Origin of the sequence: Bacteroides sp. Phil13, assembly GCF_001940965.1 — a bacterium.
Lineage (GTDB): Bacteria > Bacteroidota > Bacteroidia > Bacteroidales > Bacteroidaceae > Bacteroides > Bacteroides intestinalis.
Map to the genome: position 1 here is coordinate 62193 of NZ_MSHA01000001.1, position 57671 is coordinate 119863.

The 57671-nt window shown below is 43.1% G+C and carries 41 protein-coding genes and 1 pseudogene (2 of these 42 cut by a window edge); 14 read left to right on the forward strand and 28 right to left on the reverse strand.

What is annotated here, in order from left to right:
* Window positions 1-3694, forward strand: the 3' portion of a protein-coding gene (locus BWI44_RS00150) for a hybrid sensor histidine kinase/response regulator transcription factor (RefSeq protein WP_195208136.1). It extends 401 nt beyond the left edge of the window; only the last 3694 of its 4095 coding nucleotides appear in the window; its start codon lies beyond the left edge, outside the window; it ends in the stop codon at window positions 3692-3694.
* 462 nt (window positions 3695-4156) lie between these two features.
* Here BWI44_RS00150 and BWI44_RS00155 read toward each other — a convergent pair whose 3' ends face one another.
* The 10 genes from BWI44_RS00155 to BWI44_RS00200 all read right to left on the reverse strand — a co-directional run bounded on the left by BWI44_RS00155 (window position 4157) and on the right by BWI44_RS00200 (window position 15167).
* Window positions 4157-6088 (reverse strand): transglycosylase domain-containing protein, encoded by a 1932-nt coding sequence (locus BWI44_RS00155; protein ID WP_195208135.1) that lies wholly within the window; start codon window positions 6086-6088, stop codon window positions 4157-4159.
* A 5-nt stretch (window positions 6089-6093) separates the two neighbouring features.
* Complete coding sequence (locus tag BWI44_RS00160; RefSeq protein WP_195208134.1) at window positions 6094-7305, reverse strand: transporter; 1212 nt, start codon at window positions 7303-7305, stop codon at window positions 6094-6096.
* Window positions 7306-7446: 141 nt separating this feature from the next.
* The gene (locus BWI44_RS00165; RefSeq protein WP_007666357.1) at window positions 7447-8091 is read right to left on the reverse strand and encodes an ATP-binding cassette domain-containing protein; all 645 of its coding nucleotides are present in this window, start codon (window positions 8089-8091) and stop codon (window positions 7447-7449) included.
* Window positions 8092-8103: 12 nt separating this feature from the next.
* The gene (locus tag BWI44_RS00170) at window positions 8104-9660 is read right to left on the reverse strand and encodes a DUF4836 family protein (protein WP_118423413.1); all 1557 of its coding nucleotides are present in this window, start codon (window positions 9658-9660) and stop codon (window positions 8104-8106) included.
* Between the two features lie 24 nt (window positions 9661-9684).
* Window positions 9685-10383 (reverse strand): 16S rRNA (uracil(1498)-N(3))-methyltransferase, encoded by a 699-nt coding sequence (locus BWI44_RS00175; protein ID WP_117691785.1) that lies wholly within the window; start codon window positions 10381-10383, stop codon window positions 9685-9687.
* Window positions 10384-10387: 4 nt separating this feature from the next.
* Entirely contained in the window at window positions 10388-10990 is a 603-nt protein-coding gene (locus BWI44_RS00180; protein ID WP_117691788.1) for a bifunctional nuclease family protein, read from the reverse strand.
* A 42-nt stretch (window positions 10991-11032) separates the two neighbouring features.
* Window positions 11033-12292, reverse strand: coding sequence for a nucleoside permease (locus BWI44_RS00185; RefSeq protein WP_195208133.1), 1260 nt, complete (start codon window positions 12290-12292; stop codon window positions 11033-11035).
* A gap of 351 nt (window positions 12293-12643) precedes the next feature.
* On the reverse strand, window positions 12644-13825 hold the full coding sequence (locus BWI44_RS00190) for a class I SAM-dependent rRNA methyltransferase (protein ID WP_007666338.1): 1182 nt from the start codon (window positions 13823-13825) through the stop codon (window positions 12644-12646).
* Between the two features lie 56 nt (window positions 13826-13881).
* A complete protein-coding gene (locus BWI44_RS00195) occupies window positions 13882-14514 on the reverse strand; it encodes a 3'-5' exonuclease (RefSeq protein WP_007666336.1) in 633 nt (210 codons plus the stop codon).
* A gap of 11 nt (window positions 14515-14525) precedes the next feature.
* On the reverse strand, window positions 14526-15167 hold the full coding sequence (locus BWI44_RS00200; protein WP_138291609.1) for a DUF5063 domain-containing protein: 642 nt from the start codon (window positions 15165-15167) through the stop codon (window positions 14526-14528).
* Window positions 15168-16073: 906 nt separating this feature from the next.
* Between BWI44_RS00200 and BWI44_RS00205 the strand changes: the two genes are divergently transcribed.
* The 4 genes from BWI44_RS00205 (at window position 16074) to trxB (ending at window position 22027) form a co-directional block, all read left to right on the forward strand.
* On the forward strand, window positions 16074-17822 hold the full coding sequence (locus tag BWI44_RS00205; protein ID WP_195208132.1) for a DUF4091 domain-containing protein: 1749 nt from the start codon (window positions 16074-16076) through the stop codon (window positions 17820-17822).
* A gap of 74 nt (window positions 17823-17896) precedes the next feature.
* Window positions 17897-20398 carry a DNA translocase FtsK gene (locus tag BWI44_RS00210; protein ID WP_138291611.1) on the forward strand — a complete coding sequence of 834 codons (2502 nt, stop codon included), beginning with the start codon at window positions 17897-17899 and terminating at the stop codon, window positions 20396-20398.
* Window positions 20399-20412: 14 nt separating this feature from the next.
* Window positions 20413-21057: an outer membrane lipoprotein periplasmic chaperone LolA1 gene (gene lolA1, locus BWI44_RS00215; protein WP_044533637.1), complete on the forward strand. Its 645-nt coding sequence runs from the start codon at window positions 20413-20415 to the stop codon at window positions 21055-21057.
* Between the two features lie 19 nt (window positions 21058-21076).
* Window positions 21077-22027, forward strand: a complete 951-nt coding sequence (gene trxB, locus BWI44_RS00220; RefSeq protein WP_044533636.1) for a thioredoxin-disulfide reductase — start codon at window positions 21077-21079, stop codon at window positions 22025-22027.
* Between the two features lie 59 nt (window positions 22028-22086).
* On the opposite strand, the gene BWI44_RS00225 is transcribed toward trxB, so the two are convergent.
* From BWI44_RS00225 to BWI44_RS00235, 3 genes are all read right to left on the reverse strand, one after another.
* Window positions 22087-24531, reverse strand: coding sequence for a glycoside hydrolase family 20 protein (locus BWI44_RS00225; RefSeq protein ID WP_044533635.1), 2445 nt, complete (start codon window positions 24529-24531; stop codon window positions 22087-22089).
* 89 nt (window positions 24532-24620) lie between these two features.
* Window positions 24621-25322, reverse strand: a complete 702-nt coding sequence (locus BWI44_RS00230; RefSeq protein ID WP_007666315.1) for a Crp/Fnr family transcriptional regulator — start codon at window positions 25320-25322, stop codon at window positions 24621-24623.
* Window positions 25323-25540: 218 nt separating this feature from the next.
* Window positions 25541-27730, reverse strand: coding sequence for a glutamine synthetase III family protein (locus tag BWI44_RS00235; protein ID WP_044533634.1), 2190 nt, complete (start codon window positions 27728-27730; stop codon window positions 25541-25543).
* Between the two features lie 312 nt (window positions 27731-28042).
* On the opposite strand from BWI44_RS00235, the gene BWI44_RS00240 reads away from it, so the two are divergent.
* The gene (locus tag BWI44_RS00240; protein ID WP_167507386.1) at window positions 28043-30262 is read left to right on the forward strand and encodes a DUF5686 family protein; all 2220 of its coding nucleotides are present in this window, start codon (window positions 28043-28045) and stop codon (window positions 30260-30262) included.
* Window positions 30263-30374: 112 nt separating this feature from the next.
* Here BWI44_RS00240 and eno read toward each other — a convergent pair whose 3' ends face one another.
* Together eno and crcB are read right to left on the reverse strand one after the other, a co-directional pair.
* Complete coding sequence (gene eno, locus BWI44_RS00245; RefSeq protein ID WP_044533639.1) at window positions 30375-31655, reverse strand: phosphopyruvate hydratase; 1281 nt, start codon at window positions 31653-31655, stop codon at window positions 30375-30377.
* An 80-nt stretch (window positions 31656-31735) separates the two neighbouring features.
* On the reverse strand, window positions 31736-32113 hold the full coding sequence (gene crcB / locus BWI44_RS00250) for a fluoride efflux transporter CrcB (protein WP_044533633.1): 378 nt from the start codon (window positions 32111-32113) through the stop codon (window positions 31736-31738).
* Window positions 32114-32427: 314 nt separating this feature from the next.
* On the opposite strand from crcB, the gene BWI44_RS00255 reads away from it, so the two are divergent.
* The 6 genes from BWI44_RS00255 to gcvT all read left to right on the forward strand — a co-directional run bounded on the left by BWI44_RS00255 (window position 32428) and on the right by gcvT (window position 41282).
* The gene (locus tag BWI44_RS00255) at window positions 32428-33831 is read left to right on the forward strand and encodes a DUF1963 domain-containing protein (protein ID WP_044533632.1); all 1404 of its coding nucleotides are present in this window, start codon (window positions 32428-32430) and stop codon (window positions 33829-33831) included.
* A 415-nt stretch (window positions 33832-34246) separates the two neighbouring features.
* The gene (locus tag BWI44_RS00260) at window positions 34247-34729 is read left to right on the forward strand and encodes an HU family DNA-binding protein (protein ID WP_195208131.1); all 483 of its coding nucleotides are present in this window, start codon (window positions 34247-34249) and stop codon (window positions 34727-34729) included.
* 206 nt (window positions 34730-34935) lie between these two features.
* Window positions 34936-37098, forward strand: coding sequence for a glycoside hydrolase family 97 protein (locus tag BWI44_RS00265; protein WP_118215982.1), 2163 nt, complete (start codon window positions 34936-34938; stop codon window positions 37096-37098).
* Window positions 37099-37391: 293 nt separating this feature from the next.
* Window positions 37392-38804: an amidophosphoribosyltransferase gene (locus tag BWI44_RS00270; protein WP_007666294.1), complete on the forward strand. Its 1413-nt coding sequence runs from the start codon at window positions 37392-37394 to the stop codon at window positions 38802-38804.
* Window positions 38805-38956: 152 nt separating this feature from the next.
* Window positions 38957-40180 carry a peptidase T gene (pepT, locus tag BWI44_RS00275; RefSeq protein WP_115502478.1) on the forward strand — a complete coding sequence of 408 codons (1224 nt, stop codon included), beginning with the start codon at window positions 38957-38959 and terminating at the stop codon, window positions 40178-40180.
* Between the two features lie 16 nt (window positions 40181-40196).
* Window positions 40197-41282, forward strand: a complete 1086-nt coding sequence (gene gcvT, locus BWI44_RS00280; RefSeq protein ID WP_195208130.1) for a glycine cleavage system aminomethyltransferase GcvT — start codon at window positions 40197-40199, stop codon at window positions 41280-41282.
* Between the two features lie 115 nt (window positions 41283-41397).
* Here gcvT and BWI44_RS00285 read toward each other — a convergent pair whose 3' ends face one another.
* Window positions 41398-42918, reverse strand: coding sequence for a M48 family metallopeptidase (locus BWI44_RS00285; protein WP_195208129.1), 1521 nt, complete (start codon window positions 42916-42918; stop codon window positions 41398-41400).
* A 178-nt stretch (window positions 42919-43096) separates the two neighbouring features.
* The gene (locus BWI44_RS00290; RefSeq protein ID WP_007212861.1) at window positions 43097-43351 is read right to left on the reverse strand and encodes a type B 50S ribosomal protein L31; all 255 of its coding nucleotides are present in this window, start codon (window positions 43349-43351) and stop codon (window positions 43097-43099) included.
* Window positions 43352-43610: 259 nt separating this feature from the next.
* Here BWI44_RS00290 and BWI44_RS00295 point away from each other — a divergent pair, with 259 nt between their 5' ends.
* On the forward strand, window positions 43611-44618 hold the full coding sequence (locus BWI44_RS00295) for an endonuclease/exonuclease/phosphatase family protein (RefSeq protein ID WP_195208128.1): 1008 nt from the start codon (window positions 43611-43613) through the stop codon (window positions 44616-44618).
* A 281-nt stretch (window positions 44619-44899) separates the two neighbouring features.
* Window positions 44900-45904: a class II fructose-bisphosphate aldolase gene (locus tag BWI44_RS00300; protein ID WP_007212863.1), complete on the forward strand. Its 1005-nt coding sequence runs from the start codon at window positions 44900-44902 to the stop codon at window positions 45902-45904.
* 131 nt (window positions 45905-46035) lie between these two features.
* Here BWI44_RS00300 and BWI44_RS00305 read toward each other — a convergent pair whose 3' ends face one another.
* From BWI44_RS00305 to mce, 11 genes and pseudogenes are all read right to left on the reverse strand, one after another.
* Window positions 46036-46521, reverse strand: coding sequence for a hypothetical protein (locus tag BWI44_RS00305; RefSeq protein WP_195208127.1), 486 nt, complete (start codon window positions 46519-46521; stop codon window positions 46036-46038).
* Window positions 46522-47243: 722 nt separating this feature from the next.
* Window positions 47244-47813: a YdeI/OmpD-associated family protein gene (locus BWI44_RS00310; protein ID WP_195208126.1), complete on the reverse strand. Its 570-nt coding sequence runs from the start codon at window positions 47811-47813 to the stop codon at window positions 47244-47246.
* A gap of 280 nt (window positions 47814-48093) precedes the next feature.
* Window positions 48094-48414, reverse strand: a pseudogene (locus BWI44_RS00315) (MFS transporter); the annotation flags it as partial.
* Complete coding sequence (locus BWI44_RS00320; RefSeq protein ID WP_229036023.1) at window positions 48381-49253, reverse strand: hypothetical protein; 873 nt, start codon at window positions 49251-49253, stop codon at window positions 48381-48383. The gene BWI44_RS00320 and the pseudogene BWI44_RS00315, both read right to left, overlap by 34 nt.
* Before the next feature lie 278 nt (window positions 49254-49531).
* On the reverse strand, window positions 49532-51382 hold the full coding sequence (locus BWI44_RS00325; RefSeq protein WP_286810280.1) for a glycoside hydrolase family 13 protein: 1851 nt from the start codon (window positions 51380-51382) through the stop codon (window positions 49532-49534).
* A gap of 111 nt (window positions 51383-51493) precedes the next feature.
* The gene (locus BWI44_RS00330; protein WP_021967662.1) at window positions 51494-52861 is read right to left on the reverse strand and encodes a tetratricopeptide repeat protein; all 1368 of its coding nucleotides are present in this window, start codon (window positions 52859-52861) and stop codon (window positions 51494-51496) included.
* Between the two features lie 184 nt (window positions 52862-53045).
* Window positions 53046-54206, reverse strand: a complete 1161-nt coding sequence (locus BWI44_RS00335) for a sodium ion-translocating decarboxylase subunit beta (RefSeq protein WP_007666269.1) — start codon at window positions 54204-54206, stop codon at window positions 53046-53048.
* Window position 54207: 1 nt separating this feature from the next.
* A complete protein-coding gene (locus BWI44_RS00340) occupies window positions 54208-54633 on the reverse strand; it encodes a biotin/lipoyl-containing protein (protein ID WP_044534374.1) in 426 nt (141 codons plus the stop codon).
* 22 nt (window positions 54634-54655) lie between these two features.
* Complete coding sequence (locus BWI44_RS00345) at window positions 54656-55588, reverse strand: OadG family transporter subunit (RefSeq protein ID WP_007666265.1); 933 nt, start codon at window positions 55586-55588, stop codon at window positions 54656-54658.
* 32 nt (window positions 55589-55620) lie between these two features.
* A complete protein-coding gene (locus tag BWI44_RS00350; RefSeq protein ID WP_007666264.1) occupies window positions 55621-57174 on the reverse strand; it encodes an acyl-CoA carboxylase subunit beta in 1554 nt (517 codons plus the stop codon).
* 114 nt (window positions 57175-57288) lie between these two features.
* Window positions 57289-57671 carry the 3' portion of a methylmalonyl-CoA epimerase gene (mce, locus tag BWI44_RS00355; protein WP_007212904.1) on the reverse strand. It continues 28 nt past the right edge of the window, so the window shows 383 of its 411 coding nt (coding positions 29-411); its start codon lies beyond the right edge, outside the window; its stop codon occupies window positions 57289-57291.

A 57671-nucleotide genomic window follows, 5' to 3' on the forward strand; every position in this document is an offset into this window, starting at 1 on the left:
GCAGAAATTGCATAATGGTGAGATTTGGGTGGTAACTACCGGGCAGGGCATTTTCCGCTTGGACGAAGAGAAGCAGCAGGCGGAGTCCATTGACGCTATCATGAGGCAAGTGAATTATAACTTTCAGTCGAACTTATATGAAGACTCTCATTACAATATATGGATCGGTACGGAAGGACATGGATTGATCTGCTATCTGCCTGCTACGCAGGAAGTTCGTGTGTTCAGATACCCGGTGATTAATGATAACTATGTGTCGGCTATCGGTGAAGATAAGTACGGGAATTTGTTTATTGGCACTCAAAAGCATGGCTTGTCCCGTTATGAGCGTGAGCAGAACCGCTTTGTTCCTGTTCCCTATATGGGCGGTGAGGAACTGTCCATCTATTGTCTGACGTTAGTGGACGACCGTTTGCTGATCGGTACCGACGGTCAGGGACTGAAGACTTACAACCGGATGACCGGAAAGATAGAGGATTATAGTATCAATTCCGCGCCGCTGGATTTTTCGGAAGGAAAGATACACGCTATCATGGAAGACCGAGACAAGAACCTGTGGGTAGGATTATTTCAGAAGGGTATTGTACTGATGCCGAAGCAGGAAAATCCGTTTGAGTATTATGGCAATAAGTCCATTCATTATAATCCCATCGGACAAGGATGTGTAATGTCTATTTATCAGGACAGTAATCGTCATCTGTGGGTAGGGGCGGACAATGAAGGAATATTTGAACTGGATGCGGAAGGAAAGAGGCTGCGACATTATCAGCCCGGCAATGACCCGCGTTCGATGGCTAATACTATTATGTGTATGTACGAGGATACGAACGGAGATTTTTGGCTCGGCACGTACACCCGGGGATTGGCAAAACTAAACCGAAGAACCGGTGAGTGTGAGTACCCGCTGCCCGTTGACAACGAGAAGATATTCTCAATTACGGAAGACCGGCATAAGAATCTTTATATCGCTACTTTCGGTTCGGGTTTCTATCAGTATAATCTGATGACGAAAGAGTTGAAACACTACGAGTCGTCTAAAGACGAAACGGGCGACCTGACGAGGAATGAATTGGCCAATGACTGGGTGAACTACATCTTTTGTGACAGTGAGGGAATGATCTGGCTGGGGCATTATAAAGGCATTAGTTGTTTCAATCCGGTTAATGAGAGTTTTATTAATTACCGGAAGGTGAACACCCTGGTTGAAGACCGGGTGGGCTATGTAGTGCAAGAAGACCATGCCGGAAATATCTGGGCAGGTACGACAGACGGTTTATATTGCTTCAACAAGAAGACTGATGAGCTTACTTGCTTTACGGTGGCGGATGGTTTGCCGAATAATGTAATCTGTGGAATTTGTGAGGACGAGGAGCACAATATGTGGATCAGCACCTATATGGGTATCTGCAAGTATGATGCTAAAACCGGCCGTTATATCAATTATTATGCGGGCGATGGTTTGCAGGGAAACGAGTTTACGCACGGTGCATTCTATAAGGACGAGGCTGGGAAAGTCTATTTCGGTGGAATCAATGGTATCACTTATTTTCAGCCTTCATCTATAGAGAGCGTGCTGAAAGATACCAAGGTCTGGATTACGGATTTCTCTATCTTTAACCAGCCTGTACGGAAGAATACACGTTCGGGAAGACATACCGTTATTTATACATCTGTGCCGGATGCGAATATGTTCCAGTTGGCTCATTATGATAATACGTTCAGCATTGTGTTCTCTACGTTGCAATACAACAATCCGGAACAGATATCCTATCAGTATAAGATTGAAGAACTGAGTAACCAGTGGCTTAGCACTGAGCCGGGGGTGAACCGGGTGACGTATAATAATCTTCTGCCCGGCAAATATACTTTCCATGTGCGGGCGTTGAGTCATGGCAATCTTTCGGAGATACGTACTGTGAAGATACTGATTACTCCGCCCTGGTATGAGATGTGGTGGGCGTATTGTATTTATGCGTTCCTGTTCGGCTTGCTTGTATTGGGTATTGTGAATTATATCCTGTCGCGTATGCGCCATCGCCGTGAAATCATGAAGCGCGAACATGCCGAACAATTGAATGAAGCGAAGCTGCAGTTCTTCATCAATATCTCGCATGAGATACGTACTCCGATGACGCTGATTATTAATCCTCTGGAGAAATTGCTGGCTGAAAAGAAGGGAGGAGAAGTACAGAAGACTTACCTGATGATTTACCGGAATGCACAACGTATTCTTCGCCTGATAAACCAATTGATGGACATTCGTAAGCTGGATAAAGGACAGATGTTCATGAAATTCCGGGAGACGGATATGGTGGGTTTCATTGACGATGTGATGCTTACTTTCGACTATATGGCGCGGAAGAAGAAGATACATTTCAGTTTCGAACACGTCATGCCGCAGTTGAAGGTATGGGTGGATATGAATAACTTCGATAAGATACTGATGAATATATTCTCCAATGCCTTTAAGTACACACCGGAGCAAGGAGAGATTACGGTTACACTTTCTACCGGACGTGATTCCACCCGGCGCGATCCGCTGAAGGAGTACTTTGAAATAACTGTGACGGATAACGGCATCGGACTCGACCGGGAAAAGATAGAGCGTATCTTCGAACGGTTCTATCAGATAGATAATGATGTGACTAAATCGAACTTCGGTACGGGTATCGGTTTGCATTTGTCCCGTTCATTGGTGGAACTGCATCATGGCATCATCCTGGCAGAGAATCGGGAAGATGCTCCGGGTAGCCGTTTTATTATCCGTATACCGTTGGGCTCTGCCCATCTGCGTACGGACGAACTGGAAGATGTGGAAGCAGTCATCACCCCTCATACCGTGTGGGTTAAACCAGAGAAGACGGATTTAGAGGGAGCCTTTGAAGAAGAAGAGGACGAAGAAAGCAAGAAGGCGGGTAAGTCGAAAAATCGCATGCGCATATTGATAGTGGAGGATGAGGAAGAAATCCTCTCTTACCTGAAAGAAGAATTGGAAGGGGATTATCGGATTATGACCCGGAAGAATGGTAGGGAGGCTTATGATACGATCCTTGCAGATACTCCTGACTTGGTGATCAGCGATATCATGATGCCGGAAATGGATGGATTATCATTATGTCGGAAGATTAAGCAGAATACGAATGTCAATCATGTGCCTGTAATCTTGTTAACGGCTAAATCCAAGCCCGAGGATACCATGGAAGGTATGGCAACCGGTGCGGATGCTTATATGGTGAAGCCTTTCAATACGGAACTTCTGAAGAGTACGATTGCTAATCTGATTGCTAACCGTAAACTGCTGAAGAGCAAGTTCAGCGGTGCGCAGCAGCAGGAAGATAAGGTACAGAAGTTGAGTATGAAATCGGCAGATGAGATATTGATGAGTAAGATAATGAAGGTTATCAACGAGAATCTGTCCAATCCGGATCTCAATGTGGAAATGTTGGCGGCGAATGTGGGCTTAAGTCGTGTCCATGTGCACCGGAAACTGAAAGAACTGACAAATCTTTCGGCACGCGACTTTATTAAGAATATCCGCTTACAGCAGGCTGCTGCCTTGTTGAAAGAGAAGAAACTGACAGTATCCGAAGTAGCGTATGCTACGGGCTACACGAACTTGTCGCATTTTTCCAGTTCTTTCAAGGAAGTGCATGGCATGTCGCCTAAGGAGTATATGTTGGCGCATCAGGGATAAGTTTTAGGAATTTATTTAATATGGACGGGTTATGAACAAAATGTGATAAGGTGGTAGGGTGATAAAGTGATAGCGGGATAAGACTCTTTGATATATAGCGCAGCCACTTTATCACCCTATCACACCTTACCACCTTATCACTCTTTTTTTATTCCTTCCTTTTCCGATATGAGTTAGATGGTGATTCATTGTATATTTCATCAGTTGGTAATTATACTTACAAAAAACTTGTAAATTTCTTCCTTTCCTTCAGCTACTCCTCCGATTCGTTGAGTGAATCTGATTCAGTCAGTGACTGAATGCCTTTCACTCAGTGACTGAATGCCTTTCAGTCCCTGACTCATTGTACCCCCATCCTGAAGGTATCTGAGAGAGGGTGGGGAAAGTGACAAGACAAGAAAGAAAAGAGATAAAAATTGCATATAAAAAACATAGATTTATTCATTTTTGTACAGTTTTGCTTTATTGCCAACCTTCACTTACAAAACTTGATTTAGCCACTCCTTTTAGTACCACATTATTAATGTTTACCTGTGCCGCTTGTGCATCGGTAATCACTTCTTTCTTGGCCAGTCTTTCTGCAATCAGGCGGAAGTAACCTTCCTGACTCTCTTGCAGTTTGCCGCCTGTAGTAAATGAGTTTTTGAAGTGTTTCGGTTTAGGAACAATGGAAGCAAGAAAGATAGATTCCTCTATACTCAATTGTGAAGGACGCTTGGCGAAATAGAAATCAGCTGCTTCATGGATACCGTAAACCATAGGCCCCCATTCGGCTATATTCAGGTAAACTTCGTACATGCGGGCCTTTGGGGTGAGGTGTTCGGTTTCGATGAGCCAGACGATAAGCGCTTCTTCCAGTTTGCGGGCTATATTCTTATTGCGGTTCAGGAAGACATTCTTTACTAATTGCATGGAGATCGTGCTACCTCCGCGAGCAAATTTACGGACTTCCAGATCATGAATCAAAGCTTCGCGCATAGCGTCCGGCAGGAATCCCCGGTGATAGAAGAATGCTCCGTCTTCACTTTGCATAACAGACATTTGCAGCAAGGGAGAAATGCTGTCCAGTGGTGTAAAATGTTCCCATGACGGACCGACAGGGAACGTATATACCGGTTGTCCGTTTTCGTAAGCTGTATAGATAAACTCACCGGACATCTTACCCAAATCCGTCTTTCCATAATGAAGAATACGGAAATCTTTCTCCTTCAGTTCCGATTCAAACTTTAGGCTATCCAGTTGTGAGAAATCTACATCCAGTAGAAAATGATAAGCTAATTGTCCGGTAGTGCTGAGGTCTTCCAGATTCTCGAAAAGTCCTTTGGGCAGCGAACCGAACAGTTCTTCCGAAGTGAACCAGGGTTTACGAACGGAAACTGTAAAGTGCCACTCTTTTTGATTGGTCTTTTCTCCAACGCGCTCTGCCCTTAAATAAGGATGAAAGGTCAATGCATTGAAGCGTACAAGGCTGGCGCTATCCAGTTCTACAGCCTGTGGACTGACATTAACATAGAAGTCCAGTTGACCGCGATCCAGATTGATGGTTTCGGGAGACAATCGTTTATGATATACTTGCAATCCCCGTACTTCCGACTGGCCGACCAAGCGAGTGATTCCGCCACTTACCTTTTCCTGTGAGAAATTACATGTCAGGCTGTCAAATTGTACTTCTGCACCAAATCGGCGGTTGATATAGGGAACAGTCAGTTGTGGAGCATGCAAAGTGGCATACAACCGTCTTTCCGAAGGATTAAATTCTCCTTCAGTATTCCATTGTTGATTTAAACTGTCTTCCTGAACTGTTATTTCGGACAGGAAATGGTAGTCGTCAATAACGAAACGGGGAATGCGGAAACTGACAAAGTTATGATCTTTCCGTTCAGTGATAGTAAGGTGGGTGAGTTCTCCATTGCCGGGTAATAATCCGAAAAGGAGGTTTAATGTTGTATTGATGCGACGGGTATAATCGGTACTGGAACTTTGTTCACTGGGAGAGGTGGGCTCGGCAGAAGTACGGAAAAGAAAATCGTAATTAGCTATGGAGTCCTTTTTAATGAAATTGAGTGAGAGGCCGTCGAGCCGGACTTCTTTAATCTTGATATCTCCCCACATCAGTTTCCAAAGGCCGATACGAACATTGAGGGATTGCAGGGCAAACAGTGTATCTCTTTCCTGCGGAACTACGCTCAGTCCGTCGATAGCGATTGTGTTCAGGCCCTTCATATGGAGTTCTCTGTAGCTGATATCCAGCCCATAACGCTGTTCCAGTAGGGTAATACGTTGATCTGCGATGTGACGCAGTAGGCTTCCCCGAAAGATAAAAATTCCTGCTGATAAAAGAAATAGCAGCATGAGACATGCTACTATTATTCTTTTTACTTTTCGTTTTATCATACTCTTTACTTTTCTTTACTTCCTTTCCAGATAGAGAGTACTTTCCTTCGTATCAGAAGAATATTCAAGGCAGATACTGCTATAAATAAGATACTTCCAGCCAAAATACAGGGTAGGAGAGACCCGGTTTCCAATTGTGGAATGAGAGTTTGCAGGACGCCTGTATAGTAAGATCTTAACCAGGCCACATCGCCTATGGCAAGGATCAGTACCAGCAAATTCAATCCTACGGTCAATACGTGATAAGGTAATGCGACTTTAGAAGGACTGTAACCTATTAATAACAGGTTCTCCAACTTTGCCGTATTCTTTTGAAGCAGCAGGAATACGCTTAACATCAGGATATAGAAAGAGAGGATGCTGATGAACAGTCCCACGCCGGAAACAATACCTGTGATAAGGCGGAGGAAATAAGTGGTCTTTCCGGCATCCAGATTGTCCCCTTCGGTCTCATAGTTCTTCAGTTGAAAATAGTCGGTGATGGTTGTGTCCGTAGGGTTCTTTACTTCTACGATCAGGCGGGAAGGCTGTGCTTCTCTTTCGGATGCGAAAGCCTGATTGGCCCATTCCATAAACGATTGTGGAACAAGGATAGTGTTCAAGCGGTTGGAGAAACCGACAATATTCCCTTTGTATTGTTCTACACGTCCGTTGCCATGCAGCACAATGTCCATTTGTATCAGTCCCATTACACCTTCCGACAACTTCGGCAGGTTGCGGCTCTGTGCGAAACCGAAGTTATAAAGGTTCAGGTAGTTACGGGGAATGATAATAGGTATGGTTTGTGTACCTTCGTCAAAGTGCCATTTGTCCAAGCTGACATCTACAAACTCATCGGGAACAGATTCAAAAAACATATCCGTAGAGATGCGGATACCGGCTTGCTCCATTCCCAGCCCTGCTGATACTTTGAAAAGGGTAGGTGTAAAAGCGCCTACACTACGTGTGAAGGGTTGTGCTTCCAGTTCCTTAATTTCATCTTTGGAGAAAGTATTGCTTTGTCCGGTAATACTGCCGAGGGTGCTGATCTTTTTGGTAGCGATGATATAATCCTTCTTCATGAAACTATCTCCCTGCGTGAAGACGGGAAGGACATCTTTATAAAATTGCACGCTCAACAATACAATCAGCATCCCAAAGATATTGGCGAGGAAAAAGCCGGTCAGTTGTCCGATACTGATGTGTTGGCGGAGAAGTTTCCAAACAAGTTTGTTCATTGAAGTTCTATGTTCTTTTATTAGTGATTAGCGTTTAGTGATAGGTGATTAGTGATTAGGGTTTAGTGATAAGTGATTAGTAGGCTGTGCTATCATTCCGCATGGTGCTAATCACTTATCACTAAACCCTAATCACTAATTTTATAGTTTCATCACTTTATTATATTCTAACTCTATATGTTTTCCAATGGAAGTAACAACCACTCCCGCACCTTGCTGTTCGGCCTCTTTGGTCAGTATACGTCCCATGAGTGTACCGTTATCATCATCCAGGTGGCTGATAGGCTCATCCAGAAAAATGAAATCGAACGGTTGGCAGAGAGCACGAATAAAAGCTACGCGTTGCTGTTGTCCGAAAGATAACTTTCCAGCCTTTTCATTTACTTTGTCAGTGATACCGAGCGTTTCAAAAAGAGCAAGGATTTCTTTTTTCTTCTTATAGTTAGTAAGCCGGTTCTTCAACTGTACATTCTCCAGTGCGGTCAGTTCAGGGAAGATACGTAGCTCCTGAAACAGCATGCTCAATGAATGTTTTCGTAATTCCACCCATTCATGAATGGAGAGCGAACGGATATTTCGTTCATCGAAGTTAATGATACCCTGATAGTCGCGGCGATATCCGTAGATATAGCTGCATAGAGAGGATTTACCTGTGCCCGAAGCAGCTTCAATCAGATACCGCTCTCCTTTTTGTAGCACAAGGTCTTGATGCCATACGTCGGATGAAATGGCATCCCGGTCGGCAAACACTTGGGGAAGTGTTTGCCGCAGATGAATGATTTCCATTATTTATCGAGATTAGATGCCTGCAAACTCTTTGATGAAGTTTACAATCTGTTTCAATGCATTTACGTTTTTGTCTTTCAGTTGAATAACCATATCTGCATTATTATTGGGGTCGCCAACAGCCTCTACATAAGCTATCTTGTCAACCAAAGCAAAAGCTGTTGCATATTGTGTGCCGCCATATTCCGATAACATCTTCACAATTGGCAAAGCAAGAATTGCTTCAGCATTAATGACGAAAGCACTGTTCTTACCTTTGATGTTGGATGCAAATTCGGTATCCTTAATGGATGGATTAACGGCTTTATCTATGCTCTTGTACAACATTTCGTCATTCGTAGCATACAAACTATTGTTGCGAACTCCGAAGAACAGGTTCAGTTCCTTTGATTTATATACATATTCGTTTTCTCCCAGTTTCAGGATGTCGTCTCCTCTTTTTAAGCCTAGTTCGCTTTTTTTCTCATACAATAACTGTACGGGGGCAGCACTCTTTACACTGGCGTACATCAGGAAAGTAGGAGCGTTATTCATAGTGAAGTTTATCAGCCCCATTGCAATATCTTTCTGGAATGTGCCGAACAACTCTTTTACTTCATTAGCCTTGGCTATGGAGAAATTCTTCTGGAACTGCTCATTTTCCAACAACATGTTATAGAACTCTTCTCCATTGATACCCATGCTGAGATACATCAGGGTGGATTTCGGGAAGTATTTCAAGAAAGTGTTTTCTATGGGGCAGGTTGCCTTCTTTTGCTTGTCGAACAAAGCTTGCAGTTCCGGGTTTTCTGTGAAGCTCTCATACTTCATGCTTACCTTACCTTTATCAAAGGAAAGGCTTCCCAACATTTTCATGTCTTTCAGGTCAATGTTGTAGGGCATATCGCTTGCTTTGATCATATTGGCATAAGGGCCCAGCAGGCTTGCCGGAGAGAACATAGTGCTGATATCTCCTCCCATCTTCTGCATCTTTTTGAAGATAGTAGTTGAAACAATGCTGTTTTCATTCGTCTGTTTCAGCAAGGCAGGAATATTCTCTTTGATTTTCTCAAGCTGGGTAGTGCCGCTATAATTGGTCAGCATAAGCACTGAAGGAGTATATACTATGAGTACCTGATTCCCCATTTGTGTGAACTGAAAACCGTCACCGTTTGCCAGAGGCTGACAGACTTTTTCTTTCTCCAATGTTTCCAGCAGTGCATGCAGGTCGTCTTCACTGCTGACTTTGGCAACGATAGTAGTAGGGAATGTTTCCGTGGTGAAGATATACAAAGGTTCCGATACATCGATTCCCGATTTCTTCGGATCTTTCATTATCATTTCCATTTGCTGGAATGTTGCAGCGTTCATGCCGCTCTTCAAAGCATTCGTCAGCTTTTCCTGTACTTCTTTGTTCTCCTTGTCATTGAGGCCTGCTTTGTCAGCCAATGATTTCAGGTTGATGCTGACTACCGTATGAGCATTGGCAGGAATCACATCGGTGTATTCTTGCTTCTTCTGGGAACATGCGCTGACAAGAGCGACCACTACAGCCATCAACGCCAAACGGGGAAACAAACTTTTCTTCATATAACTATTATTTAAGTGTGATTATCATTGATTTTGTAAGTTCAGAATGTGGCAAGCCACTAGAGCTGCCGTTTCTGTACGCAGTCTCGACTTTCCCAGACTAATGGGAGTAAAGCCGTTTTCTATTGCCTTTTGCACTTCTTCTTCACTGAAATCCCCTTCCGGACCGATTAATACCAGTGCATCTTCTCCTTTGCGGAGCACATCTTTCAACAGCGGCTTTTCTCCTTCGTAACAGTGAGCTATGAACTTCTGTCCTTTGAAAGGCTGCGTGATGAACTTGTTGAAATCCGTCATTTCATTCAGTTGTGGCAAACGGGCTTTAAGGGATTGTTTGATGGCGGAAACCAGTATCTTACTGATACGTTCGGTCTTGATCACTTTCCGTTCCGAGAAACGACAGTTCAGGAAAGTCAGTTCATCGAAGCCTATTTCAGTGGCTTTTTCTGCAAACCATTCAGTGCGGTCCATATTCTTGGTCGGGGCTATGGCAATGTGTAGATGTCCGTTCCATAAAGGTTCCTGGTAAATGGTCTCCAGAATGTTTACCATGCAACGCTTGTTGGTAGCAGCACTGATTTCTGCACGATAGAAATAGCCTTTGCCATCGGTCAATGTAATCTGATCACCAATATTGAGGCGTAGTACGCGGATGCAGTGTTGGGCTTCTTCTTCGGGAAGTTCGGCACGGGTTTGTATGTCGGGTGTATAGAATACATGCATAAGTCTATTGCTGTTCTTTTCGTTTGGTAATTTCGTCCCTGATGTGGGCTGCTCGTTCGTAATTCTCGTTGGCTATGGCTTCTTGCAATGCCTTTTGCAGCATCTCCATCGTATCTCCGTGGAAGAATTCATCATCATGTGGGGAAGGGTTTTCGCCCATAGGAGCTACACTGCTGGTTTCGTTCTCTTTTCCGGTTTTGAGTTGTTCCGCTTCCAGAATCTCCTCGTAAATAAAGATGGGGGCTTTCATCCGTAAAGCCATAGCAACCGCATCGGATGTGCGGGCATCCATGCGAATGATCGCATCGTCTGCTTTCAGGTAGATATAAGAATAGAATACACCATTGTCTACCCTGTAGATAAGAGCACGCATCATATTCACTCCCAATACTTCCAGACACGAAGCGAAAAGGTTATGAGTCAAGGGGCGTGGTGGAATAATCCCTTTCAGGCTGATTAGCATTGCCTGCGCTTCCGCCGCACCAATGATAACCGGTAATTGGCGGGTGCCCTCCACTTCTCCCAATACCAAAGCGTAAGCTCCTGCTTGTTCCTGACTATTGGAAATGTTTAGTACTTCTAGTTCTATTTTCTTCTTTTTATCCATAATATTTTTCCGAGTGGCTGGCAGCTACCAGCCACTTGCTACTTACTGCTTTTTATTTGCTGCTTCTTCTGGCCGGTGTTTGTACTTGAATACCAAGGCAAACAAAATACCGATAACCAATGCATAAGCAGCAAAGATTAACCAAATTTGAGGCCACTCTCGGTTCACCAGTCTGCCGTCGGCATATACCGAGAAGGCGTCTACTACGGCACCGCTGGCGTATCCTCCAATAATGGCGCCCAAGCCGTTTGTCATCATAAAGAATAATCCCTGGGCACTGGCGCGGATATTGGAACTGGTTTCTTGTTCAACAAACAACGAACCTGAAATGTTGAAGAAATCGAATGCCATGCCATACACAATCATGGATAGGATTAACATCCACAGTCCGGAGCCCGGATCGCCGAAACCGAACAATCCGAACCGGAATACCCATGCAAACATACTGATTAGCATGACCTGTTTAATTCCGAAATGTCTCAGGAAGAAAGGTATGGCGAGAATAAATAATGTTTCGGACATCTGCGAGATGGATAGCAGGATAACCGAATGTTTCACACCGAAAGACTCTGCATATTCCGGAATACTGGCAAAACTACCTAAGAAAAGATCGCCATACGTGTTGGTAATCTGCAACGCTGCTCCCAGAAGCATGGAGAACAAGAAGAAAATAGCCATTTTCTTTCTTTTGAATAGTACGAATGCATCCAGTCCTAAAGAAGAAATCAGTGATTTCTTTCCGGTCTTGGCAGGTTTACATGCTGGCAGGGTGAAAGAGTACAGACCCAGCATTAATGCGGATGCACCACCTACATAGAGTTGGGCGCTTGAGTTCTTGAATCCGGTAAGGTCCACCGCCCACATTGCACAAATGAAACCGATAGTGCCCCATACGCGAATGGGTGGGAAATCCTTGATAAGGTCACACTTATATTGTTCAAGCGAATTGTACGAAACTGTATTGGCCAGTGATAAAGTAGGCATATATACCAATAAATTGAGTAGCATTGCCCAATACATCTGGTCATATCCCGTAGCCGTGGAAGCATAGAAAAGACAGGCAGCCCCTGCAATGTGGCAAAGTCCGTATAAGCGTTCTGCATTAAACCATTTATCGGCAATGATACCAATGATGCCAGGCATAATCAGAGAGGCGATACCCATGGTTGCGAAGATTGCACCGATTTGGCCTCCTTCGAAGTGGAGTTCTCTGCCCATGTAACCTCCTAATGAAATTAACCATGACCCCCATACGAAGAATTGCAGGAAGTTCATGATAATCAAACGAACTTTTATACTCATGACTTTTCTAATTTGTGTGTTTCCTTTTCACATTAAATAATAGATGCAAATATAATATTTTCGTTGATTGCGTGAGCAAGTTAATTGATAAAAAGCACATAAAAGTGAAGAATGGTGAAGAATAGATGGTAAAAAGTGAAGTAGGCAAGTGTATATAAAAAAAGAAGGCTATCTATCCCAGACAGCCAATCTTTATTAACCTTAAATCTAATACCATGAAAAACACAGTGCAAATGTAGAGGTTTTATGTTATACAACATAACGTTTTAGTGGTTTTCTTCTTTGGTTTAACATCTTTTAGAATATAAAGAATGCTTTCCCCCTTTATAAGGACCAAAGTACATGCACTATTTATTCTACATACAACACTAATCCTTTCAGATATTCCCCTTCGGGATGATATATACTTACCGGATGGTCGGCGGGTTGCGTCAGTTGATGCAGGATGCGAACGCTGCGACCGGACATTGCAGCTGCTGTGAAGACTGCCGTGCGGAAGTTTTCTTTGCTGACTGCTTGCGAGCAGGAAAAAGTAAATAGAATACCGCCTGGTTTGATCTTCTCGAAAGCTTTTACATTCAGTTTGCGGTAACCTTGCAGGGCATTGCGCAAAGCATCGCGGTGTTTGGCAAATGCAGGCGGGTCCAGAACAATCAAGTCGTATTGGTCACCCATACGATCCAGATATTTGAAGGCATCTTCGGCAAAAGCTGCATGGCGGGCATCACCGGGGAAATTCAATTCTATATTCTTATTTGTGAGGTCAATTGCTTTGGCTGAACTGTCTACGGAATGTACCAGTTTGGCATTTCCACGCATACCATAAACAGAAAAGCCACCGGTATAGCAGAACATGTTTAATATGGAACGTCCATTTGCATAACGTTCCAGCAGGGAGCGGTTTTCGCGTTGGTCAACGAAAAAACCTGTCTTTTGTCCTTTCAACCAGTCAATATGGAATTTCAGTCCATATTCCATAGCTACATTATCAGTGCTGCCTCCTTTCAAGAAACCGTTTTCAGGGTAAAGATCAGCCTTGAAGGGAAGAGTCGTTTCTGATTTATAATAGATATTCTCTATTTTATCACCCATTACTTCACTGAGAGCATTGGCTATTTCCATACGGTCAAGATGCATACCGGCAGAGTGTGCCTGCATCACGGCGGTGCGGGCATAAATATCAATGATTAGTCCGGGGAGATTATCACCTTCTCCATGTACCAGTCTGTAAGTATTATTAGTTGGGTTCTCTGCAATACCAATGCTGCGGCGCATCTCATAAGCAATACTGAGTTTGCGTTTCCAGAAATCGAAATCGATAGCCTCATCCTGGTGGAAAGAGAGTACGCGTACGGCAATGCTGCCAATCTGGAAATGTCCTTTGGCAATGAATTCCTTCTTGGAAGTATAAATTTCTACTACTTCGCCTTCTTCGGGTTCACCGTCGAAATGAGCGATAGCACCCGAAAACACCCAGGGATGAAAACGTTTTAATGACTCTTCTTTGCCAGATTTGAGATATACTTTGTACATGCTGTTATAGTGATTAACGATTAGCTGTTAGTGATTAGTGAGTAGTATCACACTGATTATTGGGTTATAATTTCCTCTGTTTCGTCCGGTGCCAACTCATAGTCACCGCTGATTTTTAATTCTTGCAGTCGGTTATAGATGTTGAGGCATGCCCATGCATCGGTAGCCGCATACTGTTTCTGAGGTTCGGTCAGGTGTTCAGCTTCCCAGTTGGAAAGACGTTGCGATTTGGAAATCTTTTCACCGAACAGGATACCATAGATTTTCTGCAGGCTCTTGTCCTGTATGCCGAACATACGGACATATTCTTGCAATTCGATGCAGGCGCGTTGTTCAAAGGGAGCACGTTTGTGCAGCATCATAAAGTCATCCCGCAGCGAAAGTCCGACTTTGGTGACCGATGGGCTTTCCAGCAACGAAATAATCGGAAGCGTCAGGCCGGTCAGGTTCAGGCGGAAGAGGAAGCAATCTTTTTCAGAGGATACCTGTAGCAGCGCAACCTTGTGTGATTGTCCTTTGGTGAACGACGGGCGGGTTTCGCTGTCAATTCCCAGCAAAGGATATTGCTTCAGGTAAGTAACTGCCTTTTCTGCTTCCCAGGGGGTTTGTACCATATGTATTTGTCCTGGAAAGAGAACTTTGGGCATCTCTTTGATAGCTTCCTTATTGATTGTTTTTTTAATAACCATAATTAATTTCTTTATTCGTGATGGTGATGGCCGTGGCAATGGCAATCATCATCGTCGCAATCGCAATGACCATGATTGTGGCCATGACAACCGCATTCTTCTTCATCAAAATCTTCTTCAATTGTGTCTTCTTCGGCGGCATGGTTGTATTTCACGTCGTGTAGTGCACGTAGCGTGTTCACCAACGTTTGTCCCCAGTACTCTTTGAACTGCTCTTGGCAGATGGCGAGAGAGTCGTTCATCGTTTCATTCAATCCCAGTTGGAAGACGAAAATGAAATCTTTGATGGCCTGGTAAATATCCGCCAGGTCTTCGGAAATATTCTTCTTGATGGGTTGGTCGCTATAAACCATATCTTGTATGAATACATCCAGATAATCATCTTTTTCGGCAAGAATACCGGCAAGGTTGATGCGAAGCACTTCATACGTTTCCTCCGTCACATAGCTTTCGGGGGCTTCATCGCCTATTATTTCCGTTTCGGGTAGCATGGCAGCCTTGAGGTAGAGTAGCGGAAGTATCTTTAATGAGGTATCGACAAATGTATCGCGTTTCATCGTCTCCGCCTGTTCCAGGAACTTACAGAACTCGGCAGCTACGGTGACGAACTCCACCACGTTGCGGTCGAATATCACTTGGCTTTCTTTTTTCATAATCTACTTGATTTTGAAACGCAAAGATAGTGCAAACCGAGTGCAGTAGCAAATTTATTTGCATTTTACTAAGCAATAGTTCGTTAAACATTTCATTCACATTTATGCTGCCTTCACTGCCACCGTTGCCTTCGCCGCCACCTACGACGCCATTATTCTACCCGCCAGCTACAATTCTGGAGTCTTGACGGTAGATTTCGAGAATATAGACCCGAAATGATCTTGGAATAGAATCCGGTAGATAAGCTGCGGTCACGGTGGAATAATACGTCCGTGCCGTCTTTTTCTTATTAATGATGTACGGGCGCATACGCACTCGGAGGCGCGAAATTCCTTACTTTTTCTTTAAGCTGTGTTACACACATAAACAGAAAAACTTCATGTTTTAGATGGAAGTAGTAGAATATACAGTTATAACCGTTAACTTTACTTTCAAATCTGATTTTAAATAAATTATTAACTTAAGAAAAGAATTTAGCTAGGAAAAGTACATTCAGATAAGTGCATCGCCTGATTCAGATAGGTGCGCAAGCCAACGCAGCTATAAGCGTTACCCGATGCAGATAAGTGCGCAAGCTAACGCAGCTATAAGCATCTGGTTTGTGTACATTTCCATCTGTCAAGACTTTGGAGTGTGTATTATCCTGTTGATGCAGCATCTCCTAAAGAACAGTTCCATAAGATTTCGCTACTTATTAATAGTCTGTTTGAATGTCTCCAATTTTAAGTTTTCCGCATAACTTTTATCTGTAAACTACTTCTCTTCATTTATTTTCTGCCGTCTTTATTCTTATATTTGTTAAAATATTGTCTTACTCTTTCTTTTTAAAAACATCGCTCTTTCCTTGTTTTCGCATTGCCTTTTCTTTATTTTTGCTTTCCAAACCCCTAATTTGTAGTTAACCTATGACAAAACTCTTATTCCTGGGAACTCTCCTGTTCTCTACAGTATGCCTGAATGCTCAAGATACGGAATCTTATCAGGAGGTTCCCAATCCAGTAGCCGTCAATCCGGTTTTATGGTCTGAAGTGAAAGTCCCGCAAGTCAGTTGGGGAAGTACGGACATACGGTATAAGAAGGAAGAACCTGCCGCTATTTCCGGAATAAAGAAAAATATTAATCTCACAGCTTGGAAAGGTGAAAAAGTATCTGCCCAACTGGTAGTGTGGACTCCTGAAACATTAAACAATCTGACTTTCACTGTCAGTGATCTGACTTCCGGCTCCGAAACCATTAGTAAAGACGATATTCGCACTAGTTTTGTACGCTATGTTATGACCGATGAACTGAACAAGGATGGATTGGGGGCATGTGGCTATCGCAACAGTGCCGACTTTGACTCTACTCTGGTGGCGGATGTACTCGATCATCTTACCCCTTCCCTGGTGATTCCTGCCAACTCTGCCCAAGGAGGTTGGATCAGTGTTCGAGTGCCGCAGTATGCTAAAGCCGGAAAATATACGGGAACGGTTACCGTGCGAAACGGAGATACTGCTTTGTCTGAATTGAAACTGACTGTTAATGTAAAGAACCGTATCCTTCCTGTTCCTTCCGAATGGGCTTTCCATCTGGACCTATGGCATAATCCCTATGCTGTGGCGCGCTATTATGGGGTGGAACCATTCAGTGACAAACATTTTGAACTGATGCGCCCGTTGATGAAGTTGTATGCCGATGCAGGCGGGAAAGTGATTACCGCTTCCATTATGCACAAGCCTTGGAACGGGCAGACGTATGATGCTTTCGAGAGCATGGTCACCTGGCTGAAGAAAGCCGACGGTACCTGGTATTTTGATTATATGGTGTTCGATAAATGGGTGGAGTTTATGATGAGCACAGGTGTCAGGAAGCAAATCAGTTGTTTCTCTATGGTACCTTGGCGACTTTCTTTTCAGTACTTTGACCAGGCGAGCAATTCATTCAAATATTTGAATGCCAAGCCGGGAGAAGCTGTTTACGAAGAGTTCTGGATAACGATGCTGAAATCGTTTGCCCAACATCTGAAGGAAAAAGGATGGTTTGAGATTACTCATATCGCTATGGATGAACGCCTCATGAAAGACATGCAGGAAACATTAAAAGTGATCCGCAAAGCCGATAAGGATTTTAAGGTTTCACTGGCCGGAACTTATCACCCTGAATTGGTGGATGAACTGGATGATTATTGCATTACGATTGCCGAGAGATTCCCGTCTGAAACGATTGATTCACGCCGTGAAGCCGGAAAAGTAACCACTTATTATACCTGCTGTTCGGAACCTCGTCCGAACACCTTTACTTTTAGCCCACCTGCCGAAGCCGAATGGCTGGCATGGCATAGCGCTAAAGAAAATCTGGATGGTTATTTGCGTTGGGCATTGAATAGCTGGGTGAAAAATCCGTTGCAGGATAGCCGTTTTACCGCGTGGGCGGCAGGGGATACTTATCTGATCTATCCCGGTGCTCGTTCATCCATCCGCATGGAGCGTCTGGTCGAGGGTGTGCAAGCTTTTGAAAAAGTGCGTATTCTGAAAGAAGAATTTAAGAAGAAAGGTAATAAAGGTGCTATTAAGAATATTGAGAAAATATTGCAAATGTTCGACGAGCGGAGTTTGGGAGAAATTCCGGCAGCTACTGCTGTAAACAAAGCCAAAGAGGTAATCAACAGATATTGATAGGTATCTGGTGGAAGGATTGAATATTTTTGTTACTTTTGCACCAATCTATCATTTACTAAGGAATTATATTCATGGCTAAGAAAAATTCAATTAAAGATACGGAACAGACTCTTTCCTTGTTTGGTAAAATAAGGGCAATCTTTAAAAACGAAACCATTCACTTTGTTATCGGCTTGGTACTGGTCATCTTTTCAGTATACTTGCTATTAGCCTTTTCTTCGTTCTTCTTTACGGGAGCGGCGGATCAAAGTATTATTGACTCGGGCAGTGCGCAGGAGCTGGCTTCTACCAATAATGGAGTGAAGAACTATGCCGGTTCGCGCGGTGCACAGTTGGCAAGCTATCTCATTAACGATTGCTTCGGCATTTCGTCTTTCTTCATTCTTGTGTTCCTTGCAGTAGCGGGACTGAAGTTGATGCGTGTGCGTGTGGTTCGGCTTTGGAAGTGGTTTATCGGATGCTCGCTATTGCTCGTCTGGTTTTCTGTCTTCTTTGGATTCGCTTTTGTGGAGCAATACAAGGATTCTTTCTTATATCTGGGCGGTATGCATGGATATAATGTCAGCAATTGGCTGGTGTCGCAAGTGGGCGTGCCGGGCGTTTGGATGATTTTGTTGGTGACTGCTATCTGTTTCCTTATCTATATCAGTGCACGTACCGTGATCTGGTTGCGGAGGCTGTTTAGCCTCAGTTTCTTGAAGCGCAAACAGAAGGAAGAAGAAGAGAAAGGTGAAACACCGGAAGAGTTTACAGACTCTTGGACGGCGAAAGGAAAGAAGAAACCTGCTTCTGCTCCTGATGTGGCGGAGGCTGATACGAAAGAAGAAGAAACTCCCATTGAAGTTCCTGAGCCGGTAATGGAACCGGAAAATGAAATAACACTGGATTTAGGTGGTATTACAGAACCTCAACCTGCCAAGCCGTCGGGGGAAGAAGTTTCTATGATTATTGAAACCCCGGTCTCCGATCCTGCTCCTTCTCTTCATGAGAAACCTGCAGCGGTAGAACCTACTTTTGAAATAGAAGCTGCAGAGGATGACGACGAATATAAAGGTTCGGAAAAGGAACCTTATAATCCTCGTCTCGATCTGGAAAATTATCGCTATCCTACTGTCGACTTGATGAAGCATTACGATAATTCCGAGCCAACTATTGACATGGCGGAACAGAATGCCAATAAAGACAAGATTATAAATACGTTGCGCAGTTTTGGTATTGAAATCAGTACGATCAAGGCAACGGTGGGACCTACGGTGACGCTGTATGAAATCACTCCCGAACAAGGCGTGCGTATCTCTAAAATTCGTGGTCTGGAAGATGATATCGCCCTTAGCCTTTCGGCATTGGGTATTCGTATCATTGCACCGATTCCGGGAAAAGGAACGATTGGTATTGAAGTGCCGAACTCTAATCCGAAAATCGTTTCCGGACAGAGTATTATCGGCAGTAAAAAGTTCCAGGAGTCTACTTATGACTTGCCGGTTGCCTTGGGTAAGACGATTACCAATGAAGTGTTTATGGTAGATCTCTGTAAGATGCCGCATATGCTGGTGGCGGGTGCTACCGGTCAGGGTAAATCTGTCGGACTGAACGCCATTATCACTTCTTTGCTTTATAAAAAGCATCCGGCTGAACTGAAGTTTGTGTTGGTAGACCCGAAGAAGGTAGAATTCAGTATCTATTCGGTGATTGAACATCATTTCCTTGCTAAGCTGCCCGATGGAGAAGATGCTATTATTACGGACGTAACCAAGGTAGTGCAAACGTTGAATTCTATCTGTATAGAGATGGATACACGTTACGACTTATTGAAAGCTGCACATGTGCGTAATATCAAGGAATATAATGAGAAGTTTATCAATCGCCAGCTGAATCCGGAAAAGGGGCATAAATTCATGCCTTATATAGTAGTGGTGATCGATGAGTTCGGTGACTTGATAATGACGGCAGGTAAAGAGGTTGAATTGCCTATTGCCCGTATCGCCCAGTTGGCGCGTGCGGTGGGTATCCACATGATTATCGCTACACAGCGTCCGACAACAAATATCATTACCGGTACAATCAAGGCGAACTTCCCGGCGCGTGTTGCGTTCCGTGTATCTGCCATGATAGACTCTCGTACGATTCTCGACCGTCCGGGAGCTAACCAGCTGATCGGACGCGGTGATATGTTGTTCCTGCAAGGGGCAGATCCCGTGCGTGTGCAATGTGCCTTTATCGATACACCAGAAGTGGCGGAAATCACGAAGTTCATTGCCAAGCAACAAGGATATCCTACTGCATTCTACTTGCCCGAATATGTCAGTGAAGATGGCGGAGGTGATCTGGGAGATGTGGATATGGGGCGTCTGGATCCATTGTTCGAAGATGCTGCCCGCCTGATTGTCATCCATCAGCAAGGTTCTACTTCATTGATCCAACGTAAGTTTGCTATCGGTTATAATCGTGCAGGACGCTTGATGGATCAATTGGAAAAAGCCGGAATTGTGGGACCTGCACAAGGCAGTAAAGCGCGTGAGGTGCTTTGTGTCGATGAAAATGACCTGCAAATGCGTTTGAACAATTTACTGTAAATCGTGTTAAACTAATGATGAAGAATGTTCTTTTAATCTGTATCTGCCTGTTCGGTCTGGCATTACCGCTTTCGGCACAGAAATTGGATGCTCAAGATATATTGGATCGTACAGCTACTGCCTTCCGTCAGGCGGGAGGTATTCAGGCTGATTTTACGGTTCAGACGTATGCTAAAAGTATCTTGCAAGGAAGTTCTACAGGGGTTATCCGTTTGAAAGGAGAAAAGTTCCTGTTGGATGCAGATGGCGTGAAGACCTGGTTTGACGGTCGTACGCAATGGAGTTATCTTACTAACAGTGACGAAGTGAATATCTCCGAACCTACTCCTGAAGAGTTGCAAAGCATTAACCCTTATGCCTTATTGTCCATTTATAAACAAGGGTATCACATGAAGTTGGGTAAAGCTGATACTTATGGGGGTAAACCTGCTTATGAAGTGATACTGACAGCTTCTAACAGAAAACAGGATTTGCAGTGTGTTATTATCTATGTGACAAAAGATACTCTTCAACCTCTGTGTATCAGTATGACTCAGAAGGGTGGGAATAGCGTAGCTATCCGCATTACATCTTATAAAACGAGAGAATCTTACAACGATAATCTTTTCACTTTTGACAAGAAGGCGTATCCGACTGCCGAAGTGATTGATTTAAGATGAATTATTAATATAAAATGATATGATGGAAACAGAAAAAGTAAAATGTCTGATTATAGGTTCTGGTCCGGCCGGTTATACTGCAGCTATTTATGCAGGGCGTGCCAACCTTTCTCCGGTACTTTATGAAGGATTGCAACCGGGTGGTCAGTTGACAACTACTACAGATGTGGAGAACTTTCCCGGTTACCCGGAAGGAGTCAGTGGTCAACAATTGATGGATGACTTGCGCAAGCAGGCAGAACGTTTCGGTGCAGACCTGCGTTTCGGTATTGCAACTGCTTCTGACCTGAGTGCAGCTCCATATAAAGTGACGATTGATGAAGAAAAAGTGATTGAAACAGATACGTTGATTATCGCTACGGGTGCTACCGCTAAATATCTGGGACTGGATGATGAAAAGAAATATGCCGGTATGGGTGTCAGCGCTTGTGCTACTTGTGACGGCTTCTTCTACCGCAAAAAGGTGGTGGCAGTAGTGGGTGGTGGTGATACGGCTTGTGAAGAGGCTGTATACCTTGCCGGACTGGCTAAGAAGGTTTATCTGATTGTGAGAAAACCTTTCTTACGTGCTTCTAAGATCATGCAAGAGCGTGTGATGAAGCATGAAAATATCGATGTACTGTTTGAACATAATGCCGTAGGTTTGTTTGGAGAGAACGGTGTAGAAGGTGTTCATCTGGTGAAACGTATCGGTGAATCGGATGAAGAACGTTATGACCTGGCTATCGATGGATTCTTCCTGGCTATCGGTCATCAGCCGAATTCGGATATCTTCAAGGCGTATCTGGATACGGATGAAACAGGTTATATCATTACAGAAGGCGACAGTCCTCGTACGAAAGTGCCGGGTGTGTTTGCGGCCGGTGATATTGCTGATCCACATTATCGTCAGGCTATTACGGCAGCGGGTAGCGGTTGTAAGGCGGCACTTGAAGCGGAAAGATATCTTTCATCCAAATGCTTGATCTAAATTCTTCATATTAAAAGAGAAAAGCTCCGGATTGTCTTGCAATCCAGAGCTTTTCTCTTTTAATATACTTCTATCTCATCTACATATAAGTCTGAAGGAATAATATCTTCTGGTGAGTCTTTACGGCAGTCGATACCATTACGCAATGTTCCACCGCTCTTCAATGTCACTTTGATGTAACGTGCTTCGGTAGGCGTACATTCCAGCGTGTCGGTGAACATTTTTCTGCCATGCTCCGGATATTCGCGAGTGTAGGATGCCTGAGCTATTTCCTTGAATTCCTTACCGTCAGTTGATACCTCTACGCGGGCTGCACTTGCAGGCAGAACACGGAAAGCAGGATTATAAAGTGTACCGAAAACGACCTTACTGATAGTGACCGGTTTCTCCATATCTACAGAGAATACGAGTTCATTGTTGTTTTTCTCGTTCAGCTTAAAAGCTACCCACGGTGTGAAAGAAGCGATATTACCTCGTTTCCCATTGGTCAATCCCAAGGTAGTGCTATCTGTGCCCAATACATCGTTTTCTCCGAAGATATCGCCACTCATCCAGCCCCAATGAGGAGTGGTAGTGTATCGTTTTCCGCTTATCAGGTTTGCATACAGTTTTTTACCGTTTACTTTTCCCAGCATCTTACCATCTTTGAAGGCAGCTGCCTGTAAGTCTATATTGCCTTCCCAAATAAAGGGTTGTGTGTAAAGTTCGGATTTGGCAGTCGGCACACTTCCGTCCGTTGTGTATCTGATTTCAGCATCCGGATAGAATGTTTCCAGTACAGCTTTCAATGTTCCGTCGTATACATGAGTGTTGATGTTTACATCAAAGAAATTACGGCAAGCTTTCACATTAATAACGTCCATACGTTCGAAATCTTCTATCATGCGGTTCCGGAAACTGTTCCAGTTTTTTCTGCTGTTTTGCGTCCAGCCAGTTTCAGCCAAGGCTATGGCACGGGGGAACGCTTGGTAGTCACGGCGTTCGTCATTCTGCATATATTCGTTCCAGATATTGCCTTGCACACCGATAATATGTTTCTTTATTAATTCTTCCGCATCATCGGGGACAGGATTATAACTATATGTTTTCTTGAGTGTATTATATCCACCGATAGTAGTCGGTGCAGTTTCCGGTTCCTCTTGGTACTGGTCCAGATAAGCGTACGGACTCGGAGTCATAATTGCATCATGCCCGGCTTTGGCAGCTGTGATACCGCCTTCTACACCGCGCCAGGACATGACTGTTGCATTGGGAGCCAGTCCGCCTTCCAGGATTTCATCCCAGCCTATGATATTTCGTCCTTTACTGTTGAGGTATTTTTCCATACGGGTGATGAAGTAACTTTGCAGCTTTTCTTCTTTCGTATGCTTCTTACCGTCAATGGCATTCGGAGTGGTGTCGTCTTTCAGACCTAACTTTTGGATTAATCCTTGGCAATGTGCGCATTTCATCCAGGCATCCTTGGGGCATTCGTCACCGCCAATATGAATATATGAACTGGGGAATAATTCAATAACTTCATCCAATACACCTTCCAGGAATTGGAATGTTTCTTCTTTGGGACAGAAGACTTCTTCGAACACACCCCATGTGCCGGTTACTTCGTATGTCATATCCGGTCTGCAAGACAGTTCAGGGTAGGAGGCAAGGGCTGCAATGGCATGTCCCGGCATTTCTATTTCGGGAATGACAGTGATATACTTACTTGCTGCATAGGCTACTATATCTTTGATTTCCTCTTGGGTATAGTATCCGCCATGTTCTTTTCCATCGAAGATTTGCGGCCAGTTTACATAGTAGTAGTCTATCAGTGTCTCTTTCCGTTTTGAACCTACTTCCTGTAGTTTCGGGTATTTCTTGATTTCTATTCGCCAGCCCTGGTCATCTGTCAGGTGGAAGTGGAAAGTATTCATCTTATGCATGGCAAGCATATCGATGAATTTATAAATATAATCGGTGGTGGAGAAGTGGCGGCATACATCCAGCATCAAACCACGGTAAGGAAAACGGGGAGAATCTTCTATTTCGACAGCGGGCAGAGACCAATTAGCACGTTTCACTATTGTTTCTCCATAAACAGCAGGCGGCAACAGTTGGTATATAGTCTGTACTCCATAAAAGAAACCGTTGGGATGGGATGCTGAAAGGGTGATTTCATTTGGAGTGATAGAAAGCTTGTATCCTTCTTTTGGCATTCCATCTTCCGTAACGAAACGTATATCAGGTTGTTCCGGATTTTCTTGCGGATTACTTTGCAAAGAGATACCGGAGGTCAACCGGATACGGGCGATCAGGCTGTCTGCAATGGCTTGTACTTCCGGAATGCAACCGGCAGTGGCGATAGATACTTTATTACTCAGCTGAAAACGTCCCTCTTGAGGAGTCATTTGATTGGGCATCGGAACGATGTTATACTCGTTCACTACCTCTTTTTGATTTTGCTGACAGCCGGAGGAGGCACACAGCAGGCTTGCTAATAGCAAAGCACTCAATCCTTTTTTCATGGCATTTATGTGTGTTAAGTTTATAAATAGGGTAAAATAGGGAAGAGGAAAAAAATAATAGCCTTTAGGGGGAAGACAATCACTATCCTTTATCCTATTTTACTTATCTTCTTTAGTTTTTCCTCATCGATGATCTTTATTTTTCGTCCGTCAATCGTGATCAGGCGTTCGGTAGCGAATTGTGATAAAGTACGGATAGCGTTAGAAGTTGTCATATTAGACAGGTTTGCCAGATCTTCGCGTGACAGATAAATACTGAGGGTAGAACCGTCTTCTTCCAATCCATAACTTTCTTTGAGGAAAAGAAGCGATTCAGCTAATCTTCCACGAATATGCTTCTGTGTCAGGTTGACAGTACGTTCGTCGGCAATTCCCAGATCGATGGACAACTGCTTGATGAAGAACATGGCAAGATCATTGTTTTGTGAAACCAGTGTTGTGATAGCGCTCATTGGTATCAGGCAAATAAGAGAGGGTTCGAAAGCAGCAGCAGCAGTAACATAGTCTTCTTTGGCAAAATAGGCGCGATAACCGAAATATTCTACAGGCTTAATCATGCGGATAATCTGGCTTCTGCCGCCAACACCATCCTTATAAATCTTGACCTTTCCGTTCAAGAGACACATAAGGTATTTCGGGGTCTCACCTTCGCAGTGAATGACCTCATTTTTCTTATAATTCTGGAGCGTAAAATGGTTCGCGAGAAATTCCCGCTGCTCTTCATTCAGGGGCTCCCACATATCGGCTATCAGCTCCGGAACATTCACGTCTGACAAATTCATTTTTACCATAACTGCTGCAAAACTGTGTTATACAGCACAAATGTAAAAAGAAAAAATTAAATATTGCACAAAAGACACGAAAAGATGCAGTCTGAAGACAGGAAAATGATAATTTGGCGGCCAAGCAGCTAAATTAAGTAACGAGCTACAAGCTACCAGTGACAAGTACCTTTCGGCATGATAGCTGAGGGTGTGTCATTGGTAGCTCGTAGCTTGTAACTCGTTACTTATTTAGTGAATAGCAATTCCCTGTATTTCGGCAACGGCCAAATCTCGTCGTCAACCTCCATTTCAAGGTGATCGATATGATCACGTATCTTTTCCAGATACGGACGTACATTTTCTTCGTAGGCAAAAGCCTTATCTTTGTAGCTATCCATGTGATTGGCCACTTTACGGGCTTCGGTCATTTCGCGTACAAGGACTTTGATAGAAGTTACACGCTTGGAAATTTCCCGTATCAGTTCTTTACGATCGGCACTTAGTACTTCGTATTCTTCAGGAGAGAAGATTTCTTTAAGACCGAGTAGGTTCTCCAGCAGGCGGTTCTGGTAGCTGACTGCTATGGGAACAATGTGATTGATGGCTAGGTCTCCTAATACGCGGCTCTCAATTTGCACTTTCATGGTGTATTTTTCCAATTCTACTTCCAGGCGACAGGCGAGTTCCGTTTCATTAAAGATACGTTCGCCAATCAATACTGAACGGGATTGGTTGTCCATATAGTGCATCAGAGCTTCGGGTACATGGCAAATATTAGTCAGTCCGCGGCGGGCAGCTTCTTCTTTCCATTGGTCAGAGTAGCCGTCTCCTTCGAAACGGATAGCTTCGGAAGCGATGATAGTCTCTTTCAGGATGCGGAAAATGGCTTCATCTTTACCAATTCCTTCTTCCATCAGTTTGTCGATGGATGCTTTGAATTCATTCAACTGGTTAGCCATGGCAGCATTGATAGCAATCATGGCAGCTGCGCAGTTGGATGAAGAACCGGCTGCACGGAACTCAAAACGATTGCCGGTGAAAGCAAACGGAGAAGTACGGTTACGGTCTGTCGTGTCGAGGAGAATCTCTGGAATACGTCCGATTCCCAATTTAAGAGTTGTTTTTTCTTCGGCAGTCATTTTATCGTCTCCTACCTGACGTACTATATCATCCAGAGTGGCAGATAATTGCCTGCCCAGGAATATGGATAAAATAGCGGGCGGTGCTTCATTGGCACCTAAGCGGTGACTGTTGCCTGCACTCATTATAGAAGCACGCAGTAAATTCTGGTTTTTATAAACCATCATTAATACGTTCACCAGGAAGGTGAGGAAAAGCATGTTTCCTTTTGGATTCTTACCGGGAGCGAAAAGGTTGATTCCGGTATCGGTACAGAGTGACCAGTTATTGTGTTTTCCTGAACCGTTAACACCACTGTAAGGCTTCTCATGCAGCAACACGGCAAAGTTATGTTTACGGGCAATACGCTTCATCAGGTCCATTACCAACTGATTATGATCATTGGCAAGGTTGGCGTTCTCAAAGATTGGAGCCAATTCAAATTGGTTGGGGGCAACTTCGTTATGGCGTGTTTTTGCCGGAATTCCAAGTTTGTGGCATTCTATTTCCAGTTCTTTCATGAAAGCTGTTACCCGCGGGGGGATAGAACCGAAATAGTGGTCTTCCAACTGTTGGTCTTTTGCAGACGAATGTCCCATAAGCGTGCGTCCGGTCAGGCAAAGATCGGGACGGGCATTGTATAGGGCGGAATCTACCAGGAAATATTCCTGTTCCCATCCCAGATTCGTGAATACACGGGTTACATTCTTATCGAATAACTGGCATACTTCCGTGGCAGCCTTGTCCACAGCACCCAGTGCTTTCAGTAATGGGGTCTTATAGTCCAGTGCTTCACCGGTATAAGAGATAAAGATTGTGGGAATACACAATGTGGTATCTACAACGAAAGCGGGTGAAGAGACATCCCAAGCGGTATATCCGCGAGCTTCAAACGTATTACGTATGCCTCCGTTAGGGAAAGAAGAAGCGTCCGGTTCCTGCTGGATCAGTAATTTGCCGGAAAAACGTTCGATTACATTTGAATTTTCTCCAAATTCGATAAAACCGTCATGTTTCTCGGCAGTACCATCCGTCAGTGGCTGGAACCAGTGAGTGTAATGAGTGACATTCAAGGATTTTGCCCAACTCTTCATACCGTTTGCTATCAGGTCGGCTATCTCGCGGCTGATAGGGGTACCTTTTTCTATGGCGTCTGTCACAGCTTTGTAAGCTTCCCGGGGTAAGTACTCCTGCATTTTTTTGCGGTCAAACACATGACTTCCGTAATAATCGGATAATTTGTTCGAAGGGGTAGTAACTTCAAGAGGGCGCCGGTTGGCGAGCTCTTGCAAGGCGTAGAATCTCATTTTTGACATACTTGTCTTCCTTTTGTTGATTGTTGGGTGCAAAATTATATGTTTTTTCTGGAAGTACCCCTATTTTTTAGGGGGTATTCTTGAAAATAATGCAATTTTTCTTGCAGATACCCCCTGAAAAGAGTTGCTTGTATTGCAAAAAGTGCAAATTGTGATACTTGCTGTTTCTACTCTTGGGAGTATCAATGCTGTATTGGAGCCAGATCTGGTACGGGCTTGGTATGTATTTGGTATATATTAAAAAAATGGCTATTCCTTCGTTTTACAACCTTTTTTTCTATATTTGTCCCTATATATTTGGAGGTATTATCGTTGAAACATGTCTTTTGTATAGGAACCTTGCTATGTCTTTTGCTTTCAGCTTGTCCGAAAGTGCACGCATCTTTTGTCCCTGACCCTTACAATGCGAAATTACTTTCTGCGGACTCTATTATGAAGAAGGTCATCTTCTTTGCCCCTTTTTATGAAAGTATTATCGACGACTATAGAGCTGATCTTTATATTAAGGGAAAAGTGAATCTTCGCAAGAAAAATCATATTTTGCGCTTTATTCCTACCATGTTCCGTATCCGGAAAGGAGTGAGGGAATATATGATGGAGACTTATAGTGACTTGCATTTTACTGCTCCCGACATTTATGATCAGAAGGTAAAAGCGAGTGTCGGCACTTCTTCTGAGTTTTGGGAGCTGGATGGCAGGTTGCCAGAATATTTTCATGTTAATGTCTATGCTTCTACCTTATTGTATGATAAGCTCCTTTCGCCTCTGGCTCCAAATGCAATGAAATATTATTCTTATCATGTCGATTCCGTAATGGGTAAAGTGCATGATTTGCGATATAAGATTAGTTTCAAGCCGAAAAGCAAGAGTTTTCAGTTGGTGAGCGGGCACATGGTGGTCAGCGAGAATGTATGGAGTGTACGTGAGATGCATTTTAGCGGACGTTCTGAAATGTTGCGTTTCGACAATATGATACGTATGGGGGATGTGGGTGAGTCGGATGAGTTCTTGCCTGTACATTATGATGTGGATGCTACTTTCCGCTTTTTGGGCAATGTGGTTGATGCTAATTATATTGCTGCTCTTGATTATAAAACCATTATTCAGAAAGACCCTTCACAGTTGGAGCGAAAGAGATTGAAAAGCAAGTATGATTTGTCGGAATCCTATACATTACGCAGTGATACGAATAGCTACAGGAAAGATAGTTCTTATTTCGAGAGCATACGTCCGATTCCGTTGACTGAACATGAACAGGATTTATATAAGGATTTCTTTTTGAGCCGTGATACTTCATATCGATATAAGAAACCCAAAAATAAGAATCTGGAATTCTGGGGGCAGATAGGTGATGCACTTATCAGCCGTTATACGGTGGACCTTTCGAAATTGGGAAGTGTCCGCTGTTCACCGCTTATCAATCCCTTCTTGCTGAGTTATAGCGGGAAGAATGGTTTTTCTTATCGGCAGGAATTTAAGTACAACCGTATTTTTACGGGCGACCGTCTGTTGCGTCTCGTTCCCAGATTGGGTTATAACTTCAAGTATAATGAGTTTTATTGGTCTGTAAAGTCGGATTTTGATTACTGGCCACGCAAGCGTGCAGCTCTTCATATCAGCGTAGGTAATGGTCACCGCATCTATAGTAGTAGGATGTTGGATGAATTGAAAAATATTCCGGATAGTGTTTTTGATTTTGATCAGGTGCAACTGGATTACTTTAATGACTTATACTTGCAGGTGCGCCATAGTTGGGAAATTGTAAATGGCTTGTCACTGGATGTTGGTTTCTCCATGCATAAGCGTACGGAAGCCAATCGCTCAATGTATGTATCCACCAAGTCGGCTTCAAGAAGTGTGCCCTCTTCAGAAGTTTATCCTGATTGGACAGAGAAAATGCGTCATTCATACAATAGTTTTGCTCCGCGTGTCCGTCTGACGTGGACTCCCGGGCAATACTATTATATGAATGGTGATCGCAAAGTGAACTTACATTCCAAATATCCCAGTATTTCAGTGGACTGGGAGCGGGGCATCAATGGGGTTTTTAAGAGTACCGGTACCTATGAGCGTGTCGAAGTAGATATTCAGCACTCCATTCCTTTGGGATTGATGCGTGATTTTTATCTCCGCTTTGGATGGGGCGCTTTTACCAATCAAAAAGATATATACTTTGTGGATTTTGCTAACTTTACCCGTTCGAATCTTCCTGTAGGATGGAATGATGAAATTGGGGGAGTATTCCAGCTGCTTGACGGGCGGTGGTACAACTCCTCCCGTAAATACCTTCGTGGGCATTTGACATACGAATCTCCTTTCCTGATGTTGCGCCATTTGGTGAAGTATACACAGCATGTACTCAATGAGCGCCTTTATCTGAATGCTTTGGTTGTTCCGCATCTGAATCCTTATGTTGAGGTTGGCTATGGCATCGGTACCAATATTTTTGATTTCGGAGTCTTTGGCAGCTTTGCCAACTGGAAATTTAAGGAGATAGGTTGCAAATTCACTTTTGAGTTGTTCAACCGATAGTTTCTGAAACCAGTTGCTGTAGTAGGTCCTTTAAGGTGGTAGATTGATTGGTGATTTTAAGGTTAAAGAAGAGGAGGGGCAGACCTTAGTTTTGGTTCGCCCCTCTTGCAATTTATTTGATACGCTTGTAGCCGTAAACAGCATTAGCACCCAGTTCTTCTTCAATGCGGAGTAACTGGTTGTATTTTGCCATACGGTCTGAACGGCTCAACGAACCGGTCTTAATTTGCCCGCTATTGGTAGCAACGGCAATGTCGGCAATCGTAGCATCTTCCGTTTCGCCGGAACGATGGGAGGTTACAGTCGTATATCCGTGGCGGTGAGCCATTTCAATGGCATTCAATGTTTCGGTTAGAGAGCCGATTTGATTTACTTTGATCAGGATAGAGTTTGCACAACCTTTTTCAATACCCATAGCCAGGAAGTCGACGTTAGTAACGAAGAGGTCATCACCCACGAGTTGGCAGCGGTTACCGATACGATCGGTCAGTTTCTTCCAGCCTTCCCAGTCATTTTCACTCATACCGTCCTCGATAGAGTCGATAGGGAATTGGTTGATGAGTTGTTCCAGATAGTCAATCTGTTCATCGGCTGTACGTTTCTTGCCTTTTGTACCTTCGAACTTGGTATAGTCGTAGATGCCGTCTTTGTAAAATTCGGAGGAAGCACAGTCCATGGCGATCATGACATCTTTGCCCGGTTCATATCCGGCTGCTTTAATAGCAGCGATAATGCTGTTCAGAGCGTCTTCCGTACCTTCCAGATTCGGTGCGAAACCACCTTCGTCACCTACGGCAGTACTCAGGCCCCGGTCTTTTAATACTTTCTTCAATGCGTGGAATACTTCAGCACCCATGCGCAGACCTTCACGGAAAGAAGTTGCACCCACAGGGCGTATCATGAATTCCTGGAAAGCGATAGGAGCGTCACTGTGCGAACCACCGTTAATGATATTCATCATCGGTACAGGCATTACGTATGTATTGGTACCACCGATGTAGCGGTACAGAGGTATATCGAGATAGGCTGCTGCAGCTTTGGCTACGGCGAGTGATACGCCAAGAATAGCATTGGCACCCAGATTTGATTTTGTTTTTGTTCCATCCAATGCCAACATGGTATGGTCGATACCCATCTGGTCGAGGGCTGACATTCCGACAAGTTTCGGAGCGATAATATCGTTGATGTTTTCTACAGCTTTCAACACACCTTTACCTCCATAACGTCCTTTGTCGCCGTCACGGAGTTCCAATGCCTCGTGTTCTCCGGTAGAAGCTCCGGAAGGAACGGAAGCACGACCCATAAAGCCTGATTCTAACATTACATCTACTTCCACTGTGGGGTTTCCTCTTGAATCGAGTATTTCACGTCCGATAATCTTTTCTATTTTCATGTTCATTTAATTTTTTAATTGAAACTATGCTTATAACAACAGAAATGCGTAAAATGTTCGGTCGTTCGGTTCGGATCCCGTTACAGGTAGCGTCCGAAGGCTCCACCGGTAAGGGTGGCGATGAGGCCTAAAGCAACGCTTAATAAGGTGTATAGGAAAAACATCCCGTAGAACCCTTGCTTGATGAGAATCATCCCGTCGTTGCTGAAGGTGGAGAATGTGGTGAACCCGCCACACAGGCCGACGGTCAGTAACAACCGTATTTCGGTAGATAGGTTGAAGCGGGCGGAGAGGGCATAAAACAGTCCGATGAGGAAACTGCCGAGAATGTTGACGATGAATGTAGCCCACGGGAAGCAGTAAGAAGTTATCCGTTCATGCAAGGCCACTTGCACGAAATAGCGCAGCACGCTTCCGGTGCCTCCACCAAGGAATATGGCTATTAGTATTTTGGTCATATTGAATTTTTTGTTGAGTGCTGCAAAGGTAATGAAGATAGATTGATTCTGGTTTGTTTTTGCATTTTTATCGTTTTTTTTATCATTGCCTGCAAAAGGATACTGTTGTTTCCTGATTCTAAAAGTGCCGTCAGAAGCCTTTATGGACGGGGTGACTGTTTTTTACTAAAACCTTATTGGATTTTTACTAATTTTCCGGTAGATTTTTACTAATTTTCAGTCGTGAATTTAGTAAAAATCCAAAGGCTTTTTACTAAAGGGTGGGACGGATGTATTATGTGTAACTATTTCTTTTCTTAATATAAGGGCAAATTATGGACAGAACTTTAGTATTGAACCTTGTTATTGGAATTGTGCTGTTGCTTTATACAGCCTATCGTGTTGTTTCTATTCTTCGGGCGCAGAAGGAACTTCAACCCACTTCTGACGCAGGCGGTGAGGCATTGGGGTCGACTGTGCCGGACAATCTGTTCCGCTTCTTGAAAATCCGATTGCTTAATTTCAAAAGCATTAATCTGCTTTGGCTATTCGTACTTGGCTTTTCGGCTTTCTGTTTCGTCAACCATAGTTTTGTTTACGGCCGGATGTATCTTGTTATGGCGTTCCTGTTCGGGGCTGTCCTCTTCTGCCTGTTGCTTGTGGGCTACTATAAATCGAGGAAGCAGCAGGTGCGCACTATGGTTTCGGAAGAAGGGTTAGGCCTGCTCATGCCTTCGGGCAAATATAGCAAGACGGCATGGTGGGAGGAGATAGGCGAAGTGTACTTCTATGCCGGATATGTGCAGATTGTAAAGGGACGGAATTTAGGCAGATACAGTGGCAACACCTATAATTATTATGTGTACTATCAGGACAACCCGGCTTTGAAGAACCGGATTTTCAATCTGATTGCAACCCACTTCAAAAAGACGCGTATCTCTGATGTGGACACCTTCGTGCGCTGGGTAAAGCCATTTTGCAAGCAGGCCGCCTATATGTTCATCCCTCGGGATGTAAAGCCCGAGCCGGGTTGTTCCAAAGTGGGCGGTTACCCGTATTTGCCCGAAGATAAGACTTGGCCTTGCCATGAAGGAAAGCCATTGAGCTTTATCTGTCAGATTAATTGCGCTGAAATTCCGTATAACTCGGCTGAAGAATGGCTTATACCGAGGAAAGGGATGCTCTATGTATTTTTAGATATGACATCTTCGTACATCTACGAAGATGAGGTCTTTTTGAAGGATCCTTTTGCGCGCGTCTTGTATTGTGATGTCCCGCTGTCTCGATTGGCTCCCGTATTGCCATCTGCACACTTGAACCAACCACTTTACATCGAGGAGCGAGCATTAAATTGGAAGAACGGATACGACTTTCCCGGGCTTTTAGATTTGGAGTCTCTGACGGGACGAGAGATGGTGAACCGTCTGTGGGCAACTTATGATGACGCTTGTATGCTTGTGGAGAAGGAAAATTTCTACAGGGAGGACTTCGCGGGGGTCGTCGCTGGAGATGCCTATTATGGTTGGCAGAAAATCTGCGCACAGGAAAAAACTTTCTCTGAAAAGGAGAAGAATGAATACATGCCCTTGATACGAATCTTTGAAGCTTGCCAAAAAACGGATAACGGCTCCGCCTCTCCAATCTATTTTGGAGACTGTGGCTTTGTCTATTTGTTCATCAAAAAGAGCGATTTGAGTCAGCTCAACTTTGAACATGTCCGCACGGCTTGTTCGTATTAGCCGTAACATGAGTAACTTCGGCTTCGGATATTCTGCAAAAGGGGGATTAATGATTAAAAACTCCCTTTTGCGTATATTGTAGAGATACTGAAAATCCCCATTATTGATAATCAGTTGTTTAGCTACCTCTCTTGTAGAGATTGCCTCCTTTCTCTTCTCTTTTCTGTAGATACTCTCTTTTTTGCTTGTAGAGACTATACTTTTGCAAGTGCTTGTTTATGAATGATTTAATATGATTGGTTGTAGATGATGTTTTCTTGCATTTGCAGACTTCCCACCCTAACTTTGCAACGTCGAATTCAAGAAAACGGCAGCCCGTTCGTTGAGGCCTCGCGATGGATTTCCGGTTCTTGAAGGAGAGGGGAGCTTCGGCTCTTCACCTTTATTATATTAATCATTTAAAACATTAAAAATTATGGGACTTCAATATGTAGTAGCTAAACGCGTTTTCGGTTTTGACAAGACTAAAACCGAAAAGTATGTCGCCAAATCCGTGGGAGCAGGCGAGTTGGATTTTGATAAGTTGTGCACAAAGGTGAGCCGCATTTTGGGCATCCACCGCAAGATTGTCGATTTGGTAGCCGTGGGCTTGGTAGACATCATGTCCGAAGAGATTGATGACGGAAAGACGGTTGTACTGGGAGACTTCGGACGTTTTCGCCCTTCATTTGTCGGCAAGTCGGCAAATACACAGGAGGGAGTTACGGCAAGCAACATTGTCCGCAAGCGTATTCTCTTTTGCCCGGGAAAGAACTTCAGCCAGATGCTGGGGAATATGAGCATTACCCGAATGGTGATGCCGGACACGGACTATACAGACGGTGGAGACACTGACAATAATGGCGGCTCCAAGCCTTCGGGCGGTGATGGTGGCATCGTCGATGATCCTTTGGGATAACCTTTATTCTTACTCAGGGAGGATTAGCAGGAGTTAGTAAGTAACTCCTCTAATTCCCCCGGAGTTTTAACTTCTTATTCATCGCACACCAATTTCATGCAAACGTTTGTTAATGAATCATTCACCTTTTTATCCATTAACTTCCGCTCTTACCTGTTTACTCCTTATATTTGTGTTCGGAATATCTATATTAAAAACTCTATAGCATGAGAAACATGAAAGCAACTTTTACAAAACTGGCCTTTTCCCTGCTCCTTTTATTCGTGAGCGGCGCGATGAAGGCAGAGAGCATTACTTCTCCGAACGGACAGCTCCAACTGAACTTTTCAGTGAACGCCCAAGGCGAACCAGTCTACGAACTTTCTTATAAAGGAAAGGCAGTGATTAACCCCTCCAAGTTAGGACTGGAACTAAAGAACGACCCCGGCTTGATGAACGGCTTCACGCTGGCGGATACAAAAACTTCCGCATTTGATGAAACCTGGAAACCCGTGTGGGGTGAAGTGAAGCAAATCCGCAATCATTATAATGAAATGGTTGTAACACTGAATCAGAAGGCGCAGGACCGTAATATGATCATCCGTTTCCGCCTTTTTGATGATGGGCTGGGTTTCCGTTACGAATTTCCTTTATCTAAGAATCTGAATTACTTCGTTATCAAGGAAGAGCATACCCAGTTTGCCATGGCAGGCGACCACACTGCTTTCTGGATACCTGGTGATTATGATACTCAGGAGTATGATTATACAGAATCTAAACTTTCTGAAATCCGTGGCTTGATGAAAGGTGCCATTACTCCTAACTCTTCACAGACTACTTTTTCTCCGACAGGTGTACAAACTTCCTTGCAGATGAAAACTGCCGATGGTCTTTATATTAACTTGCATGAGGCTGCCTTGGTCGATTATTCTTGTATGCATCTTAATCTGGATGATAAGAACTTCGTATTCGAATCTTGGTTGACTCCTGATGCAAAAGGGGATAAAGGATATCTGCAAGCTCCCTGCAAATCTCCATGGCGTACGGTTATCGTAAGTGATGATGCCCGTGATATCCTGAATTCTAAGCTGACGCTGAATCTGAATGAACCTTGTGCTTACGAAGATGTTTCCTGGATTAAGCCGGTGAAATATGTAGGTGTATGGTGGGAGATGATTGCCGGTAAAAGCACTTGGGCTTATACCGATGATTTGCCTTCCGTAAAATTGGGCGAAACGGATTATACTAAAACTAAACCTAACGGACGTCATGGTGCTACCAATGAGAACGTAAAACGTTATATAGACTTTGCTGCTGAAAATGGACTTGATCAAGTACTGGTAGAAGGCTGGAACGAAGGATGGGAAGATTGGTTCGGTCACTCCAAAGATTATGTGTTTGATTTTGTAACTCCGTATCCTGACTTTGATGTAAAGATGTTGAACGAATATGCTAAGAGCAAAGGTGTGAAATTGATGATGCATCATGAAACTTCTGCTTCCGTACGCAATTATGAGCGTCATATGGATAAAGCTTACCAGTTTATGGTAGACAACGGTTACAATGCAGTAAAGAGTGGCTATGTAGGCAATATGATTCCTCGCGGTGAACATCACTATGGTCAGTGGATGAACAACCACTATCTCTATGCTGTGACTAAAGCTGCTGATTATAAGATCTGTGTAAATGCTCACGAAGCTGTGCGTCCTACCGGACTTTGCCGTACTTATCCTAACCTGATTGGTAACGAGTCTGCTCGTGGTACGGAATATGAGGCTTTCGGTGGCAGTAAACCGTTCCACACTACTTTACTTCCGTTTAATCGTCTGATTGGCGGTCCGATGGATTATACTCCGGGTATCTTTGATACGAAATTGGAATTTATGGGTGACCTGCCTCATGGACAGGTGCAGACTACTCTCTGTAAGCAGTTGGCTCTTTATGTAACATTATACAGTCCGTTGCAGATGGCTGCCGATTTAGTTGAGAATTATGAGAAGCATATGGATGCTTTCCAGTTCATCAAAGATGTAGCTGTGGATTGGGATGATAGTAAGTATCTGGAAGCAGAACCGGGTGATTATATTACGGCAGCCCGCAAGGCTAAAGGCACGAACAACTGGTTTGTAGGTGGCATCACTGACGAAAATGCACGTACTTCCAGCTTTACTTTGGACTTCCTGGAACCGGGTAAGCAATATGTTGCTACTCTCTATGCAGATGGTAAGGATGCCGATTACAAAGAGAATCCAACCTCTTATCAGATAAAGAAAGGTATTGTAACCAATAAGACTAAGATGTCTGTGAAACTGGCACGTAGCGGTGGTTTCGCTCTTAGTTTGATTGAAGCTACTCCGGCAGATAAGAAGGCTGTGAAAAAATGGAGATAAGAAATAGTTTCGGATTGAGAAAATCCTTAAAATTAGGGTAGAAAGAAGTTCTTATCAGGCATTAGGTTGGGGGCTGTCTCAAAATAGTTTTTTTGAGTTCAGCCTCCTTTTTGTTCTTTTCAACCTGGTTTCTTTTATCTGCGAATTAAACAAAACGTTCCTTTTGCTGTTCGGAAACCTGCATAAAAATAAGTTTTTTTAGAATTTGTCTCGTTGGAAAGTAATGTGGAGAAGAAACTTCTTTGTACCTTTGTGCCCGTCAATACTAAAATCAATAATAAATAATAGGATTTATGGGAGGATTTTTCGGGACAGTCTCCAAAGCGAGCTGTGTGACGGATTTATTTTACGGTACAGATTATAATTCACATTTAGGAACTAAGCGGGGCGGACTTGCCACGTATGATGCAGAAGAGGGTATGTTTGCCCGATCCATTCATAACTTGGAGAGCACTTATTTCCGAACCAAGTTTGAAGACGAACTGGATAAGTTTAAAGGAAATGTCGGAATAGGAATCATCAGCGACACAGATCCGCAACCCATCATCATTAACTCCCACCTCGGACGCTTCGCCATTGTAACAGTAGCTAAAATTGTGAATCTGGAAGAAATAGAAGCAGAACTACTTTCCCAAAATATGCACTTCGCCGAACTGAGTTCAGGCAATACCAATCAAACCGAGCTTATCTCACTACTCATCATACAAGGAAAAACTTTTGTAGAAGGTATAGAAAATGTTTACCGCCGTGTCAAAGGTTCTTGCTCTATGCTGCTGTTATCAGAAGATGGCAGTATCATTGCGGCTCGTGACAAGTGGGGACGCACTCCGATTGTAATCGGCCGGAAAGAAGGGGCATACGCTGCAACCAGTGAGTCAAGCAGTTTCCCGAATCTGGATTATGAAATAGACCGCTATCTCGGTCCGGGAGAGATTGTTCGTATGACTGCCGATGGAGTGGAACAACTTCGGAAGCCGGAGGAAAAGATGCAGATTTGTTCTTTCCTGTGGGTATATTACGGTTTTCCTACTTCTTGCTATGAAGGTCGCAATGTAGAGGAAGTACGTTTTACCAGTGGTTTGAAGATGGGACAGAGCGATGATTCTGAAGTAGATTGTGCTTGCGGTATTCCTGATTCCGGTGTAGGTATGGCTTTGGGTTATGCCGAAGGGAAAGGGGTTCCTTATCATCGTGCCATTTCTAAATATACACCGACATGGCCGCGCAGTTTCACTCCCAGTAAGCAGGAGATGCGCTCATTGGTGGCGAAGATGAAGCTGATACCGAACCGTGCCATGCTGGAAGGTAAGCGCTTATTGTTCTGTGACGACTCCATAGTACGGGGTACGCAATTACGGGATAATGTGAAGGTATTGTATGAATATGGTGCCAAAGAAGTACATATCCGCATTGCTTGTCCACCGTTGATTTATGCTTGTCCGTTTGTAGGTTTCACGGCTTCCAAGAGTCCGTTGGAATTGATTACACGCCGTATTATTGCAGAACTGGAAGGAGATGCGGATAAGAATCTGGAGAAATATGCCACTACCGGTTCTCCGGAATATGAGAAGATGGTCAGCATTATTGCCGAGCGTTTTGGCCTTACAACTTTGAAGTTTAATACCCTGGAAACTCTCATCGAGTCCATCGGATTGCCGAAATGTAAGGTTTGTACACATTGTTTTGATGGTAGCAGTTGCTTTTGAGTAACTCCAAATACTAACATTTTGTAAAAAGGGGCGTGAATTGCTTGGCAGTTCACGCCCCTTTTTCTACCTTTACGGCAGAACTATTGACTACTGTTGATAGATAATTGGTAGTTCATGTTCTCGATCATAAATCATAAATCATAAATAATATGGCTTTAGTAGAACGTTTTTTGAAGTATGTAAGCTTCGACACCCAGTCCAGTGAAGAGACAGAGGTGACTCCAAGTACTCCGGGGCAAATGGTATTTGCCAAATATCTGAAAGAAGAATTAGAGTCTTTAGGTTTGGAAGACATAACGCTGGATGAGCATGGCTATTTGTTTGCCACACTTCCGGCAAATATCGATAAGCCGGTACCTACTATTGGTTTTATTGCCCACATGGACACCAGTCCCGATATGAGTGGCAAAGATGTATCTCCCCGTATTGTTCAAAACTATGACGGTTCGGACATCGTGCTTTGTGCAGAAGAGAATGTAGTTCTTTCTCCGTCTCAGTTCCCCGAACTGCTGGATCATAAAGGGGAAGACCTGATCGTTACCAATGGCAAGACATTGTTGGGGGCAGATGATAAAGCAGGTATTGCCGAAATCGTTTCTGCGATAGTGTACCTGAAAGAACATCCTGAAATCAAGCATGGCAAGATTCGTATTGGTTTCAATCCGGATGAGGAAATAGGATTGGGCGCACATAAATTCGATGTGGAGAAGTTTGGTTGCGACTGGGCCTACACAATGGATGGCGGTGAAGTAGGAGAGTTGGAGTTTGAAAACTTCAATGCGGCATCTGCTAAAATCACCTTCAAAGGTCGCAATGTGCATCCGGGTTATGCCAAGAATAAGATGGTTAATTCAATTCGTGTGGCCAACCGTTTCTGTGCGATGTTGCCTGCTCATGAAACACCCGAACATACTGAAGGTTACGAAGGCTTCTACCATCTCATCAGTTTCAACGGCGATGTAGAGCAGACTACAGTGGCCTATATTATCCGTGATCATGACCGTGCACGTTTCGAGAGCCGCAAGAAGAAAATAGAACGCTTTATCAGTGAAATCAATGCCGAATATGGTGAAGGTACAGCAACACTTGAACTCCGTGACCAATACTATAATATGCGTGAGAAGATTGAACCGGTAATGCATATCATTGATACGGCTTTTGCCGCAATGGAGGCTGTAGGTGTGAAACCGAATGTGAAACCTATCCGTGGTGGTACGGATGGCGCACAGCTTTCTTTCAAAGGTTTGCCTTGCCCCAATATCTTTGCAGGTGGTCTGAACTTCCATGGACGATATGAATTCGCTCCTATCCAGAATATGGAGAAAGCGATGAAGGTCATCGTGAAGATTGCCGAACTTGTTGCTATAAAATAATTTAATACCTTAAGACATGAAAACCACTCCGTTTACAGAAAAACATATCTCGTTGGGTGCTAAGATGCATGAGTTTGCGGGATATAATATGCCGATAGAATATTCCGGTATCATTGATGAACATCTCACAGTTTGTAACGCTGTGGGGGTATTCGACGTTTCCCACATGGGAGAATTCTGGGTGAAAGGCCCCAATGCGTTAGCTTTTCTTCAGAAAGTGACTTCCAATAATGTAGCTGCCCTGACTCCGGGCAAGGTGCAATATACCTGTTTTCCCAACGAAGAAGGCGGTATCGTAGATGACTTGCTGGTTTATCATTATGAACCGGAGAAATACCTGCTGGTAGTGAATGCTTCGAATATAGAAAAAGACTGGAACTGGTGCGTTTCGCACAATACCGAAGGTGCTGAATTGGAAAATGCTTCCGACCACATGGCTCAACTTGCCGTACAGGGACCGAAAGCCATTCTTGCTTTGCAGAAACTGACGAGTATAAACTTGTCGGAACTGCCGTATTACACCTTTACGCATGGTGAGTTTGCCGGTGAGAAAGATGTGATTATTTCCAATACCGGCTATACCGGTGCAGGAGGTTTTGAGCTTTACTTCTATCCCGAAGCTGCCATGAAGATTTGGAATGCCGTGTTTGAGGCAGGTGAAGAATTTGGCATCAAGCCGATTGGCTTGGGTGCACGCGATACGCTTCGTCTGGAAATGGGCTTCTGCCTGTATGGCAATGATCTGGATGATACGACATCACCTATTGAAGCCGGTTTGGGGTGGATTACCAAGTTTGTTGAAGGTAAGAACTTTATCAATCGCCCGATGCTTGAAAAGCAGAAAGCGGAAGGTACTGTCCGTAAGTTGGTCGGTTTTGAAATGGTGGAGCGTGGAATTCCCCGTCATGGATATGAATTGTTCAATACAGAGGGTGAAGCTATCGGAGTAGTAACTTCAGGCACTATGTCGCCTACTCGTAAGATTGGTATCGGTATGGGCTATGTAAAACCGGAATATAGTAAGATCGGTACGGAGATTTGCATTGATATGCGTGGACGCAAACTGAAAGCGGTAGTGGTTCGTCCGCCATTCCGTAAATAAGAGGAGTCTTTTTCACCACAGATTACACGGATTTACACAGATATTTATATTGATAATTTAATCTGTGTAAATCCGTGTAATCTGTGGTGAAAAAGACTTTATAATACTCTTTCCTTTATAATCTGTTGATCTTATCTAATAATTGATTGGCCCAGGCTATTTCTTTGCTTGTCCATTCTTCCTCTTCTCCTTGCATCCCTTGTTCCTGATACCGGGAAAGTAATCCCAGATATTCCTTCAATGTGCTGGCGGCTTTAGCCTGTTTATTCATGCGCATTAGCAATAGAATCTCCTGTTTATATATGTCAAGATTTGGACTGTCTCCTGCTAGTTCTTTGGCTTTCCAAAGCAGGGTGGCACATTCTTCGTTTACCTCTTCTGTGTTGTAAAGCGCCATCTGTGATTTTGCTAAGATAACGTAATCATGGTCGGTGGCCAGATTATTATTGATATTCTTCTGTATTAATCTTCCGGCTTCTTCATACCGTTGGTCTGCCATATTCATGGCTGCGTTGAAAGTCACTACATCCGATGTTGCTTTGAGATAAGGATGACTGATTTGATTTTCTGCCTCACCGGCTTTGTCTATTCGCTTTTTCAGGTTGTCGATGCTGCCGTAGCGAAGCAACTTATGACCGCGTTGCTGTATATTATAGTATCCGATGACTTTGGAAAGTGCAGACGCCAATCCATCGGGATTCATCCCTTTGAATTCCAATAACTCACGTGCAACCCGGTCGGCTGCGTATTCCTGGTTATTCTTGTAATTCATTCCCAGGCGATTCACTACATTTACATTCAGCAGGGCGGCAACGCTTCCGATGCTGGCAACAGCGCCTACACCTAAAGCTGTATCATCGTCATCCCAGTATGCCACTTCTAGGGCTACTTCGGCAGTGACGGCAAGAACCGTTCCCCAAAAAGCTGCCCGCTTGGCACGGCGTTCAGCACGGTAGATGTTATTAACCTGATGGTCCAGCACAAAATGAGACATCTCATTGGCAATAATGGCGGCAAGTTCATCTTCCGAATCAAGTGTGCAAAGCAGACCGGTACTAATCAGCATTGTGCCGTTGGGCAGCATGTAAGCATCCGGTTCGGGCGACTGGATGACGCGTACATTCAACCGTTCGCTGCGGTTGGAATCTATGCCGGTGGCAGTCAGTTTAGCAAAGATATTCTGTACATATGAAGTGATGAAATCATCCTCATAACCGATCTCTTCCAGCTTGTACAGGTAATCCCGACATTCTTCGTCCACTTCCTTGCGCAACTTAGAGTTATATCCGCGTTCGCTGAAATACTCATACAGATGTTGTTTCAGATAAGTTTGCTGCCAAAACTCCTGATTGGTTTCGGGAGGTGAGAGTTTAATGGTTTTCAGAGCAGAAGAAGGTATTGCGAATTGTATACCGTTGATTTCGGTTGCATAGAAAATGTCGGGACCTGCCTGGTCTGCCGATTTCATTTTCACTACCTTGCGGATCACTACGGGAGTGCCGGGAGGAAAATCCTCATACTGTTCTTGTAGTTCGCCTTTTATGGCAATCGGGCCGCTCAAGTCTTTCTGTCTGGCAGCAAATCCTGCCGTGGAGAGGAGGACGGCGAGGATAACGAAAGTGATAAGACGTTTCATATGGATCCGTTTATGGTTTGTATAATTGACTTGTAATCAAAATTGCTGATACAAAAATAGGAAAGAGTTTTCTCTCTTTCCCGTTCTTTTCCCTACAAAGTGATAGGGAATTTCCTATAATAAAAAAGGGAAGACTTTCACGAAGTCTTCCCTTTTTTAACTTCAAAAGAAGTCAATTTTATTTCTTCTTACGATCACCGTAGCGGCTCATAAACTTATCAACGCGACCAGCTGTATCCACCAATGTAGATTTACCAGTATAGAACGGGTGAGAAGTGTTAGAGATTTCCATCTTTACCAACGGATAAGTTTCACCTTCAAACTCGATGGTTTCTTTCGTATTTACGGTTGAACGAGACAAGAACATGTCACCATTAGACATATCTTTGAATACTACCGGACGGTAATTTTCAGGATGAATACCTTTTTTCATTTCAATATTTGTTTTTTTAATTATTATATTCGGTTACTATTTTGGTAATAAATAGTGTAATGGTCTTATTTTTCAGAGCGCAAAGATAGTGCAAGTCGCAGATAATACAAAATAAATTCAGATTTATTTTTGCTTAAGGTGCAGTCTACCTTTGTTTAAAGGCAGTGTATTTCTCCGATTTAGAAAAAAGTTCCCTCAAAAAATAGGTTTATCGCTTTTTATTTCAGATTTTTGCATAGTATTTTAATTTATATTCAGCATGAAGAAGCTACTTTTCTTAATTTCCCTATGGCTCTGCGTCACTACGGCAGGTGCCCAGCAGAATGAACGGGATCTGTATAGTGTTGCGTTTTATAATCTTGAGAACCTGTTTGATACGATTCATGATGCAGGTAAAAACGACCTTGAATTTTTGCCTTCCGGCAGTTATGCATGGACGGCTGAGAAGTATGAGGCCAAGTTGAAGAACCTTGCCAAAGTTCTGAATGAAGTATCGCACGACCGCGTACCTGAAGGACCCGCCGTTATCGGTGTAGCCGAAGCTGAGAACAACCGGGTACTGACAGATTTGGTAAGCCAGCCGGCTATATCCAACTATAAATTCGTGCATTACGAAGGTCCGGATAAACGAGGCATTGATTGCGCTTTACTTTATGATCCGGAACAATTCACCGTTACCAATTCCAAACTGGTGCTTTCCACTCCTTTTGAGGGGGACACTGTGCACCTGACGCGTGGTTTCCTTATTGTAGACGGGCAGATGGCAGGCGAACGCGTTTGTTTCATCGTCAATCACTGGCCTTCCCGTGGAGCTAAGTCTCCGGTACGTGTACATGCAGCCAAGCAGGTACGGGCATTGACAGACTCCCTGATGCGTACGGACAAGAAACTGAAACTGATAGTCATGGGAGATATGAACGACGATCCCATGGACGAAAGCATGGCTACACTGGGCGCACGCAAGCATGCAAAACAGGTGAAGAAGGGCGAATTCTATAATCCCTGGTGGGAAACCCTTGAAGATAAAGGTGTGGGAACATTGCTCTATCGTGGCAAGTGGAACTTGTTCGACCAGATTGTAGTCTCCCGTCCTTTGCTGAAAGCCAAGAAAGGTTTGAAGTACGATCATAATGAAGTCTTTATCCGTGAATACCTTTTTCAGCAGGATGGCAAGTACAAAGGTTCTCCCTTGCGCACGCACGGCGGACGTGTTTGGTTGAATGGCTACAGCGACCATTTACCCACTATCATTTATTTGAAAAAGTAATATATAATAATGTGTAAACGAAGACCGGGAAGCTAAACTTGCTTTCCGGTTTTTTTGTTATCTATATAAAGGTATGCAGAAGAGGCTGATGAAGGCTACAGATGAAAAGAGTTTGTAACATAGAGATTACAATATTCTGTTAAAATCATCCAATAGCTTTAAAATAGAATTGTTTCAATGGGGATAATACGATAATTTATTCCCAACCTGTTCTTCCATTTAAAGGATAATGCTTACTTTTGCGTAGAATTTTTATTCACTAACAATAAACTTTAAACAAAATGATTAATTACAAAGATTTAGGGCTCGTAAACACAAGAGAAATGTTTGCGAAAGCTATTAAAGGTGGATATGCTATCCCGGCTTTCAACTTTAATAATATGGAACAGTTGCAGGCTATTGTAAAGGCTGCTGTTGAAACCAAATCTCCGGTAATCCTCCAAGTATCTAAAGGTGCCCGTCAATATGCTAACCAGACATTGTTGCGTTACATGGCAGAAGGTGCTGTAGAATATGCAAAGGAACTGGGTTGCAAACACCCTGAAATCGTTCTTCACCTCGACCACGGAGATACATTCGAAACTTGCAAGTCTTGTATCGATATGGGTTTCTCTTCAGTTATGATCGACGGTTCTCACCTGCCTTACGAAGAAAACGTTGCTTTGACGAAGAAGGTAGTTGACTACGCTCATCAATTTGATGTAACTGTAGAAGGCGAACTTGGTGTATTGGCTGGTGTAGAAGACGAAGTTTCTGCTGAACATCATACTTATACTGACCCTGAAGAAGTAATCGACTTTGCTACTCGCACAGGTTGTGACTCTTTGGCTATTTCTATCGGTACTTCTCACGGTGCATACAAGTTCAAACCCGAACAATGCCACGTAGATCCGAAGACTGGTCGTTTGGTACCTCCTCCTTTGGCATTCGAAGTATTGGACGCTGTAATGGAGAAACTGCCAGGATTCCCCATCGTACTGCACGGATCTTCTTCAGTTCCTCAGGAAGAAGTTGAAACTATCAACAAGTTTGGTGGCAAGCTGGAAGCTGCTATCGGTATTCCTGAAGAAGAACTGCGTAAGGCTGCTAAGTCTGCAGTTTGCAAGATCAACATCGACTCAGACTCTCGTCTGGCTATGACTGCTGCTATCCGTAAGGTATTCGCAGAAAAACCGGCTGAGTTTGACCCGCGTAAGTATCTTGGCCCGGCTCGTGACAACATGGAAAAGATGTACATGCATAAGATCATCAACGTGCTTGGTTCAGACGGTAAATTGGCTGAATAATCCACGGGATTTTAGACTGAATAGAAGGCTGCTTTTGAAAAAGGGCAGCCTTTTTTCGTGGTCAGTAGTCAAGTCGGTTTTTCATTTCCTCAGAACAATTTTATAGAGTGCTATGAGGTTGAAGTATGGTTTTAAGTCCGTTCATGCGAAAGATTCTCTATTCGCGATGTGATTTCTTCTTTTATAGTATGAATCCAGTAATCGCTGACACCTGCCTTTTCTCTATAAAATTGGTAATTCCTAACGATGCCAACAGCCTTTTCTATAGATGATCCCGCAGACTTGATGTTATATCTTTTCGCAAGTCTAAACAAATCTTCGCGGGTTATTGCTTGCGTCTTTCCGTTTATCATCATGCTGTGACGATTGATATAATGTGGGGCATTTATTACTGTTGAGCGAAAGAGTAACTGAAGTTCTACCAGAGGGATACCAATTTTATATGCCGTTTTGAATGGTCCCTCATAGGAACTGGCTGAAGGGCTGAGTGCGGCCAAAGTCTGGACATGGACTTTCTCATTGCCACTACGATCGAAACGCTCTGTTAGAAAATGTACTTCTTTTTCACCTTCAAGCAATCGATATGGCATTATTTGAAGCCCGGTATCCTTAGCCATAAGGTAATGTCAATATTTCAGTTTAATAGTGATAAACTGGAAATTTTGAAGATATTTGCTCCGAGTATCTTTGCTCGGAGAATAATGATGAGATAATCAATGTACTTGATTTACATTTATAGTGAAGAGAAGGATAGAGGATTTTAGATATAAATCGATAAGTAATAATTCTAGTCAATTGTAAGTGCCCCATTAATAACTATAATCAGCGTTTTTAAAGAATAATAGCTACATTTTTTAAGAATGTTCTCTGCGTTTATTAACAGCGCAAAAACAGGTAATTAGACCAGAATTGAATATATATCAACAAAAAAGGCAGTAATCCTTGCGAGGAAATACTGCCTTTTTATCTTTTATACTCGTTATTATTTGGAGTATAAGTTTTATGAATTCGCTATAATCAGTTTAGATGGTTTGGGAGTAAGCTATCAGTGATTATATGTTTGATATCTGGTTTTGCTGAAAGTATTGTCATATTTGTTCGCTTAATAATACTTTGCTGTAAAGATATTGTGGTATTCTTCAGAATAAAACGTGCCGGAAAATGCATTCCGGTAAGTTCGGAGAAAAGAAAAGGTAAATTTTTCCATTAGCTAAAGTTTTAGGTTTATGTTAGAGCTCTATTCTTAAACTTCTACAAAGATACTACATCAGAAAGGTGAAGTCAAGTGTTTCGGCTCTCATTTTAAATCGTTTTTCTATTTATGATGCTAATCTTTTGATTAATAGTATTTTTCAATTCCGCCAAATCCTATAATCGTTTTGTTTTCTTTTGTTTTGCTAATGAAGTTATTTAACCGCTTCTCAAATTCTTCAGGACGTTTTCTTGCGGCTTCGATGTACGCTATTCGGATTCGTTTATATGCTTCGGAAAATGGCTGATAGTTTTTCCATACCGTTTCATCTTCTTTCAATTTATCAATTATATCATTGGGAAAAATGAAAGGCTCAGATAAAATGCTTCGCGTTTTATCTTCAAATTTTGGGTGTATCATTTTATTTTCCAATAGCCATTTAAGCCTTTCTTTGTTGGCTTGTGAGTAAGTACTTTTAGGATTTCTGGGTGTGAAACGCTGAATTTTATGATCTTTGTCAAGTGGTTTTGTTGTGCTGTCAATCCAATCGAAGCAAAGAGCTTCTTCAACAGCATCATTGTATAAAATACCTTTTTTATCTGATGACATATAGGGAAGTACAAACCATATTTCACAGGAGGTTTCAAAGTTGTCCATTAACCACTTTCTCCAATCTTCTCGATTTTCAAAATACTTTATTTTATTTTCTGTAGTCATAGCAGGTATTCAAATTGATTATTTTATAGCTTTACTTTCGTGATAATGGAGTGTTAATTTACTTTTTGCCTCAGCAATTTCTGTATGTAGCGCAATTACTATTCTCCACGATAGTAATATGCAGGCTTCGATAGTTTAACGGTTTATTACAGCTGCCAAAAATACTAAATCTTTGAGAAAGGTCTCCAATTATCTCTTAAAACCTTTACCCTGATTCGATTGAACTTAGCCAAAGGCTTGATATAAATCTTAATTTATACTTATGAGGCCACTATAATCTTTATACCATATCGTCTCCCGTCTTCACCACAGCCACTTTCAGAGTCTTATGGAAAGGGATGAAAGCGGAAACCACTGCGATAACCAATGCGGCAATCAGCAGATAGCCGATTACAGTCTTGATGCCCAGTAGCAGACTCTGTTGCTGAAGCGTGGAATAAAAGTTATTGGCGGCTAACTGGCTGGCTTCATCGTATCCGTGCCCCTGTGCCAAGGCACTGTTCATGGCTTGCGTATAGCGGGAGGAAGCCAGTGGATTAGTGAGCGTCATGTGTTAGGAAAGGGTATTCATCCCCTTAATTTGTAAGTAATAGAGCAGGTTACCAACTGCTTTATGCGTATATCTTTTTCTCCTTTTTCATTCTGCAAAGCTATGATTTTATTCAAGGTTTCTTCTTGTTCCAGGCTATGCAGATTCTCGTTTTCTTCTATCATTGTTTGGAAGGTATCTATCTGTTCTTGTAACTTAATAGACCCTTGTTTCTGTTGGGATAACTTTTTTCCTTTCTGCTTCTTATACATTTTCAAGCTATAGAAGTAAAGGAGTATTAATACTATTACTATTAAGATTCCAATAGCAATAGTGAGATACCAACTCATTCGTATTTCAGCATTTTGCCTGAGGGTGGTGGATTTGTCGTATTTTAGTTGCAATTCTCTGATTTCTGTACTCTTTAGTTCATCTCGAACGGAATTAATAACCGCAATGTAATTTTTAAGATATTTAATGGCTTTCTTATATTGTTTATTCTCTTCTGCTTGTTTATATAATGCAGAATAGATATTCACTTTTACATTTAGATCAGAAGTTTTTAAAGCTGCACGTAATAAACTGTCAGCCTTTTCTTTATAATAATCTATTGTAATATTTATCAGAGAATCTGAAGGTGCCAGGATGTTGTAGCGATATTTTGCTTGTGTCAGTAGCAAGGCATAGTCAGCCTGTTCTTTTCCTTTGAGTTTTTCCGGTGAAGAAATCTGTTCCAGTATCTGTAAAGTAGAATCCGGGTTTTCCCATATTTGGGCTTCTGCCAACTCTAATAGCTTGGTAGTATTATCACGCTGACACGAAAAAAGGCATGCACAGCATAATAAGACATATAAGATAGTAGTTTGTCTATTTTTCATAATACTTGATTTGAATGTAAATTCAATAGACAAAGGTGAGAACAATTATTTTATTATATGTTTAAAAATGATTCATTTGCCTGTTATAATTATGCCATTTCCCTTTTTCTTATCCATCATCTTTGTTGTTTTATGAAGCAAAGCATCTTTTTGTTTTTAAATGTTGTATCTATTATTTATAGGTAGTTGATAGACTACTAATAAGTATTTGTCCGACTAAGGCAGGTTGATTTTTTAGTGAATTTGGCATGGGTATACAAAAAAACGCAGAGTGTATTTCTCTGCGTTTCTTTGTTTTTATGAAATGTTATTTATAACTCAATCACCAATGATTCTCTTGGTCCCATTGTCAGTGATTCACCGAATGTAACTGTCTTTCCGCTGAGAATATCTTTTCCTTGTTTGGAATCTTTCAATATTTCTTTGTAGAATTTCAAAGGAACAGTAGTTTCGGCATCTGTACCATTCAACATTACGAATACGGTTTTACCTTCGTGCTGGCGGGCATAGGCATAAACACCATTCTGTACCATGAATTGCACCATGCTACCTTTGGCAATGACATCGTTTCCTTTACGCCAGTTCAATAAGGTCTTGTAGAAGTTATAACATTCGTTCTGTATCTTGCTGCGTCCTGCGGCTGTCAGTGCAGTTTCTGTATCGCCAGTCCATCCACCGGGGAAGTCTTTACGAACGTATCCGTCACTCTTGCTCTTTACACCGTTCATCATGATTTCCGTACCATAGTAGAGCTGCGGAATACGGCGGGTGGTAAGTAGCAGGGTAGAAGCCTGTTTCAGCATTGGCAGATTGTCGCCTTCACCCAGGAAGCGGTCGGTATCATGGTTTTCGATAAATGCCAGTACGGAAGCAGGATTAGGGTAGAGGAAGTCGTATACGAAGTTGTTGTATACACGGTCCAGGCCTTTGAACCATGTCTCTGTTTGTTCAGTCTTGGCAATGTTTATCTTATCGAAGAAGCTGAAGTCCATAACGGTTTTCAGGTTACTGTTTTTCGGGGCAGAGAGTTTGGAATCCATTTGCCACCAGGCTGTATAAGCCGGTTCGGTAACCCAGGTTTCGCCTACGGTGTTGTAGCTGGGATATTCTTCGTTCAGCTCTTTCATCCAGTTGCTCATGGCGTCATAGTTGGCATACGGATAAGTGTCCATACGGATGCCGTCGATATTGGCGTATTCAATCCACCAGAAGCTGTTCTGTACCAGGTAGCGATATACATGCGGGTTCTTTTGGTTAAGGTCCGGCATAGCGGTGACAAACCAACCGTCGTTCATCTGGTCGAAATCGTATTGTGAAGTATAAGGATCAACGTGCGGAGTCAGTTTGAAAGAAGTCTGCACGAAGTTCTTTTCATGATCGGGATTGTTGAACCAGTCTTTAGATGGCATATCTTTAATCCATGGATGCTCTACACCGCAGTGGTTGAAGATCATATCCATTACAATCTTAATGCCGCGGTCGTGGCATTTGGATATCAGTTGCTGATACTCTTCATTGGTACCGAAACGTGGATCAACTTTATAGTAATCGGTAGTAGCATAGCCGTGGTACGAACCACCAGTCATATTGTTTTCCAGTACCGGAGTGAACCAAAGGGCAGTTACACCCAGGTCGGAGAAGTAATCCAGATTTTGCTCGATACCTGCAAGGTCACCACCATGGCGGGCGTTTGGATCATTGCGGTCTACTTTGTATTCGGCCATGCCGGGGATTTGGTCATTATCCGGATTGCCGTTTGCGAAACGGTCGGGCATCAACAGGTAGAGGGCGTCGGAAGCATCAAAACCTTTGTGCTCACAGCTTTTCTTGCTGCGTGCTTTCAGTTCATACTCTTTAAAGATTTTCTTTTTGCCTTGTGCAAAAGTGAGAGCTACTTTACCAGGTTTCACATCTTTCTCCAGTCTCAGGTAGACAATCAGGTAGTTCGGGCTTTCCAGCTTGACAGTGCTGCTCAAAGAAACGCCGGGATAGTTGACAGTAACGGAAGAATTACCGATGTCTTCACCGTAGACCATAAGTTGGAGTTCGGGATTTTGCATTCCGGTGTACCAAAACGGAGGGTCGATTTTGTTTACGTTCATAGCTGCATAAGTACTAAGGGAAAGTAAAAACGTTCCCAGGATAAGGAATAATTTTTTCATGATATTAGCTTTTCGTTATTATATCCGTATTTTGGTGCTAATATAAGCAAATAGCGGAGAAAGCTGCCGCTACTCCGCTATTATATACTTTATAATGTTATGCAAACGTTTTCACTTCTTTACTGTGTCTCTGGAAGTTTCTGTCTTTTTCGTATTTGTTGGTACTGCCATCACTTTCCCCTGAAAGAAGTCATCCACTTTCTTTTTCTCGCGAAGATCTTTCAGCCAAGTTTCGGCCGCACCATAATAAGTACTTAATCCTAATATTACATTTCCTTTATCATCTGTTTCGGGTTGCTCACTGCTGTTTTTGGGACGCGTTTTAAGGAAAGCCTCCAGACAACGTTCTGTATTCTTTTTATCTTTCAACTGATATTGGTAAACATATGCCATGTCATACAAGAGCTTATGATTTTCTATATCATATTTATCATATCTGTCTTGCATCGTTTTGATTTGCTCTTTAGGCATTAGTGCCATTTTATAGCAGTCTGTGAGGCCGACATAGAGGCGTACCATAGCGCTATCGGGTGGGGTAGCATATGCCACAGCTTCTTCCAGATATGCAACTCCTTGATCCTTCCATGACGTTTTGGAACAGGAGCGTCCTAAATAATATAGCAGATTCACATTACGCTTATCATATTGGCGAGCTACTTCCAGTATATCATGTGCTTCATAAAACTTTTCTACTGCATAATAACTGACTCCTAAATAATAACAGGTGGTAAATGTACTGTCCCCTAGGCTTAGTAACTGTTCGTATCTCTGTATTGCGGTCTGATAATCTTTCATCAGGCAGTATGCCAATGCATTTTGTTGGTTTACAACAACGTTTGTACTGTCTATTTGGCGGTATTTTTCGGTAGCTTCGATAGCATAATTATAAAATGCTCCTTCGATGTGTAGTCTTGCTGCTTTGGCAGCAGCCAGAAAATCGTTGGGATATTTCTCCTGTATGTTTTCATAGCATCCTAATGCTGCTAAAATGTCATCTACCCCTTCAAAACTTTGAGCTTGTAGGTGTAACGCAACAGCCGAGCTATCTGTTTCTGTAAGTAGACTGCTCTCTCCCAATGCTTCATCGAATTTCCGCTGATTCAGTAATAGAGTAATGTATTGAATACGGGCATATTTATTATCCGGATTCAGGTCCACTGCCTTTTGGTAATATTTCAATGCTTGTTTGTTTTTTAATAATGACTTGCAGCACTCTGCTGCTTCAATATAAGCTCGTGGATTCAGAGAATCTTGCAATATGACTTCCTCGTATACTTGAAGTGCTTCCCTGTTATTACCAAGACTTTTTAGAGCCTTCCCTTTTTGATAGAGTAAGGGAATAGTCGGCGTTTCCTTATCTATAAGCGTCAATGCCGTCTCATAATCATAGTTTGCCATTGCTTCCTGAATAGGGTTGGTATTTTGTGCCATCAGCAATGAGGAGGCACTGAAAAAGAGTAGAATAAAGAGTTTCCGCATAGTCTTTTTATCTTTAAAGTATTGCTTAATTGGCTGCAAGTTACTAAAAAGATTTACTTTACGAAATGTTCGTAGCTTCTTTTAGATAGATTAACGAATAAAAATAGCGCCCCTTCAGACGTAGGAGCGCTAAAATATAGCGGATGTTTTGAATGGTAAAGATACCATTCAACGCACTTGTCTTTTACATCAAGAATCCCAGCAAGATACCGGCAGCCACTGCTGAACCGATTACACCTGCAACGTTCGGACCCATGGCGTGCATCAGCAGGTAGTTTGTAGGATCATATTCCAGACCTACTACCTGAGAGATACGTGCCGAATCAGGTACGGCAGATACACCTGCATTACCGATCAACGGATTAATCTTATTATCCTTCTTCAGGAAGAGGTTGAATATCTTCACGAAGATGACACCTGAAGCGGTAGCAATCACGAATGATAATGCACCCAGACCGAAGATCTTGATAGAGTCCAGCGTCAGGAATTCAGAAGCCTGAGTAGAAGCACCTACTGTCAAACCTAATAAGATAGTGATTGTATCAATCAGCGGACCACGTGCCGTTTCAGCTAAACGACGGGTTACACCACTTTCTTTCAACAGGTTACCGAAGAACAGCATACCCAACAAAGGCAGACCGGACGGAACGAGGAAACAAGTCAGCAACAAACCGATAATCGGGAAGATTACTTTCTCCGTGTGAGAAACTACGCGCGGTGGTTTCATACGGATCAGACGTTCGTGCTTGTTAGTCAACAGGCGCATGATAGGCGGCTGGATTACCGGTACCAACGCCATGTACGAATAGGCTGATACCGCAATCGCACCCATCAGGTTAGGAGCCAGCTTGGATGAAAGGAAGATAGCCGTCGGACCGTCAGCACCACCGATGATACCGATTGCACCGGCTTGCATAGGATCGAAACCTATTTCCAAAGCAATCATGTAAGCACCGAAGATACCAAACTGAGCAGCAGCACCAATCAGTAACAATTTAGGATTGGATATCAGAGACGAGAAGTCCGTCATAGCACCGATGCCCAAGAAGATGAGTGGCGGATACCAACCGGAGGTTACTCCTTGGTACAGGATGTTGAGCACAGAACCTTCCTCATAGATGCCGACTTTCAATCCGGCTTCCATGTTAAAGGGGATATTACCGATCAGCATACCGAATCCGATGGGAATCAGCAGCATCGGCTCAAATTCCTTGGCTACTGCCAAGTATATGAAGAACAAACCTATCAGGATCATAGTGACATGACCTGCCGTTGCATTGGCAAAGCCCGTGTACGTCCAGAAGTCGGCAAGGTTGTTTCCTAAAAATGTGATAAATTCTCCCATATTATTCAATAATTACAAGGTCATTACCTTCGAGAACGGAATCTCCTTTACTTACGTTGATTGCAGTGATTTTACCGTCTTTGTCGGCATTGATATTGTTCTCCATCTTCATAGCCTCAAGGATAATAATCGTTTGTCCTTTCTTCACTGTATCACCTACATTGACTTTGATGTCGAGGATAACACCGGGAAGCGGAGATTTTACACCTGATTTGCCTGTAGAAGGAGCAGCCGGTTTCACTACCGGGGTTGGAGCAGGAGCCGGAGTGGTAGGACGGGTTACCGGTTTAACAACCACTTTAGGTGCCTTTTCCATTTCTACCTTGTAGGGGGTACCGTTCACTTCTACATGAGCGATATTTTCATCGATATCTCCAATGGTAACTTTATATGTATTACCGTTGATTTTATATTTATATTCTTTCATCGTTTTATCAATTTATAGGTGGTTACTTTTTCAGAGGAGTTTCACGTAATGTGTAAATCTTCGAACTCCATGGTGAATAGCTGCGTTTTACACGGGTGATAGTAAGAACGGTGTCTTCCACATCGTGTACATCGCTTTGCATCTCGTGCATGGCCATGGCAATGGCAGCAAATATCTCTCCCGGAGCTTCGCCCAGTTTCTTTTCTTTGGCTTCCTGCTTGTCAGTAATACCTTTAGCCTTCATTGCATTACGCTTGCTAAGGCTTACAGATGCTTTGCCGACAATCTTGAAAGCAATGAAAAGCAGGATCAAACCGCAAAATACTACGCTCATGGCAGAAATAGACATACCGATACCATTGCTGTCATGCTCTTCGAATTTCTCCATCTTGGCATTGCTGTCGATGGTTTTGTTGTTAGTACTCGGAGTTACGTATTTCTCTGCACTACCGTCTTTAACTTCCCATTGAGAAGCAGCATCGCTTACACGTCCGTAAGATTGATTGGTCTTCAATACTCCGGCAGGGATAGTAACTTGATCAATCAAATTACGGCCAGAATCAAATAAGCCGATCCAGTTCTCTTTTTCTGGGTCCAATGTGAAGTTTGTATGGAATGTACCACGTCTTGGTTCTCCGTCTGCCCAGAATAATGAGTGCTGACGTGGTTTTACCAATGTCAATACATCACCTTTGGGGATGAAGTAAGTAGTAGTGTCACCGGGTTGGCTGCTTGCCCTTAATAAGCATGCTGCGAGGTCGGCACTACCATACGATCTATTGAATATTTCAATCCATGCGCTGTGCAAACCGTAGTCGTCCTGATAATTACCTTCGTTGGTAATCAGTACTTCATTCAGCAGCAGCTTATTGTTCGATCTTTTCTCTCCGCAGGAAGAGCATACACCTAACACCAGCAGCAAGGTAAAGAATATTCCGATTTTTGTTTTGTTCATAATCGTTCTTGTTTTTAGTGTTAAAAGCCTGATTATAAAGGAATATTACCATGCTTCTTAGCCGGATTAGTCAATTTCTTAGTCTGCAACTGTTGCAAGGCGCGGATAATGCGGAAACGTGTGTTACGCGGTTCAATCACATCATCGATGTAACCATACTTAGCTGCATTGTAAGGATTAGCAAACAACTTGGTGTATTCAGCTTCTTTTTCTGCCAGGAATTGAGCAGGATTTTCCTGTTCCTTAGCTTCGCGGGCATACAATACCTCAACGGCACCGGCACCACCCATTACAGCGATTTCAGCCGTAGGCCATGCGTAGTTCATGTCACCACGGAGTTGCTTACAGCTCATTACGATGTGTGAACCACCGTAAGACTTACGCAATGTTACTGTTACCTTAGGTACAGTAGCCTCACCGTAAGCATACAGCAATTTAGCACCATGCAGAATTACACCATTGTATTCCTGACCTGTTCCCGGAAGGAATCCCGGAACGTCTACTAATGAAACGATAGGAATATTGAAAGCATCGCAGAAACGAACGAAGCGGCCACCCTTACGGGATGCGTTGCTATCGAGCACACCTGCCAGATACTTCGGCTGGTTGGCAACGATACCTACGGACTGTCCGTTGAAACGCGCGAAACCGATAATGATATTCTTTGAGTAATCTTTCTGAACTTCGAGGAACTCACCGTTGTCAACGATAGCAGCAATTACTTCGTACATGTCGTACGGCTTGTTCGGGCTATCGGGGATGATTTCATTCAGAGAATCTTCCAGACGGTCGATAGGATCGGTGCAATCTACGTAAGGAGCTTCCTCTAGGTTGTTCTGAGGAATGTAGCTCAACAGTTTACGCAACAAAGCCAAACCTTCTTCTTCAGTCTTGGCAGTGAAGTGAGTTACACCTGATTTAGTAGAGTGAACACTTGCGCCACCCAGATTTTCCTGAGTTACGTCTTCACCCGTTACAGTCTTAACTACCTTCGGACCGGTAAGGAACATATAAGAAGTACCTTCCATCATCAACGTGAAGTCTGTCAGTGCAGGAGAGTAAACAGCACCACCGGCACAAGGACCGAAGATACCTGAAATCTGCGGGATAACACCTGATGCCAGGATATTGCGCTGGAAGATTTCAGCATAACCAGCCAAAGCGTTGATACCTTCCTGGATACGTGCACCACCCGAGTCGTTGATACCGATACAAGGAGCACCCATTTTCATAGCCTGATCCATAATTTTACAGATCTTCAGAGACATCGTTTCAGACAAAGAACCGGCAGAAACTGTAAAGTCCTGTGCGAACAGATAAACCAAACGACCATCGATAGTACCACAACCAGTCACAACACCATCACCGGGATAGTGTTTCTTTTCCATACCGAAGTTGGTACATCTGTGCTCTACAAACATATCCATTTCTTCGAAACTACCTTCGTCGAGAAGCATGGCTATGCGCTCACGAGCTGTATATTTACCTTTCTCATGCTGTTTGGCAATCGCTTTTTCACCACCACCCAGACGTGCAGCTGCGCGGCGATCTATAAGCTCTTTAATCTTTTCAAGTTGATTACTCATTTTATTAAATATAATGGGTTAATACTATTTTTTTATTGTGAATTATGAATTACAAATGACGAACTGCCTGTAAAATAAGTAATTCGTCATTCCTAAATTCGTAATTAATGCATATTATTCCGGCTTTTCGCAAAGTTCTGTCAATACGCCCAGTGTTGATTTCGGGTGTAAGAAAGCAATGTTCAGACCTTCAGCACCTTTGCGCGGAGCCTTGTCGATTAAGCGAACGCCTGCAGCTTCTACTTCAGCTAATGCGTTTGCTACACCGTCTTCAATAGCAAATGCTACGTGATGAACGCCTGCACCTTTGTTTTCGATGAACTTAGCAATAGTACTTTCGGGAGAGGTCGGTTCGAGTAGTTCGATTTTAGTGTCACCAACTTTCAGAAAAGCGGTTTTAACTTTCTGGTCTTCTACAGTTTCGATGTTGTAGCATTTCAGACCCAATACGTTCTCGTAATACGGCAGGGCTTCTTCAATGCTCTTTACGGCAATGC

Coding starts and splice junctions, on each gene's coding strand:
- BWI44_RS00155 (WP_195208135.1), bottom strand. CDS start 6,088: ATGATAAAACGAAAAGTAAAAAGAATAATAGTAGCATGTCTCATGCTG.
- BWI44_RS00160 (WP_195208134.1), bottom strand. CDS start 7,305: ATGAACAAACTTGTTTGGAAACTTCTCCGCCAACACATCAGTATCGGA.
- BWI44_RS00165 (WP_007666357.1), bottom strand. CDS start 8,091: ATGGAAATCATTCATCTGCGGCAAACACTTCCCCAAGTGTTTGCCGAC.
- BWI44_RS00170 (WP_118423413.1), bottom strand. CDS start 9,660: ATGAAGAAAAGTTTGTTTCCCCGTTTGGCGTTGATGGCTGTAGTGGTC.
- BWI44_RS00175 (WP_117691785.1), bottom strand. CDS start 10,383: ATGCATGTATTCTATACACCCGACATACAAACCCGTGCCGAACTTCCC.
- BWI44_RS00180 (WP_117691788.1), bottom strand. CDS start 10,990: ATGGATAAAAAGAAGAAAATAGAACTAGAAGTACTAAACATTTCCAAT.
- BWI44_RS00185 (WP_195208133.1), bottom strand. CDS start 12,292: ATGAGTATAAAAGTTCGTTTGATTATCATGAACTTCCTGCAATTCTTC.
- BWI44_RS00190 (WP_007666338.1), bottom strand. CDS start 13,825: ATGTACAAAGTATATCTCAAATCTGGCAAAGAAGAGTCATTAAAACGT.
- BWI44_RS00195 (WP_007666336.1), bottom strand. CDS start 14,514: ATGGTTATTAAAAAAACAATCAATAAGGAAGCTATCAAAGAGATGCCC.
- BWI44_RS00200 (WP_138291609.1), bottom strand. CDS start 15,167: ATGAAAAAAGAAAGCCAAGTGATATTCGACCGCAACGTGGTGGAGTTC.
- BWI44_RS00205 (WP_195208132.1), top strand. CDS start 16,074: ATGACAAAACTCTTATTCCTGGGAACTCTCCTGTTCTCTACAGTATGC.
- BWI44_RS00210 (WP_138291611.1), top strand. CDS start 17,897: ATGGCTAAGAAAAATTCAATTAAAGATACGGAACAGACTCTTTCCTTG.
- lolA1 (WP_044533637.1), top strand. CDS start 20,413: ATGATGAAGAATGTTCTTTTAATCTGTATCTGCCTGTTCGGTCTGGCA.
- trxB (WP_044533636.1), top strand. CDS start 21,077: ATGATGGAAACAGAAAAAGTAAAATGTCTGATTATAGGTTCTGGTCCG.
- BWI44_RS00225 (WP_044533635.1), bottom strand. CDS start 24,531: ATGAAAAAAGGATTGAGTGCTTTGCTATTAGCAAGCCTGCTGTGTGCC.
- BWI44_RS00230 (WP_007666315.1), bottom strand. CDS start 25,322: ATGGTAAAAATGAATTTGTCAGACGTGAATGTTCCGGAGCTGATAGCC.
- BWI44_RS00235 (WP_044533634.1), bottom strand. CDS start 27,730: ATGTCAAAAATGAGATTCTACGCCTTGCAAGAGCTCGCCAACCGGCGC.
- eno (WP_044533639.1), bottom strand. CDS start 31,655: ATGAAAATAGAAAAGATTATCGGACGTGAAATACTCGATTCAAGAGGA.
- crcB (WP_044533633.1), bottom strand. CDS start 32,113: ATGACCAAAATACTAATAGCCATATTCCTTGGTGGAGGCACCGGAAGC.
- BWI44_RS00255 (WP_044533632.1), top strand. CDS start 32,428: ATGGACAGAACTTTAGTATTGAACCTTGTTATTGGAATTGTGCTGTTG.
- BWI44_RS00260 (WP_195208131.1), top strand. CDS start 34,247: ATGGGACTTCAATATGTAGTAGCTAAACGCGTTTTCGGTTTTGACAAG.
- BWI44_RS00265 (WP_118215982.1), top strand. CDS start 34,936: ATGAGAAACATGAAAGCAACTTTTACAAAACTGGCCTTTTCCCTGCTC.
- BWI44_RS00270 (WP_007666294.1), top strand. CDS start 37,392: ATGGGAGGATTTTTCGGGACAGTCTCCAAAGCGAGCTGTGTGACGGAT.
- pepT (WP_115502478.1), top strand. CDS start 38,957: ATGGCTTTAGTAGAACGTTTTTTGAAGTATGTAAGCTTCGACACCCAG.
- gcvT (WP_195208130.1), top strand. CDS start 40,197: ATGAAAACCACTCCGTTTACAGAAAAACATATCTCGTTGGGTGCTAAG.
- BWI44_RS00285 (WP_195208129.1), bottom strand. CDS start 42,918: ATGAAACGTCTTATCACTTTCGTTATCCTCGCCGTCCTCCTCTCCACG.
- BWI44_RS00290 (WP_007212861.1), bottom strand. CDS start 43,351: ATGAAAAAAGGTATTCATCCTGAAAATTACCGTCCGGTAGTATTCAAA.
- BWI44_RS00295 (WP_195208128.1), top strand. CDS start 43,611: ATGAAGAAGCTACTTTTCTTAATTTCCCTATGGCTCTGCGTCACTACG.
- BWI44_RS00300 (WP_007212863.1), top strand. CDS start 44,900: ATGATTAATTACAAAGATTTAGGGCTCGTAAACACAAGAGAAATGTTT.
- BWI44_RS00305 (WP_195208127.1), bottom strand. CDS start 46,521: ATGGCTAAGGATACCGGGCTTCAAATAATGCCATATCGATTGCTTGAA.
- BWI44_RS00310 (WP_195208126.1), bottom strand. CDS start 47,813: ATGACTACAGAAAATAAAATAAAGTATTTTGAAAATCGAGAAGATTGG.
- BWI44_RS00325 (WP_286810280.1), bottom strand. CDS start 51,382: ATGAAAAAATTATTCCTTATCCTGGGAACGTTTTTACTTTCCCTTAGT.
- BWI44_RS00330 (WP_021967662.1), bottom strand. CDS start 52,861: ATGCGGAAACTCTTTATTCTACTCTTTTTCAGTGCCTCCTCATTGCTG.
- BWI44_RS00335 (WP_007666269.1), bottom strand. CDS start 54,206: ATGGGAGAATTTATCACATTTTTAGGAAACAACCTTGCCGACTTCTGG.
- BWI44_RS00340 (WP_044534374.1), bottom strand. CDS start 54,633: ATGAAAGAATATAAATATAAAATCAACGGTAATACATATAAAGTTACC.
- BWI44_RS00345 (WP_007666265.1), bottom strand. CDS start 55,588: ATGAACAAAACAAAAATCGGAATATTCTTTACCTTGCTGCTGGTGTTA.
- BWI44_RS00350 (WP_007666264.1), bottom strand. CDS start 57,174: ATGAGTAATCAACTTGAAAAGATTAAAGAGCTTATAGATCGCCGCGCA.